General features: G+C 68.5%; 53 protein-coding genes, 2 tRNA genes and 1 pseudogene (1 of these 56 running past the window's edge). 39 read left to right on the top strand and 17 right to left on the bottom strand.

Translation table 11 applies throughout. The annotated features are described in order from the left end of the window. A protein-coding gene (locus EEJ31_RS11650; RefSeq protein ID WP_199727341.1) for an ATP-dependent helicase crosses the window boundary here: on the top strand, positions 1 to 1540 show its 3' portion. The gene continues 200 nt to the left of window position 1, outside the view; 1540 of the gene's 1740 nt are visible here — the last part of the coding sequence; its start codon lies off the left edge, out of view; its stop codon occupies positions 1538 to 1540. 16 nt (positions 1541 to 1556) lie between these two features. Here EEJ31_RS11650 and EEJ31_RS14170 read toward each other — a convergent pair. Next, positions 1557 to 1868, bottom strand: a pseudogene (locus EEJ31_RS14170) (TOMM precursor leader peptide-binding protein); the annotation flags it as partial. 600 nt (positions 1869 to 2468) lie between these two features. Then, complete coding sequence (locus tag EEJ31_RS11640; protein ID WP_407643241.1) at positions 2469 to 3839, bottom strand: zinc-dependent metalloprotease; 1371 nt, start codon at positions 3837 to 3839, stop codon at positions 2469 to 2471. Positions 3840 to 3971: 132 nt separating this feature from the next. Between EEJ31_RS11640 and EEJ31_RS11635 the strand changes: the two genes are divergently transcribed. The 5 genes from EEJ31_RS11635 to EEJ31_RS14325 all read left to right on the top strand — a co-directional run bounded on the left by EEJ31_RS11635 (position 3972) and on the right by EEJ31_RS14325 (position 9900). After that, positions 3972 to 5084, top strand: coding sequence for a YlbL family protein (locus EEJ31_RS11635; protein WP_123046455.1), 1113 nt, complete (start codon positions 3972 to 3974; stop codon positions 5082 to 5084). 116 nt (positions 5085 to 5200) lie between these two features. Then, entirely contained in the window at positions 5201 to 8110 is a 2910-nt protein-coding gene (locus EEJ31_RS11630) for a UPF0182 family membrane protein (RefSeq protein ID WP_199727340.1), read from the top strand. Between the two features lie 73 nt (positions 8111 to 8183). Beyond that, positions 8184 to 8257, top strand: a tRNA-Met gene (locus tag EEJ31_RS11625). 306 nt (positions 8258 to 8563) lie between these two features. Beyond that, positions 8564 to 9427 (top strand): ABC-2 family transporter permease, encoded by an 864-nt coding sequence (locus EEJ31_RS11620; protein WP_233563865.1) that lies wholly within the window; start codon positions 8564 to 8566, stop codon positions 9425 to 9427. Between the two features lie 230 nt (positions 9428 to 9657). Then, a complete protein-coding gene (locus EEJ31_RS14325; RefSeq protein ID WP_123046453.1) occupies positions 9658 to 9900 on the top strand; it encodes a PLDc N-terminal domain-containing protein in 243 nt (80 codons plus the stop codon). Positions 9901 to 9947: 47 nt separating this feature from the next. On the opposite strand, the gene EEJ31_RS11610 is transcribed toward EEJ31_RS14325, so the two are convergent. Then, positions 9948 to 11483, bottom strand: a complete 1536-nt coding sequence (locus tag EEJ31_RS11610; RefSeq protein ID WP_123046452.1) for a glycosyltransferase family 39 protein — start codon at positions 11481 to 11483, stop codon at positions 9948 to 9950. A 101-nt stretch (positions 11484 to 11584) separates the two neighbouring features. After that, on the bottom strand, positions 11585 to 12913 hold the full coding sequence (locus tag EEJ31_RS11605; RefSeq protein WP_123046451.1) for a cation:dicarboxylate symporter family transporter: 1329 nt from the start codon (positions 12911 to 12913) through the stop codon (positions 11585 to 11587). A gap of 166 nt (positions 12914 to 13079) precedes the next feature. On the opposite strand from EEJ31_RS11605, the gene EEJ31_RS11600 reads away from it, so the two are divergent. The 3 genes from EEJ31_RS11600 to EEJ31_RS11590 are packed head-to-tail and all read left to right on the top strand — an operon-like array spanning position 13080 to position 16283. After that, the gene (locus EEJ31_RS11600) at positions 13080 to 14750 is read left to right on the top strand and encodes a sensor histidine kinase (protein WP_123046450.1); all 1671 of its coding nucleotides are present in this window, start codon (positions 13080 to 13082) and stop codon (positions 14748 to 14750) included. After that, a complete protein-coding gene (locus EEJ31_RS11595) occupies positions 14743 to 15426 on the top strand; it encodes a response regulator (protein ID WP_123046449.1) in 684 nt (227 codons plus the stop codon). The genes EEJ31_RS11600 and EEJ31_RS11595 overlap by 8 nt, the downstream gene beginning before the upstream one ends. A gap of 44 nt (positions 15427 to 15470) precedes the next feature. Continuing rightward, a complete protein-coding gene (locus EEJ31_RS11590) occupies positions 15471 to 16283 on the top strand; it encodes a carbon-nitrogen hydrolase family protein (RefSeq protein ID WP_123046448.1) in 813 nt (270 codons plus the stop codon). Positions 16284 to 16296: 13 nt separating this feature from the next. Here EEJ31_RS11590 and EEJ31_RS11585 read toward each other — a convergent pair whose 3' ends face one another. Beyond that, positions 16297 to 17520, bottom strand: coding sequence for an aminotransferase class I/II-fold pyridoxal phosphate-dependent enzyme (locus tag EEJ31_RS11585; RefSeq protein ID WP_123046447.1), 1224 nt, complete (start codon positions 17518 to 17520; stop codon positions 16297 to 16299). 199 nt (positions 17521 to 17719) lie between these two features. Here EEJ31_RS11585 and EEJ31_RS13780 point away from each other — a divergent pair, with 199 nt between their 5' ends. The 7 genes from EEJ31_RS13780 (at position 17720) to EEJ31_RS11555 (ending at position 25061) form a co-directional block, all read left to right on the top strand. After that, the gene (locus EEJ31_RS13780; RefSeq protein WP_148040180.1) at positions 17720 to 18301 is read left to right on the top strand and encodes a glycosyltransferase family protein; all 582 of its coding nucleotides are present in this window, start codon (positions 17720 to 17722) and stop codon (positions 18299 to 18301) included. Between the two features lie 62 nt (positions 18302 to 18363). After that, positions 18364 to 19167 carry a PKD domain-containing protein gene (locus tag EEJ31_RS11580; RefSeq protein ID WP_148040179.1) on the top strand — a complete coding sequence of 268 codons (804 nt, stop codon included), beginning with the start codon at positions 18364 to 18366 and terminating at the stop codon, positions 19165 to 19167. Positions 19168 to 19288: 121 nt separating this feature from the next. Further along, positions 19289 to 20863 (top strand): S1C family serine protease, encoded by a 1575-nt coding sequence (locus tag EEJ31_RS11575; RefSeq protein WP_123046445.1) that lies wholly within the window; start codon positions 19289 to 19291, stop codon positions 20861 to 20863. 177 nt (positions 20864 to 21040) lie between these two features. Beyond that, positions 21041 to 22039 carry a glycosyltransferase family 2 protein gene (locus EEJ31_RS11570; protein WP_123046466.1) on the top strand — a complete coding sequence of 333 codons (999 nt, stop codon included), beginning with the start codon at positions 21041 to 21043 and terminating at the stop codon, positions 22037 to 22039. 2 nt (positions 22040 to 22041) lie between these two features. Beyond that, positions 22042 to 22860 (top strand): CDP-alcohol phosphatidyltransferase family protein, encoded by an 819-nt coding sequence (locus EEJ31_RS11565; RefSeq protein WP_123046444.1) that lies wholly within the window; start codon positions 22042 to 22044, stop codon positions 22858 to 22860. After that, positions 22847 to 23734 (top strand): glycosyltransferase family 2 protein, encoded by an 888-nt coding sequence (locus EEJ31_RS11560; protein WP_123046443.1) that lies wholly within the window; start codon positions 22847 to 22849, stop codon positions 23732 to 23734. Before EEJ31_RS11565 ends, EEJ31_RS11560 begins: the two co-directional genes overlap by 14 nt. Before the next feature lie 85 nt (positions 23735 to 23819). Next, positions 23820 to 25061 carry a CDP-glycerol glycerophosphotransferase family protein gene (locus tag EEJ31_RS11555; RefSeq protein WP_123046442.1) on the top strand — a complete coding sequence of 414 codons (1242 nt, stop codon included), beginning with the start codon at positions 23820 to 23822 and terminating at the stop codon, positions 25059 to 25061. 112 nt (positions 25062 to 25173) lie between these two features. Here the strand turns inward: EEJ31_RS11555 and EEJ31_RS11550 are convergent, their stop codons facing one another. Genes EEJ31_RS11550 through EEJ31_RS11535 form a run of 4 tightly spaced genes read right to left on the bottom strand, consistent with a single transcriptional unit; the run spans position 25174 to position 28371 of the window. Further along, positions 25174 to 26037, bottom strand: coding sequence for a hypothetical protein (locus EEJ31_RS11550; protein ID WP_123046441.1), 864 nt, complete (start codon positions 26035 to 26037; stop codon positions 25174 to 25176). A 53-nt stretch (positions 26038 to 26090) separates the two neighbouring features. Continuing rightward, complete coding sequence (locus EEJ31_RS11545; protein WP_123046440.1) at positions 26091 to 26828, bottom strand: ABC transporter ATP-binding protein; 738 nt, start codon at positions 26826 to 26828, stop codon at positions 26091 to 26093. Further along, a complete protein-coding gene (locus tag EEJ31_RS11540) occupies positions 26828 to 27628 on the bottom strand; it encodes an ABC transporter permease (RefSeq protein ID WP_233563864.1) in 801 nt (266 codons plus the stop codon). The genes EEJ31_RS11545 and EEJ31_RS11540 overlap by 1 nt, the downstream gene beginning before the upstream one ends. 50 nt (positions 27629 to 27678) lie before the next feature. Continuing rightward, entirely contained in the window at positions 27679 to 28371 is a 693-nt protein-coding gene (locus EEJ31_RS11535; protein ID WP_123046439.1) for a phosphocholine cytidylyltransferase family protein, read from the bottom strand. Positions 28372 to 28755: 384 nt separating this feature from the next. Between EEJ31_RS11535 and EEJ31_RS11530 the strand changes: the two genes are divergently transcribed. From EEJ31_RS11530 to EEJ31_RS11520, 3 genes are read left to right on the top strand one after another with little or no spacing between them, the layout of a single operon-like run. Next, complete coding sequence (locus tag EEJ31_RS11530) at positions 28756 to 29736, top strand: ABC transporter ATP-binding protein (protein ID WP_123046464.1); 981 nt, start codon at positions 28756 to 28758, stop codon at positions 29734 to 29736. Further along, positions 29712 to 31289, top strand: coding sequence for a hypothetical protein (locus EEJ31_RS11525; RefSeq protein ID WP_233563863.1), 1578 nt, complete (start codon positions 29712 to 29714; stop codon positions 31287 to 31289). The genes EEJ31_RS11530 and EEJ31_RS11525 overlap by 25 nt, the downstream gene beginning before the upstream one ends. A gap of 40 nt (positions 31290 to 31329) precedes the next feature. Next, positions 31330 to 31617 carry a DUF3039 domain-containing protein gene (locus EEJ31_RS11520; protein ID WP_123046438.1) on the top strand — a complete coding sequence of 96 codons (288 nt, stop codon included), beginning with the start codon at positions 31330 to 31332 and terminating at the stop codon, positions 31615 to 31617. Between the two features lie 10 nt (positions 31618 to 31627). Here the strand turns inward: EEJ31_RS11520 and EEJ31_RS11515 are convergent, their stop codons facing one another. Further along, complete coding sequence (locus EEJ31_RS11515) at positions 31628 to 32965, bottom strand: nicotinate phosphoribosyltransferase (RefSeq protein WP_123046437.1); 1338 nt, start codon at positions 32963 to 32965, stop codon at positions 31628 to 31630. Positions 32966 to 33021: 56 nt separating this feature from the next. Here EEJ31_RS11515 and murI point away from each other — a divergent pair, with 56 nt between their 5' ends. The 4 genes from murI (at position 33022) to EEJ31_RS11495 (ending at position 36183) form a co-directional block, all read left to right on the top strand. Beyond that, on the top strand, positions 33022 to 33870 hold the full coding sequence (gene murI, locus EEJ31_RS11510) for a glutamate racemase (RefSeq protein WP_123046436.1): 849 nt from the start codon (positions 33022 to 33024) through the stop codon (positions 33868 to 33870). After that, a complete protein-coding gene (gene rph, locus EEJ31_RS11505; protein WP_123046435.1) occupies positions 33871 to 34620 on the top strand; it encodes a ribonuclease PH in 750 nt (249 codons plus the stop codon). A 3-nt stretch (positions 34621 to 34623) separates the two neighbouring features. Continuing rightward, the gene (rdgB, locus tag EEJ31_RS11500) at positions 34624 to 35217 is read left to right on the top strand and encodes an RdgB/HAM1 family non-canonical purine NTP pyrophosphatase (protein ID WP_123046434.1); all 594 of its coding nucleotides are present in this window, start codon (positions 34624 to 34626) and stop codon (positions 35215 to 35217) included. A 66-nt stretch (positions 35218 to 35283) separates the two neighbouring features. After that, complete coding sequence (locus EEJ31_RS11495; RefSeq protein ID WP_123046433.1) at positions 35284 to 36183, top strand: cation diffusion facilitator family transporter; 900 nt, start codon at positions 35284 to 35286, stop codon at positions 36181 to 36183. Between the two features lie 25 nt (positions 36184 to 36208). Here the strand turns inward: EEJ31_RS11495 and EEJ31_RS11490 are convergent, their stop codons facing one another. Next, positions 36209 to 36931, bottom strand: coding sequence for a DedA family protein (locus tag EEJ31_RS11490; protein ID WP_199727343.1), 723 nt, complete (start codon positions 36929 to 36931; stop codon positions 36209 to 36211). 365 nt (positions 36932 to 37296) lie between these two features. On the opposite strand from EEJ31_RS11490, the gene EEJ31_RS11485 reads away from it, so the two are divergent. From EEJ31_RS11485 to EEJ31_RS11465, 5 genes are all read left to right on the top strand, one after another. After that, entirely contained in the window at positions 37297 to 38034 is a 738-nt protein-coding gene (locus tag EEJ31_RS11485) for an amino acid ABC transporter permease (protein WP_123046431.1), read from the top strand. A gap of 2 nt (positions 38035 to 38036) precedes the next feature. Next, entirely contained in the window at positions 38037 to 38810 is a 774-nt protein-coding gene (locus EEJ31_RS11480; protein ID WP_325049345.1) for an amino acid ABC transporter ATP-binding protein, read from the top strand. 79 nt (positions 38811 to 38889) lie between these two features. Further along, positions 38890 to 39744: a substrate-binding periplasmic protein gene (locus EEJ31_RS11475; protein WP_123046430.1), complete on the top strand. Its 855-nt coding sequence runs from the start codon at positions 38890 to 38892 to the stop codon at positions 39742 to 39744. Between the two features lie 90 nt (positions 39745 to 39834). Next, a complete protein-coding gene (locus tag EEJ31_RS11470; protein ID WP_123046429.1) occupies positions 39835 to 41703 on the top strand; it encodes a CocE/NonD family hydrolase in 1869 nt (622 codons plus the stop codon). A 4-nt stretch (positions 41704 to 41707) separates the two neighbouring features. Next, complete coding sequence (locus tag EEJ31_RS11465) at positions 41708 to 42790, top strand: ArsR/SmtB family transcription factor (protein WP_123046428.1); 1083 nt, start codon at positions 41708 to 41710, stop codon at positions 42788 to 42790. Between the two features lie 22 nt (positions 42791 to 42812). Here EEJ31_RS11465 and EEJ31_RS11460 read toward each other — a convergent pair. Next, positions 42813 to 42894: transfer RNA gene (locus EEJ31_RS11460), tRNA-Leu, on the bottom strand. Between the two features lie 105 nt (positions 42895 to 42999). On the opposite strand from EEJ31_RS11460, the gene EEJ31_RS11455 reads away from it, so the two are divergent. From EEJ31_RS11455 to EEJ31_RS11430, 7 genes are read left to right on the top strand one after another with little or no spacing between them, the layout of a single operon-like run. After that, on the top strand, positions 43000 to 44232 hold the full coding sequence (locus EEJ31_RS11455; protein ID WP_123046427.1) for a CpaF family protein: 1233 nt from the start codon (positions 43000 to 43002) through the stop codon (positions 44230 to 44232). Continuing rightward, entirely contained in the window at positions 44229 to 45083 is an 855-nt protein-coding gene (locus EEJ31_RS11450; RefSeq protein ID WP_123046426.1) for a type II secretion system F family protein, read from the top strand. Before EEJ31_RS11455 ends, EEJ31_RS11450 begins: the two co-directional genes overlap by 4 nt. Next, positions 45080 to 46015, top strand: a complete 936-nt coding sequence (locus EEJ31_RS11445) for a type II secretion system F family protein (protein WP_123046425.1) — start codon at positions 45080 to 45082, stop codon at positions 46013 to 46015. Before EEJ31_RS11450 ends, EEJ31_RS11445 begins: the two co-directional genes overlap by 4 nt. A gap of 41 nt (positions 46016 to 46056) precedes the next feature. Continuing rightward, complete coding sequence (locus EEJ31_RS14015) at positions 46057 to 46221, top strand: hypothetical protein (protein ID WP_199727339.1); 165 nt, start codon at positions 46057 to 46059, stop codon at positions 46219 to 46221. Then, positions 46211 to 46621: a TadE/TadG family type IV pilus assembly protein gene (locus EEJ31_RS11440; protein ID WP_233563862.1), complete on the top strand. Its 411-nt coding sequence runs from the start codon at positions 46211 to 46213 to the stop codon at positions 46619 to 46621. Before EEJ31_RS14015 ends, EEJ31_RS11440 begins: the two co-directional genes overlap by 11 nt. Continuing rightward, a complete protein-coding gene (locus tag EEJ31_RS11435) occupies positions 46596 to 47057 on the top strand; it encodes a hypothetical protein (RefSeq protein WP_123046424.1) in 462 nt (153 codons plus the stop codon). Before EEJ31_RS11440 ends, EEJ31_RS11435 begins: the two co-directional genes overlap by 26 nt. Next, entirely contained in the window at positions 47054 to 47530 is a 477-nt protein-coding gene (locus EEJ31_RS11430) for a pilus assembly protein TadG-related protein (RefSeq protein ID WP_233563861.1), read from the top strand. The genes EEJ31_RS11435 and EEJ31_RS11430 overlap by 4 nt, the downstream gene beginning before the upstream one ends. A gap of 21 nt (positions 47531 to 47551) precedes the next feature. On the opposite strand, the gene EEJ31_RS11425 is transcribed toward EEJ31_RS11430, so the two are convergent. Further along, the gene (locus EEJ31_RS11425; RefSeq protein ID WP_123046423.1) at positions 47552 to 48403 is read right to left on the bottom strand and encodes a PhzF family phenazine biosynthesis protein; all 852 of its coding nucleotides are present in this window, start codon (positions 48401 to 48403) and stop codon (positions 47552 to 47554) included. Between the two features lie 89 nt (positions 48404 to 48492). Between EEJ31_RS11425 and EEJ31_RS11420 the strand changes: the two genes are divergently transcribed. After that, positions 48493 to 49377, top strand: a complete 885-nt coding sequence (locus tag EEJ31_RS11420) for an EamA family transporter (RefSeq protein ID WP_123046422.1) — start codon at positions 48493 to 48495, stop codon at positions 49375 to 49377. A gap of 6 nt (positions 49378 to 49383) precedes the next feature. On the opposite strand, the gene EEJ31_RS11415 is transcribed toward EEJ31_RS11420, so the two are convergent. The 3 genes from EEJ31_RS11415 to EEJ31_RS11405 are packed head-to-tail and all read right to left on the bottom strand — an operon-like array spanning position 49384 to position 51777. Continuing rightward, the gene (locus EEJ31_RS11415) at positions 49384 to 50013 is read right to left on the bottom strand and encodes a pentapeptide repeat-containing protein (RefSeq protein WP_233563860.1); all 630 of its coding nucleotides are present in this window, start codon (positions 50011 to 50013) and stop codon (positions 49384 to 49386) included. Between the two features lie 29 nt (positions 50014 to 50042). Next, positions 50043 to 50480, bottom strand: coding sequence for a nitroreductase family deazaflavin-dependent oxidoreductase (locus EEJ31_RS11410; protein ID WP_123046420.1), 438 nt, complete (start codon positions 50478 to 50480; stop codon positions 50043 to 50045). Between the two features lie 4 nt (positions 50481 to 50484). Beyond that, a complete protein-coding gene (locus tag EEJ31_RS11405; RefSeq protein WP_123046419.1) occupies positions 50485 to 51777 on the bottom strand; it encodes an MFS transporter in 1293 nt (430 codons plus the stop codon). Between the two features lie 75 nt (positions 51778 to 51852). Between EEJ31_RS11405 and prfB the strand changes: the two genes are divergently transcribed. The 3 genes from prfB (at position 51853) to ftsX (ending at position 55246) form a co-directional block, all read left to right on the top strand. Further along, positions 51853 to 52959: a peptide chain release factor 2 gene (gene prfB, locus EEJ31_RS11400; RefSeq protein ID WP_123046418.1), complete on the top strand. Its 1107-nt coding sequence runs from the start codon at positions 51853 to 51855 to the stop codon at positions 52957 to 52959. 68 nt (positions 52960 to 53027) lie between these two features. Continuing rightward, on the top strand, positions 53028 to 54335 hold the full coding sequence (ftsE, locus tag EEJ31_RS11395) for a cell division ATP-binding protein FtsE (RefSeq protein WP_123046417.1): 1308 nt from the start codon (positions 53028 to 53030) through the stop codon (positions 54333 to 54335). Continuing rightward, positions 54332 to 55246, top strand: a complete 915-nt coding sequence (gene ftsX / locus EEJ31_RS11390; protein ID WP_123046416.1) for a permease-like cell division protein FtsX — start codon at positions 54332 to 54334, stop codon at positions 55244 to 55246. The genes ftsE and ftsX overlap by 4 nt, the downstream gene beginning before the upstream one ends. Positions 55247 to 55334: 88 nt before the next feature. Here ftsX and EEJ31_RS14010 read toward each other — a convergent pair. Next, positions 55335 to 55877, bottom strand: a 543-nt coding sequence (locus EEJ31_RS14010; protein ID WP_199727338.1) for an HNH endonuclease signature motif containing protein, incomplete at its 5' end; no start/stop codon positions are given.

The raw sequence follows: 55877 nt of genomic DNA, 5'->3' as shown, positions 1-55877 counted from the left end.
CTTCACCGCCCGGGCGGCCGCCGAACTCCGCGGCCGGCTGCGGCACCTGGGCGCCGGGGGCGTCGCCGCCCGCACCTTCCATGCCGCGGCGCTGTCGCAGCTCAACTACTTCTGGCCGCACGTGGTCGGGGGACAGGTGCCGCGCATCCTCGACGGCAAGGGCCGCCTTCTCGGCCACGCCGCCGAGACGCTGCGGCTGAAGCTCGACACGGCGACGCTGCGTGATATCGCCGCGGAGATCGAGTGGCGCAAGGTGTCGGGACTCGGCCTCGAGCAGTACGCGGCACAGGTCGGATCCCGCGCACTCCCGGGCCGGCTCACCGCCGAACAGACGGTGGCCATGCAGGAGACCTACGAGCGTCTCAAGGACGAACGCCGGCAGCTGGACTTCGAAGACGTGCTGCTCGCGATGGCCGGCATGATCGAGTCGGAGCCCTCGGTCGCGCTGCAGGTGCGCGAGCAGTACCGGTTCTTCGTGGTCGACGAGTACCAGGACGTCTCGCCGCTGCAGCACGACCTGCTCGCCCTGTGGCTCGGCGACCGACGCGACCTCTGCGTCGTCGGAGACGCCAGCCAGACCATTTACTCCTTCGCCGGGGCGCGCAGCGACTACCTGCTCGACTTCCCCAAGCACTACCCGGACGCGACGGTCGTGCGCCTCGAGCAGAACTACCGGTCCACGGCGCCCATCATCACCGCCGCCAACCAGTTGATGCGGGGGCGGAGCGGGGCCCTGTCGTTGCGGCCCCGCACCCCAACCGGCAACGCCCCGGCGCATCCGGAGCCCGCCGTTCGCGAGTACGCGACCGACATCGCCGAAGCCCGCGGCGTTGCCCAGCAGGTGCTTGAGCTCGTCGACGGCGGCACCCGGCCGGAGGACATCGCCGTGCTGTACCGGGTGAACGTGCAGGCGGCCGCGCTCGAGACCGCGCTCGGCGAGGTGGGCGTGAGCTACCAGATCCGCGGGTCGAAGCGCTTCTTCGACCTGCCGGAGGTGAAGCAGGCCGTGATGTCGCTGCGGGCGGCATCCGTGTCGATCAGCGGCGAGCCGCTGTTCAAGTCGGTCAGCGACGTGCTGCGCTCCCTCGGCTGGAGCCAGAGCCCGCCGGAGGCGCGCGGCGCGGTGCGGGACCGCTGGGAATCGCTCAACGCGATCATGGGGCTCGTCGACCAGGCCGCCCCGGGCACCACCTTCCGCCAGTTCACCGACGAGCTGATGGAGCGGCAGGCCGGCCAGCACGAGCCGACCGTGTCGGCCGTCACGCTCGCCACGCTGCACTCGGCCAAGGGCCTGGAGTGGGACTGCGTGTTCCTGGTGGGGCTCTCGGAAGGGCTCGTGCCGATCAGCTACGCGACTAGGTTCGAGCAGGTCGACGAGGAGCGCCGGCTGCTGTACGTCGGCATCACGCGGGCACGTCGGCGGCTGTCGATGAGCTGGGCGGCATCCGGTGCGCAGCAGCGGTCCCCGCGAGAACGGTCACGATTCCTGGCAGAGCTTGGCATCCGCAACGCGCGTGGGGCAGGTGGTCGCGCCGGCTGAGTGCGGCCGACGCCGGGTCGACGATGAGCGACGCGGTCGACAGCGGGTTCGCGCCGGTTCGCAGGAAGGCGTCGACGATCGTGGCAACGAGCGCCGCCACGACGATGCTGTTGCGCTCGGTCTCGGTCGCCGCGCGCCGCTGCAGCAGCTGGATGGCGATGGCCGGCCAGGCGGGGTCGGCGTCGATGCGGTGGTGCTCGAGGCACGACAGGCACGGACCGGTGCCGGGTTCCACGAGCGGGCCGATCCTGACCTCGGCATCGCTGAACACGACCGGAAGGTGCGGGATGTCGCGCCTGAGCCAACGGCCGTGCCGCTCGGGCTCCATCGCGTAGTGCGTCACGATGACGGTGAGTCCCGGCGGCTCGTCGGGCGGGCACAGGCGGATGCCGAGCTCGGCGAACAGGGGCGGCATCCGCTGCGTGGTGGCGCCATCGCCGTCGATGAGGACCGTACCCGGCCCAGCGGCGGCCGGGCCGGGTCGGACGGCCAGCAGTGCCGGTCGCAGGGCGGTGAGGAGGGAGTCGACGCGGGCGGCGCTCGCCCCGGAGTCAGTGGCGAGCCGCCGGAGGCTTTCCTCGGGAATCCCGGCCTGCAGGGCCAGGACGACCCGTTCGAGCGCGGCCGTCATCCCGGGGAACGCGGCGAGGGGTCGGTCGACGCCCGCCTGGATCGTGTCGGGGGAGCGCCAGACGAGGGGGACGGCCGGGTTCAGTCGCATGATCATGCCGACATGATGCGCCTCCGCCGGACCGCCCGCCGAAGTTATCCACAGTCCGCGCGCCCGGTCGCCCCCACTGCTCTCCACGAGTGCGGGCTTCGTGCCGCCTTTCGCGCGCCGAGGCGACCGTTCGGCCGCACTCGCGAAGGAAGGCAGGTGGGAGGGAGCCCCCGAGCGACGACAGGAGGCTGAAGGAGGCCAGGTGAGCTACTCCTCGTGCGGGCGCTCGGTTCCGTCGTCGCGCAGCAGGTCTTCCAGCGCCTGGTCGATCTCGTCGAGCACGGGCTCCTCGCCCGACGCGGCACCGGTCAGCCGGGCGACGAGGCCTGACGGGTCGTCGAGGTCCTGCGCCGTGGGCAGCAGGTCGGGGTGCGCCCAGAGCGCGTCGCGCGCGTCGTTGCCGACGGCATCCGTCACGGCCTGCCACATGGCCGCCGCCTCGCGCAGCCGGCGAGGCCGGAGCTCGAGGCCCACGAGCGCCGCGAACGCCGACTCGGCCGGGCCGCCTGAGGCGCGGCGCCGGCGCACCGTCTCGGCGATCGCGCCGGAGGACGGGAGCCGTTCGGTGGCTTCGGCGGTGACCACGTCGACCCAGCCCTCCACGAGCGCCAGCATGGTCTCCAGGCGTCCGAGGGCGGCGAGCTGTGCGTCGGTCTTGGGCGGGATGAGCGAGCCGTTGACCATCGCCTGGCGCAGTTCCTCCGGGTTCGACGGGTCGAAGGTGGAGGCCAGCTCTTCGAGGCGCTCGGTGTCGATGCGGATGCCGCGGGCGAACTCGGTGACGGAGGAGATCAGGTGCAGGCGCAGCCAGCGCGAGTGGCGGAACAGCCGGGCATGCGCGAGCTCGCGCACCGCAAGGTAGATGTGCACCTGGTCGGCGGGGATGTCGAGGCCCTCGCCGAACGCCGCGACGTTCTGCGGGAGCAGCACCGCCTCCTCCTCGCCCATGAGCGGGATGCCGACGTCACCGCCGGAGACCACCTCGCTGGAGAGTTGCCCGACGACCTGGCCGAGCTGCATCGCGAAGAGAGTGCCCCCGAGGCTGCGCATGACCTGTCCGGCATTGGCGATCATGCCGCGGAGCTCTTCGGGGGCCTGCTCGGTGAGCACCCGGGTGAGCGCGTCGGAGATGCTGGAGGCCACCGGGGACGCCAGCTGCGTCCACAGCGGCATGGTCGCTGTCACCCACTCCTTGCGGGTGATCAGGCCCGGCGCGGTCAGGAGTTCCGCCACCGCGGTCACGTCGTCGAGCCAGAGTGCGGCGATCCGGAAGGCCTGCTGGAGCGCCGCACGTTCCGCGTCGGTCGGCGTGAGCTGCCCAGCCGCGGCGCGCTCCTGCCCCTGCTTGAGGGCGATGTCCCAGTTGATGGAGCCGTCGCCGCCGCTGAAGAGGGCGCCCTGCAGCTGGTTCATCAGCGCCGCGACGCTCGCCGGGTCGCTGGGCAGCCCGGCCGCTCCCGCCAGCTGGCTGGGGTCGATCGAGGATTTCCCCGAGAGGATGTCCCGCAACATGTCCCGGAACTCGTCGGGAATGCCGTCGTCGCCGGGTTCGTCGTCGGGTCGTGAGTTGTCTGCCACTTCAGGCACCTCCCAGTTGCTTGCTTCTACGCTAGCCCTTGCGCCCCGGCCCCGACTGGGAAATGCCCTAGGCTGGAGCGCTTGGATGTCCGCCCACCGCGAACATCCTCCCCGACGCCCGGAAGGATCGCGGTGGCCCTCTTCGTAGACGACCCCTCTGCGCCCCGGCGCGACCGGCCCGTCGCGCGCGCCGGCTGGATCGTGCTCCTGATCGCGCTCGTGATCGCCTTCGTCCTGGCGATCGTGCCCGCGCCGTACGTCATCGACAAGCCCGGCCCGGTGTTCAACACGCTGGGGTCGACGGATGCCGTGGGCCAGCAGAGCGGCAAGGACGTCCCGCTCATCAGCATCGACGGCGAACCCGTGTACCCGACCAAGGGCAGCCTCGACCTGCTCACCGTCTCCCAGGTCGGGTCCCCGTCGCAGCGGCCCAACTGGCTCGGCGTCATCCGGGCCTGGTTCGACACGAGCGCCGCCGTCATCCCGATCGACAAGGCGTTCCCGCCGCAGGTGACCCAGAAGGAGGTCGCCGCACAGAGTGAAGCCGCCATGGTGAACTCCCAGCAGGACGCCATCGCGGCCGCCCTGACCCACCTGGGCTACGACTTCCCGATCTCCGTCTCGGTGGTGGGCGTCCCCGACGGCTCCCCGTCCACCGGCGTGCTGGAGGCGGGCGACTCCGTCGACTCGGTCAACGGAACCGCCGTCGCGAGCATCGCCGAGCTGCGCGCCGCGTTGCAGAAGAACGGTGCCGGAACCGAGGCGCACATCGGCATCACCCGGGACGGTGCGCACCGCACCGTCGCCGTCACCCCGACGAGCGTCGGCGACACCGTGGTGGCGGGCATCAACGTGAAGATGGAGTACCGCTTCCCGTTCGACGTCGAGATCCAGCTCGACAAGGTGGGCGGCCCGAGCGCCGGCATGATGTTCGCCCTCGGGATCATCGACAAGCTCACTCCCGGCGCGATCCAGGGCGGCGAAGACGTCGCCGGCACCGGCACCATCGACCCGTCCGGCACCGTCGGCCCCATCGGCGGCATCCAGCAGAAGCTCTACGGGGCCAAGCGTGCCGGCGCCGAATGGTTCCTCGCCCCGGCTGCGAACTGTGCAGAGGTGACCGGGCACGTGCCCGACGGGCTCACGGTTTTCGCCGTGCAGACGCTCGACGATTCGATCACGGCCCTCGACGCCATCCGCACCGGCGAGGGCGTCTCCGAGCTGCCCACCTGCCCCGCTTCCTGACCCGCCGACGGACGCTCGTCTTCTGGGCGTTCGCCGGGCGTCCTCTGGGCGTTCTCCCCACCACGCTTGTCTAGGATGGGTCCGACCGTGTTCTGAGTGAGCAAGAGGCATAATTCGTGACATCCGCATCCTCCACAGCAGCCCCCCGACGAAGTAGAGCACCGCTGGCGATCACGGCCGGCATCGTGGTCGCGCTGGTGATCCTGTTCTTCATCTTCGCCGGGCTGTACACCGACGTGCTCTGGTACGACCAGCTCGGATTCCTGCCCGTGTTGACGACCCAGTGGATCGCCGGCACCGTCTTGTTCTTCGTCGGTTTCATCGCCATGGCCGTCCCGGTGTGGGTGAGCATCCAGCTTGCGTACCGGCTGCGGCCGGTCTATGCCAAGCTCAACGCCCAGGTCGACCGCTACCAGCAGGTCATCGAGCCGCTGCGCCGGCTCGCGACCTACGGCATCCCGGCGCTGCTCGGCCTGTTCGCCGGCGTCGCCGCATCCACCCGCTGGCAGCCGGTGCTGATGTGGCTGAACCGCACCCCGGTCGGCAAGGAAGACCCGCAGTTCCACTTCGACATCTCGTTCTACCTGTTCGACCTGCCGTTCTACCACTCGCTGCTCGCCTTCGCATCCGCTGTGGTGTTCATCTCGGCGCTCGCCGCGATCGCCACCAGCTACCTCTACGGGGCGATCCGCGTCAGCGGTCGCGAGGTGCTGATCTCGAAGTCGGCGCGCGTGCAGATCGCGGTCACGGCCGCGATCTACCTGCTGCTGCAGGCCGTGAGCATCTGGCTCGACCAGTACTCGACCCTCACTCACTCCAACGGCCTCCTCACCGGGGCGGGGTACACCGACGTCCACGCGAACATCCCCGGCCGGGCGATCCTCTCGGGCGCGGCCCTCGTGGTCGCCCTGCTGTTCCTGGTCACGGCGATCATCGGGCGCTGGCGGCTGCCCGTCATCGGCCTGGCCCTGCTGATCATCTCGAGCCTCATCGTCGGCTCGCTCTACCCGTGGGTCATCCAGCGGTTCCAGGTGGAGCCGAACGCCAAGGCGCTCGAATCCCAGTACATCCAGCGCAACATCGACCTCACGCGCGACGCCTACGGGCTGTCCGACGTGAAGGAGGTGCCGTACGACGCGAAGACCACGGCCGAGCCGGGGGCGCTGCGCGCCGACGCCGAGACGACCGCGAACATTCGCATCATCGACCCGGCCAAGGTGAGCGACGCGTTCGCACAACTGGAACAGTTCAAGCAGTACTACCAGTTCCCGTCGAACCTCGACGTCGACCGCTACACGATCGACGGCAAGTCGCAGGACGCCGTCGTGGCCGTGCGCGGGCTCGACGACACCTACCTCACGGGCCTGAACAGCTGGGTGAACTCGACCACCGTTTACACCCACGGATACGGGATGGTCGCCGCGTACGGAAACCAGCGTTCCGCAGACGGCCAGCCGGTCTTCCTCGAGTCGGGCATCCCCACCACCGGGGAGCTCGGGAAGTTCGAGCCGCGCGTCTACTTCGGCCAGAGCTCGCCCACCTACTCCATCGTCGGCGGGCCGAAGGGCACCAAGCCCGTGGAGCTCGACTACCCGTCGAGCAAGGACGGCGAGGAGCAGACCTACACGACGTTCAGCGGCGACGGCGGGCCGAAGCTCGACAACGCCTTCACGAAGCTCATCTACGCGCTGAAGTTCCAGTCCGAGCAGATCTTCCTCTCGGACTCGGTGAACGACGAGTCGCAGATCCTCTACGACCGCAATCCGCTCGACCGTGTGCAGAAGGTGGCGCCGTACCTGACGCTCGACTCCGACGCGTATCCGTCGGTCGTCGACGGGCGCATCAAATGGATCATCGACGGTTACACGACGTCGGCGACGTACCCGTACTCGACGCCCGTCGGGCTCTCCGAGGCGATCACCGACACCGAGACGCCGGCCAAGCCGTTCGCGCTCGACCAGATCAACTACATCCGCAACTCGGTGAAGGCCACCGTCGACGCGTACGACGGGTCGGTGACCCTGTACGCCTGGGATGCCGAGGACCCGCTGCTGAAGACCTGGCAGAAGATCTTCCCGTCGAGCCTGAAGCCGATGAGCGAGATGTCGGGCGACCTGATGAGCCACGTGCGGTACCCGGCCGACATGTTCAAGGTGCAGCGTTCGGTGCTCACCGAGTACCACGTGACGGATGCCGGCTCGTTCTACTCGCACGACGACGAGTGGGCCGTACCCAACGACCCGGTGTCGGCCGCCGGCGACACGATCCCGCAGCCGCCGTACTACCTGACGATGCAGATGCCCGGCCAGGAGAGTCCGTCGTACTCGCTGTACACGACGTTCATCCCGGCCTCGTCCGGCACGACCAGCCGGAACGTGCTCACCGGCTACCTGGCGGTGAACGCCGATGCGGGGTCGAAGGACGGCACCCGGGCGAAGGGATACGGTTCGCTGACACTGCTGACCCTGCCCAAGGATGACACGGTGCCCGGACCCGGTCAGGTGCAGGCGAAGTTCAATGCCGACCCGGTGGTCTCCCAGGCCCTCAACCTGCTGAAGCAGGGCCAGTCGAAGGTCACCAACGGCAACCTGCTCACCCTGCCCGTGGGTGGCGGTCTGCTGTATGTGCAGCCGGTGTACGTGCAGTCGACCGGTAACACCAGCTATCCGCTGCTGCAGAAGGTGCTCGTGGCGTTCGGTGACCAGATCGCGTTCGAGGACACCCTCGACAAGGCGCTCGACGTGCTGTTCGGCGGCGACTCCGGGGCCAATGCCGGTGATACCGATGTGCCGCCGAGCACGACACCGCCGAGCACCGGGGGAGGGACGCCCAAGCCCGGCACGACGCCGCCCTCAACCGGCAACCCGACGACGGATGCGAAGCTCGCGAACCTGCTGCAGGTGGCGCGCCAGGCGATCGCCGATAAGGATGCCGCACTGAAGAAGGGCGACTTCGCGGCGTACGGCGCTGCCGACAAGAAGCTCTCCGACACGGTGGCCTCCATGTTGGCGCTGCTCGGCGAGTAGCTTCGCAGAAGCGCGTGGTGGGGCGGGGCCGATTCGGCCTCGCCCCACCGCTGTGTTAGAGTTGTGGACGTAGCGCGGGGTGGAGCAGTTCGGTAGCTCGCTGGGCTCATAACCCAGAGGTCGCAGGTTCAAATCCTGTCCCCGCAACGCTGTGTTGAATAAACACCGAGAAGGCCCGGAACCGCAAGGTTCCGGGCCTTCTGTGTTTCCTGCCTCCTGGCCCATCCGGAAACTACACGCGAATCGCCTGCTTTTCCGCTGAGGGGTCGCATATCGACCTTCGTTCGCACCGGGATGGTCGGTTCCTGACCCTTCAGGCGGATCGGTAACGTCCGTGCCGGCGGGAGAGGTCGATGATGACGCTGATTTCTGGGGGGCTGAAGGTGAGCTGGTTCCGTGCCTCCCCAGAACTGGGCCTCTCGGCGTGCCCGACGTTTGCGAAAAGCTTGGTGCATGACACTCCAAGAGCCGGGGGCGGGCTCGCAGTCAGTGCCGCCTACTTCATCCCAGCAATCACACCCGTCGACCCACGATCAGCAGCAGTGGCAGACGCAGGCACCAAAACAAGGCCGCAATGTGTTGGCCCTTATCGCGCTGATCATCTCCATCGTTGGATTCATTTTCGCCTGCATTCCAGGTGCTCTGATCATCGGCTGGATTCTTCTCCCGATTGCCTTCATCCTCGCGATCGTTTCCCTGTTCCTGAAGGGAACCGGTAAGGGTTTGGGCATCGCGGGGCTCATTATCTCCGTAGTGGGAACGATCGTTGCTTTCATCGTGTTCTTCGCCGTCGTCGCCGCCTCTTTCAACGAGGCCTTTGGGGATGAGAGCGTCGTCGTAGAAAAGCCGGCGGCAGCGGGGCAAGCGCCCGCAGAGGAATCGCCGACAGCGGAGACGGCCACCGCTGAGGGGACGCGCGAGAACCCTGTGGCAATCGGTTCGGTCATCAGCAGCGAGAACTGGACCGTGGTCATCAATTCTTTCAGCAAGGACGGCAACTCGATCGTCCTCGCGAACGAGTTCAACGACCCGGCACCTGCTGGATCCCACTATGAGGTTGTCAACTACACGGTGACCTACACCGGCAAGGACTCCGCGATCGCTGCGGAGGTTGGCGTCGACGTGGTGACCAACGCGGGCAATGTCGTGAACGGTTACGACAACCCCGTTATGCTCGACGACAACATGGGGATCGATGAACTCTTCAACGGCGCATCCGCCACTGGATCGGATGCCTTTGTCGTTCCCGACGGCGAGAGCGTAAAGATACGGGTGCAGCCCGGAATGTTGGCTGACGAAGTGTTTGTCCAGCCGTAAGTCCACTCTCGATCTCAGCTCAGAGGCTTGAGCCCGCAGCTGTACGCGACCTTGGATCTAAGCAGAAGGCCCGGAACCGCAAGGTTCCGGGCCTTCTGCGTTTCCTCCTTCGCCACCTGACGCATGGGAACAGGACATGATGGCGAAAGCAGGTCAACTCGAGCGCAAGCGGGCGCGCAAGCCGGCGCGCCCTCGTTGCAGTCGCACGGCGCTTCCCGAAAAAAGGTCTGATGGCTCTTGAGGCGGTGAATCCTTCGTCGCCGCATTCGTACGACGTCCTCTGGTCCGTGAGTTTCTTGGTTCTCGCCATCGTTCTCGTGATTGCTCTCCGCCAGATCATACGAGCGACATCCATGTCTGCCGCAGCGCGAACTGTATGGTCCGGCGCCGTGGTGCTATTGCCCCTGATAGGAGTGATTGCCTGGTTCGCATTCGGCGCGAAGACGGCGGAAACAGGGGAGCGCAAGCGCTAATGGCGTGCCTTCCTAGCCAAAACGGAGGTTCGGGGCACTGAGGCAGGTTAGCCGCGGCGCTCCATACGGATGACGACCGTGATGTTCGCGAGGTTGCTGCTGACGCGCTCGAAGCCGGCGGCTTCCAGCACCCGCTCTTCGTCGCCGGCCGTGTTCTCGGCGCTGCCCTTGTTCTGCACCAGCCACACGGTGTCGACGCCGGCCAGTTTGTCGATCACCTGCCCGAGCGGCAGCGTGCGGTCCCAGAGCCACGGGTTGTCGTAGAACGGGCTTTGCAGCGTGACATCGCGCAGCCCCGCGAACGCCTGCGGGTACAGGTGCAGCGCCGAGCGCGGCCGCCGCGACGGCCGCACGCTCTCGTCGAACACGATCGCGTCGCCAGGCTCCGCCTCGTGCGCGATGAGGTCCGCCACCTGCCGCCAGTCGCTGCCCAGGTTCTTGGCGTAGCGGCCACGCTGCGCCACATACCCGGGAACGGCCAGGGCGACGATCAGAAGCACGGCCGCCAGCCGCACGAGCCGAAAACGGATGCCGACGACCCCGGCGGCCATCGCGATACCCACGGCCGGCGCGCACATCGACAGGTACCGGTAGGTGTAGACCGGCGTGACGAGATGGGTGCCCACGAGGAGCGCGAGGGTGGGGAACAGCATCCACACCAGCGCAAGCGCGAGAGTGGCGCGGGCTTTCCGCCCGCCGTGACGGCGGAACGTGACGACCACGCCGAACACGATGAGCGCCCACGCGACAACGGCGATAGCCGTGGTGCCGAACCACTGGTCGACCGCGGCGTCGACGAGGTCGGCCCCGGGGCGCCGCGCGATGAAGGCGACCTGCCGCCGCTCGTGCACGCTCCAGACGAGCACCGGCACCGCCAGGGCCACCGCCACGCCGGTCGCCGCCAGCCACGGCCACGGGCGGTGCCGCTGCCCCGATGACCAGACGGCCACGGCGTGCGCGGGAACGAGCAGCAGCGCATAAAGGAACACGTTGACGGTGAGCGCGAACAGGAGGGCGTATCCCGCCCACCAGCAGAACCAGACGGCCCGCGCGACCGGGCGGGCCGCCTGGTTCTGCCGCAGCTGCAGGATGTGCACAAGGAGCACGGTCGCCCACACCGCCAGCGCAGTCACGAGCGCATACGAGCGGGCCTCCGCGCCCATATAGGTCGTGCGGGGCAGCACCGCGAAGAGGATGCCGGACAGCACCGCCCAGCGTGTGTCGCGGGCGAGCTGCCGCACCAGCACCACGGTGCCCGCCGCGGCGAACCCGACGGCGAGGGCACTCGGCAGGCGGGTGGCGAACTCGGAGATCCCGAACAACCCGGTCCAGACGTGGAGAAAGAGGTAGTACGTGCCGTGCACGGCGTCGACGTGCCGGAGCATCAGGAACAGGCTCGGCAGTGGACGCTGGGCCGACATCACGCTCGCCGCCTCGTCGCCCCAGTACGACGGCTGCCACGACCACGCGGCCGACACCAGGAACGCCGCCAGCCCGACGAGGGCAGGCGGCAGCGCCCTCCCGACGGGCGCGCCGCCCGCGACGGGAGCCCACCGCATCCGCCCGGGCAAAGTCGTGGCCATGACCCGAGACTAGAGCCCGTGGACGCGGACCGGCGCCCGGCGCGACGGAGGCCCGCCCCGGGAAGGGGCGGGCCTCCGTGTCACCGCTTGCAGTGGACGCGTCAGCGGGTCGCGGTCTCCAGCTCGGCCGGGCCGTGGTCGTCCACGCTCATGGTGGCCTCGTCGAAGGGCAGGCGTCCGGAGAGGACGTTGGCGACCTGGACCTTGTCGATCTGGGAGGTCCAGGTGCCGATCAGGACCGTGGCGACGGCGTTACCCGTGAAGTTGGTCAGCGCCCGCGCTTCGGACATGAACCGGTCGATGCCGACGATGAGGCCGACGCCGTCGAGCAGCTGCGGACGGTAGACCTGCAGGCCGCCCGCCAACGTGGCCAGTCCGGCGCCGGTGACGCCCGCCGCGCCCTTGGAGGCGAGCATCATGAACAGCAGCAGCCCGACCTGCTCACCGATCGACATGGGCTTGCCCACCGCGTTGGAGACGAAGATCGACGCCATGGTCAGGTAGATCGCCGTGCCGTCGAGGTTGAACGAGTAGCCGGTGGGAACGGTGATGCCGACGACCGGCTTCGAGACGCCGAGGTGCTCCATCTTGGCGAGCAGGCGCGGCAGGGCGGCCTCCGAGGAGGAGGTGGAGAAGATGATCAAGTACTCGCGGGCGAGGTACTTCATCAGGCTGAAGATGTTCAGGCCCGAGACCAGGCGCAGCAGCGTGCCGAGCACGACGACGATGAAGAGGATGCAGGTGATGTAGAAGCCGAACATCATGGTGGCCATGCCGACGAGGGCCTTACCGCCGCTCGCGCCGACGACCGCGGCGATGGCCCCGAAGGCGCCGATCGGGGCGAGCCACATGATCATCATCAGCACGCGGAACACCACGGTCTGCGCGATCCGGATCGCGTTCAGCACCGGCAGCCCCTTGGCGCCCATGCCCTGCACGGCGAAGCCGACGATGAGGGCGATCAGCAGGGCCTGCAGCACGTTGCCGCTGACCAGGGCCGACACCAGGGTGGCCGGGATGATGCCGAGGATGAAGTCGGCCGCCGTGCCGCCCTCCGCCGCGGCATCCACGGTGTAGTGCGCCGCCGACAGGTCGAGCCCGCTGCCCGGGTTCAGGACGTTGCCCACGACCAGGCCGATCGCGAGGGCGAAGGTCGACATCACGATGAAGTAGAGCAGCGCGAGGCCGCCGATCTTGCCGACCGTGGCCGCCTTCGCGATGGAGCCGACGCCGAGCACGATCGTGCAGAAGATCACGGGGGTGATCATCATCTTGATCAGGGCGACGAACCCCGTGCCGATCGGCTTGAGGCCGATGGCGAATTCCGGGAAGGCCAGGCCAACCGCAATTCCCGCGGCGACGCCGACGATGACGAAGATGTAGAGGTAATGCGTGCGGTCGAGCCGCCTGCGGGTTGGCGTCATTGCCATGATTGGGTTTCCTTCGTGTCCAGACCGGCGTCGGCGACGCGGTGCTTCCAAGTCCGTTCAGCGTCGCCTGCACGAGGTGGCCGAGAAAACTTGTGACCATATTGGTCGCGCGGGCATCACCGCCCATACGGGAACGTCCCGGGGGTGGGGGAGGGACAATGGGGGGATGAAGAGCGTCACGGACCGCCTGAGCGTCGCCACGCGGCTCTTCGTGCTGCACCTGGTGTTCGTGCTGGTGCTCAGCGTGGTGGCGCTCGTCGTGCTCTGGGTCGACGCGCACGCCCGCGTGGAGCAGAACGCCGAGAACCTCACCCGGGTGGTCTCGTCGTCGATCGCCGACGACCCGTTCGTCATCCGCTCGGTGCAGGGAGACCAGCCTTCGACACTGCTCGAACCCTACGCGCTCAACCTCATGCACGACGCGCACGTCGACTTCATCACGATCATGAGCCCGTCCGGCATCCGTTTCACGCACAGCGACCCGGCGCAGATCGGCAAGCCATACATCGGCACGATCGGTCCCGCCCAGCAGGGGCGCTCGCTCACCGAGACCTACACCGGCACGCTCGGGCCGTCGGTGCGCTCGGTCTACCCGATCGAGGATGACGCGGGCCAGATCATTGGCCTGGTGTCGTCGGGCGTCACCGTGGGCAGCGTGGCGTCGGCGGTGAACTCGCGGCTCGGTTTCGTGATCGGCGCGGCCCTGATCCTGTTGCTGCTCGGTGCGGTCGCGTCATTGCTGCTGCGACGCTATCTCGACCGGGTCACGCACGGCATGGGCGAGCAAGAGCTCGAGCGGATGTTCTCCTATTACGAGGCCGTGCTGTACTCGGTTCGCGAGGGCCTGCTGCTGGTCGATCCGGCCGGTCGCCTCACGCTGTACAACGAGCAGGCGGCGCTGCTGCTGAACCTGCCGCCTGCGTCGGCCAGGAGCCGGACCGGGGTGCCTGTGGCCGATCTCCCCATCCCGGAGTCGCTGCGCGCGGTGCTCGGCAGCGGCGACCGGGTGCACGACCTCATTCAGCTCACCGACGACCGGGTGCTCGTCGTGAACCAGGAGCCTGCCGAGGCACCGCCCGGGTCGCGCCGCCGCCTGCCCGCGCGGCTCGGCACGGTGACCACGCTGCGCGACCACACCGAGCTGCAGCAGCTGACCGGCGAACTCGAGACCATGCGCACGCTCGCCGACTCCCTGCGCTCACAGACGCACGAGTTCTCGAACAAGCTGCACACGATCGTGTCGCTCATCGAGCTCGGCCGGGCGCGGGAGGCGCTCGACTTCGTCACCGAACGGCTGCAGGTGAACCAGATGCTGACCGACCGCCTGGTGGGAGCGATCGACGAGCCCGTGCTCGCCGCGTTGGCTCTCGGCAAGGCCGCGCAGGCCGAGGAACGCGGCGTCGACCTGCGCGTCACCGTGTCGTCCACGCGGGTGCAGCCTCGCGCCGAGCCGGCGCACCTCGTGACAATCGTGGGCAACCTGCTCGACAACGCCATCGACTCTGCCGCCGAGTCGGAGGGGCGCTGGGTGAGCCTCGACATCGGCACCCGGGTCGACGCGGATGCCTCGGCGAGCGTCGTGATCGTGGTCGCCGACAGCGGCGCCGGTGTGAGCGCGGAGGAGGCGGACCTCATCTTCGCCCGGGGGTACTCCACCAAGGAGACCGGCCACGGCCGCGGGTACGGGCTGGCGCTTGTCGCGCAGGCGATCCGGCAGGAACGCGGGTCGATCACGGTGGCGAACGGCGATCCGGGTGCCGTGTTCACGGTCACGCTGCCCGACCGCCGGGGCGCCGAGGGCGAGGCATCCGCTGAACCGGTGGTGACCCATGGTTAGCGTGCTCGTCGTCGAGGACGAGGAGATCGCCGCGGCGGCCCATGCCGAGTACGTGCGGCGCATCGACGGTTTCGAACTCGCCGGTGTAGCACGCACGGGCAGCGAGGCGCTGCGGATGCTGCGGGATGCGCCGCGCGGCAGCATCGACGTGATCCTCCTCGACATGAACCTGCCTGACCTGCACGGTCTCGACGTGGCGCGGCAGATCCGGGCCGCCGGCATCGCCGTTGACATCATCGCCGTGACGGCCGTGCGGGAGCTGGACATGGTGCGGAACGCCCTGTCGCTCGGGATGGTGCAGTACCTGATCAAGCCGTTCACCTTCCCGGCCCTCGTCGACAAGCTGCAGCAGTACCTGCGGTTCCGGGAGTCGTTCGTCGCCCAGCAGTCGCATGCCACCCAGGCCGACGTCGACCACGCGCTCGGGGCGCTTCGCACGCCGCTGCCCGCGAACCTGCCCAAGGGACTGTCGCCGGAGACGCTCGAGACCGTCACACGGATGCTGCGGGGGGCAGCGGTGGCGTACTCCGCGACCGAGGTGGCGACGGAGACCGCCATCGCCCGGGTGACGGCCAGGCGCTACCTCGACCACCTTGCCGACGAGGGCCGCGTGGTGCGCTCGCCGCGCTACGGCGGGCAGGGCAGGCCGGAGCTGGAATACCGCTGGCGGTCGTGAGGGCCCCGGGCGAACCGTTTCGCGCTCGCGGCTAGGCTGTGCGCATGGCCGATTCCGCCCTCGCCGTCGCCGTCGCGCAGTTCGCGCCCGGGACCGACCCCGCCGCGAACCTGGCCGCGATCCGCGAGCTGGCCGCCACGGCATCCGCTCGGGGCGCCCGGCTTGTCGTATTCCCGGAGTATTCCGCGTTCTTCGAACCGGTCATGGGCCGGTCGTTCGTCGACGCCGCCGAGACGCTCGACGGGCGCTTCGTCGCCGGACTGTCGTCGATCGCCGCCGACCTCGGCATTCACCTGGTGGCCGGAATGATCGAACAGACCGACGGGGAGCGGTTCAGCAACACGCTCGTCGCCGTGAGCCCCGCCGGCGACGTCGTTGCCACCTACCGCAAGCTGCACCTCTACGACGCGTTCGGGCAGCGGGAGTCGGCGTGGGTGCAGCCGGGCGTGCTGGACGAGCCGCAGACCTTCGCGGTCGACGGGCTGACGGTCGGCCTGCAGACCTGTTACGACATCCGCTTTCCCGAGGTCACCCGGCGTCTCGTCGACGCCGGCGCCGACCTGGTGCTGGTGCCCGCGGAATGGGTGCGCGGGCCGCTCAAGGAGCAGCACTGGCGCACGCTCGTCACCGCACGCGCGCTCGAGAACACGATCTACATCGCGGCCGCGGACCAGGCGCCGCCGGTCGGCGTGGGCAACAGCATGATCGTCGACCCGATGGGCGTCGAGATCGCCACCATCGGTGAGGCAACGGATGTCGCGCTCGGCTGGGTCTCGCACGCCCGCATCGCCGAGGTGCGCACTTTCAACCCGGCCCTGGCGCTGCGCCGGTTCCGAGTGGTGCCGCTCGGCGAGTAGCGGGGCATACGCGTCAGCGAGCGGCCGCCGCCGTCGACGCCAGGGTGGACAGCTGCATCGCGGCCCGCTCCAGGACCGGAACCCGCTTGCAGTACGCGAACCGCACGAGCGACGCGTACTCGGGGCGGTGCTCCGGGGTGCAGAACGCGGTGATCGGGACGGCCACGACGCCGGCGAGTTCGGGCAGCCGCCGGCAGAGCGCGACAGCGTCGGTGAAACCGAGCGGGGCGGCATCCGCCACGATGAAGTAGGAACCCTGGGGGCGGGTGATGCTGAAGCCGGCCTGGGTCAGGCCGCCGGCGAGCACGTCGCGCTTGAGCCGCAGGTCGTCGGCGGCGTTGGTGAAGAACGCGTCGGGGAGGCCGAGACCCACGGCGATGGCGGGCTGGAAGGGCGCGCCGTTGACGTAGGTGAGGAACTGCTTGACGGCCAGGATCGCGGTGACGAGCGGCGGAGGGGCGATGAGCCAGCCGATCTTCCACCCGGTGGTGTTGAACGTCTTGCCGCCGGAGGAGATGGTGACCGTGCGTTCGCGGGCGCCGGGGAGGGTGGCGATGGGGATGTGCGGGACCCCGAATGTGAGGTGCTCGTACACCTCGTCCGTCACGATCAGGCAGTCGTGGCGGTGGGCGAGCTCGACGATGCGTGCGAGCGTCTCGCGGGGGAGCACGGTGCCGGTGGGGTTGTGCGGGGTGTTGACGAGGATGACGCGGGTCGTGTCGGTGATCGCCGCCTCGAGTTCGTCGAGGTCGGGCTGGAAGTCGGGTGACCGAAGCCGCACGGTGCGGTGGACGCCCCCGGCCAGGGCGATCAGCGCGCCGTAGGCGTCGTAGTACGGCTCGAACGTGACGACCTCGTCGCCGGGCTCGAGGAGTGCAAGAAGGGTGGCGGCGAGGGCTTCGGTGGCGCCGGCGGTGACGAGGATCTCCGTTGCCGGGTCGACGAACTGCCCGTAGAAGCGGCGCTGGTGTGCGGCGATCGCCTCGAGCAGCACCGGCATGCCGCGCCCCGGCGGGTACTGGTTGACCCCGTCGCGGATCGCCTTCTCGGCGGCGGCGAGCACTTCGCGGGGGCCGTCCTCATCCGGGAAGCCCTGGCCGAGGTTGATCGCGCCTGTCGCGGACGCGAGTGCGCTCATCTCGGCGAAGATGGTCGCCGCGATGCTGCCGTCGTCGGCCAGGAGGCCCGCTCCTCGCGCTGCCCGCTGCCACGCACCCGGGATCATCGCTGCCTGCATGCTCCCAAACTACACATCTCCCTCCGGCGCGTTCCCGTCCTACGCTCCCGCGCCCTTCGCGCCCAACCTGCGCGTGAGGGGCCAACTTCTCCTAGTCCGGACGTCGATGCACTAGGTAAAGCTGACCCCTCACGAGCGTTCGACGAGCCGGCTGTGGATAACTTCCGCGGAGGATCGGAGGATTGGCTAGCGTGACTGCATGTCGTTGTTGCGGGGCACGGGCGCCCGGCTGGCTGCCGGGGCGACGCTGGCGTTGCTCGCCGTCAGCGGATGCTCCGCCACTCAGACACAAACGCCGGTCGCCATTCCGTCTTCGTCGCCCACTCCCGCGCCCCTTTTCGCCAACGACGAGGAGGCGCTCGCCGCCGCCAAGAAGGCGTACGCGGCGTACGAGTCGATCTCGGATCTCATCCTCCGGGAGGGAGGTGAGGATTCGGGTCGCGTCAAACCTTTCACATCCGCAGAGCTCGCCGAAACAGACATGGCCGCATATTCGAGAGCGCGTTCAAACGGTTGGCACAGCACAGGCGAGAGCGCCTTCGACAATCTCACTCTCCAGTCAGTCGATGAAAGTGCTCCCCACGGTGTTGCCGTGATAAGTGCCTACTTGTGTTCAGACGTGTCAGAGGTGGACGTGCTGAATCGAAGCGGGAAGTCAATTGTTGCGGCGTCGCGGAAAGTACGAATCCCATTCCTTGTCACCTTTGATCTGCAGTCATCCGGGAGCGCAGATTTGGTAGTGGGATCGAGGGAGGTATGGGAGGGTGAGGGCGTGTGTTGATTGGGCGAGTCAGCAGCCTGTGCGGTCTTTCGTGCTTGCTCATCTCGATTAGTTTGGCGCCCATGAGTTTCGCGTTGGCTTCAGGGTGTGATGCTGTTGGCGAGCGTGCAGGGGTTTGCACACCCGAGTCCAAGGGCGAGTTCAACGGCGGCGGGGTCGACGTCTCGGCCGGCTACGACCAGGTGGGTGGCGGCGGCTCCGCCAGTGACGGCTCCGCCAACGACGAGGGCGCGGGCGGCAGCGCGGACGAGGACGCGGGAGACAGTGCTGCCGGCGGCGACGCAGGCGCAGGGGCGGGGAACGCACCGGCGGGACCCGACCCCATCATCCGTGACGGGTGGACCGTGAACTGCATCCCCAACTCGCCATGCGACCCCAACTTCGTGGTGCGGATCAGCGACCTGGTGAACTTCGTCCCCGAGCAGCCCACGACCACGATGGAGCCGGAGGGCTGGGCCGTCGTGGGGCTGCCGGTGAACCTCGTGGCAGAGGCATCCGCCCATACGCGCAGCGGCATGCTGCTCGGCTATGAAGCCCAGGTCCGGTTCACGCCGGTGCGCTTCGAATGGGACTACGGGGACGGCACGCAGCGCAGCACCTCGACCGGCGGGGCCACCTGGGCCGACCTCGGCCTCCCCGAATTCTCCGAGACGCCGACCAGTCACGTCTTCGACAGCCGCGGCACCTGGACGGTGTCCGTCACGGTCGAGTACGCCGCCGACTACCGGTTCGCGGATGAGCCGTGGCAGCGCATCGGGGGTACGCTGGCGGTGTCGTCGACACCACTCACCGCGGTATCCCTCGATGCCAGGACTGTGCTGGTCGGAGGAGACTGCGTGAGCGCCCCCGGCGGCCCCGGCTGCTGACGCCGGCTCCGTACTTCAACGCCGAGCAACGTCCCAGCTTCGCCATTGACTGCTGACAGACTCGTCATAGAAAACCTTCAGGTTGGATCGCGAAGCTGACAACGCTTGGAAGGAGCACCCCATGACAGACAACACCTACGGATCCAACTCCGGACGGCCCGAGAACAACACCGGTGCCGACAACAGCAACACGCCCACCACCCCCAACGGTCAGCAGTACGGCGCCCCTGAGGCGCAGCCGACCGCGCCGACCCAGGGAACGCCCGCGCAGGACGCCCCGACCGCGGCATACCCCACCGACTCGTTCGGTCGCCCGGCGACCGGAGCCCACGCCGGCCAGCAGCCGTACGCGGGCCAGCAGCCCTATGACGCGACCCAGCCCTACGGCACCCACAACGGCTACCAGGGCTACAACGGTTACCCCGCCTACAACGGATACCCGGCACACCAGGGCCAGCCCGGCCAGGCGGCGCCCGGCACGGCTAAGGACCGCGGCAACCGCAAGGGCGCCGGCCTCCTCGTCGGCGCACTCGCCATCGGCCTCCTCGCCGGCGGTGCCTCCGGCGCCGGCGTTGCCACCCTCGTCGACAACAACGGCGGCGGCTCATCGATCAGCCAGCCGCAGGGCGCATCCAACGTCGTCATCAACGACCCCGAGCACGTCAACCAGATTGCCGCCGTCGCGGCCAAGGCGTCGCCCAGCGTGGTCACCATCCAGGTCGCCGGCGGCAACTCGGCGGGCACCGGTTCCGGCGTCATCCTGAGCGACGACGGCTACGTGCTCACGAACACGCACGTCGTCACGCTTGACGGCGCATCCGCTGACCCGCAGGTGCAGGTGAAGGCCTTCAATGGCAAGCTCTACGACGCCGAGATCGTCGGCACCGACCCCATCTCCGACCTCGCGGTCATCAAGCTGAAGGATGCCTCCGGCCTGACCCCGATCGAATGGGCCGACTCCGACAAGCTCAACGTCGGCGAGCAGACCATCGCGATCGGCGCCCCGCTCGGCCTCTCCGGCACCGTGACCAACGGCATCATCAGCGCCCTGGACCGCAGCATCAGCATCGCGTCGTCCGCGGCGCCGAGCACGCCCGACCAGAGCCAGCCCGACCAGGGCCAGAGCCCGTTCGACTTCTGGAACTTCGACATCCCCGGCCAGGAGAACCAGCCGCAGCAGCAGCCTGAGCAGACGATTTCGCTCTCGGTCATCCAGACCGATGCCGCGATCAACCCGGGCAACTCGGGCGGCGCGCTGCTCAACGACAACGGCGAGCTCATCGGCATCAACGTCGCCATCGCGAACGCGGGCAGCTCCTCCGGTCAGGCCGGCAGCATCGGCGTGGGCTTCGCGCTCCCGTCCGACCTCGCCAAGCGCGTCTCGAGTGAGATCATCAAGAACGGTAAGGCCACCCACGGCCTCCTCGGCGCGAGTGTCGGCAACGCCGCCACGGTGCAGGGCAGCGACACCGTCGGCGCCCTCGTGGCGGAGGTCACGGGCGGCGGAGCCGCCGAGAAGGCGGGCCTGCAGAAGGGTGACGTCATCACCGAGTTCAACGGCGTGCCGATCACCGACGCGACCGACCTCACCGCCCAGGTGCGTGCGCTGGCCGCGGGAGCCGACACCAAGCTCACCTACGTGCGCGACGGCGACTCCCACACCGTCTCGGTCACGCTCGGCAAGCTCTCGAGCTAGCCGACCCCCTCTCCGCCCTTCCTCGCACTGTGCCGCCGGTGACCCCGGCGGCACAGTCGTGTGCGGGGAGCGGCCGAACCCCTGCTGGTAGGCTCAGACGACTCACCAGTTACGCGGAAAGACGACCCACAGGTGCCCACAGACAGAGACGAATCGCTCATCGGCGTCTCGTATGTGATGCCCGTGCTCAACGAGGTGTCGCACGTGCGCGCTGCCGTCGAGAGCCTCCTCGTGCAGGACTACGACGGCCCGTTCGAGGTCACCCTGGCGCTTGGCCCGAGCATCGACGGCACCACCGAGCTGGTGTCCGAGATGGCCGCCATCGACGAGCGGATACGCGTGGTGCCGAACGAGGCCGGCTCCACTCCCGCAGGCCTCAACATCGCCATCCGCGCCTCCCGGTACCCCGTGGTCATCCGCGTCGACGCCCACTCGGTGCTCCCACCCGACTACGCGCGCATCGCGGTCGAGACGCTGCAGCGAACCGGCGCCGGCAACGTCGGCGGGATCATGGACGCCCGGGGCACCACCCCGTTCGAGAAGGCCGTCGCCCTCGCCTACACCACGCGGGTCGGCCTCGGCGGCAGTCCGTTCCACGTGGGCGGCCACGAGGGCCCGGCCGAAACCGTGTACCTCGGATGCTTCCGGCGCGCGAGCATCATGGCCGTCGGACTCTTCGACGAGAGCATCAAGCGCGGGCAGGACTGGGAACTCAATCACCGCCTGCGGGAGAGCGGGGAGAAGGTCTGGTTCACGCCGGAGCTCAAGGTCACTTACCGGCCCCGCGCCACCCTCGCCCGGCTCGCACGTCAGATGCTCTCCACCGGGCTGTGGCGAGGCGAACTCGCCCGGCGCTTTCCCGGCGCCAGCGGCATCCGTTACTTCATCCCTCCCGCGATGGTGCTCGGCGTCACCGTCGGCCTCCTGGCCGGCATCGGCGGCATCGCGCAGGCCCTCACCGGGCACGCGCCGTGGCTGCTGCTGGGGTTCCTGATCCCCGCGGTGTACCTCGTCTTCGTCATCCTGGCCACGGTTGCGATGGCCCGCCCTGTCGGCATGCGAACGGCGCTCTGGTTTCTCATAGTCTTGCCATGCATCCATTTCTGCTGGGGCGTGGGATTCGTCCTCGGTTTCTTCAAGCTCACCAGCAACATCACGGCACACACGGGAAGGTGACCATGCCCCAGGGCGCAGCAGGGCCCCGCGGGGCGCGGCCCGCATCCATCGCCGAGCTGCGGGCCGTGGCCCAGCCGCCGGAGGTGCGTCTGCGCGACAACGCGGAGCACTGGACGGCGTCGCTGTACCTGCGCGACCTGTCGCCGTACCTCACCTGGGTGCTGCTGAAGACGCGCATTTCCGCGAACGGCGTCACCGGCCTCATGATCCTGGTCGGCTGGTCCGTCGCCGCCGCGCTCCTCATTCCCGGATTCTGGGGCGCGGTGCTGGCGCTGGTGCTCGGTCAGCTGCAGATGCTCGTGGACTGCTGCGACGGCGAGGTGGCTCGCTGGCGCGGCACCTCCTCGCCCGCCGGCGTCTTCCTCGACAAGGTCGGGCACTACACGACGGAGGCGCTCATCCCGATCGCGCTCGGCATCCGGGCCGCGGCGTACCCCTTCGAGTCGCCGGCCGACTTCCTGTGGACGACTCTCGCCCTTGTGCTCGCGCTGATCATCGTGCTGAACAAGGCGCTGAACGACATGGTGCACGTCGCCCGGGCGAACGCCGGCCTCACCAAACTCGCCGACACGCACGGCGAGAAGGCGCCCACGTCGAGCAGGCTCGCCAGCATCCGCCGGGTCGTGCGATTCGTGCCCTTCCACCGCCTGTACCACTCCGTGGAGTTGACGATCCTCATCTTCGCGGCGGCGCTGGTCGGGCTCCTGGCGGGGCAGCCCGTCGTCGACCGGGTGCTGCTCATCGTCCTGGTGCCGTTGTCCTTCCTTGCCCTGGCGGGCCATTTCGTGGCGATCCTGGCGTCCCGGCGTGTCCGCGCTTAGCCCCGCGCCCCTGCCGCGCGTCGGCGTCGTGGTGCTCACCCAGGGCACCCGCCCCGACGACCTCGACCGCGGCATCCGCAGCGTGCTCGCCCAGGAGGGCGTCGAGCTCGACGTGGTGTGCGTGGGCAACGGATGGCAGCCGGCCGGCCTGCCCGCCGGGGTCACGGCGCTCGCCCTTCCCACGAACCTCGGCATCCCCGCCGGACGCAACCGGGGCGTCGCCCACGTCTCGGGCGAGTACCTCTTCTTTCTCGACGACGACGCGAGCATCCCCGATCCGCGGTTCCTCGCCGACGCGATAGCCATGCTTCGGGCCGACCCGTCGCTCGGCCTGCTGCAGCCGCAGGTGGTCGACCCGACCGGCGTGGCGTCACCCCGCCGGTGGATTCCACGAATCCGGAAGGGCGAGGCGTCGCACTCCGGCAACGTCTTCTCGGTCTGGGAGGGCGCCGTCGTGCTGCCCCGCGCCGTGTTCGACGCCACCGGCGGCTGGGCTGAGCCGTTCTTCTACGCGCACGAAGGCATCGAGCTGGCCTGGCGGGTATGGGACCAGGGCCGCCGGGCCTGGTACGCCGGCAACCTGGTGGCGAACCACCCGGTCATCCAGCCCACCCGGCACGCCGACTACTACCGGCTTAACGCGCGCAACCGGGTGTGGCTCGCCCGGCGCAACCTGCCGGCACCGTTCGTGCCGTTCTACGTCGGGTCGTGGACAGGCATCCAGATGGTCCGCTGGGCGCGCAACCGGCCCGCCCTGCGCGCATGGTTCGCGGGCTGGCGGGAAGGCTGGACGAGCGACCCGGGGGGGCGGCGACCGCTGTCGGCGCGCACCATCTGGCGGATGACGCGCGCAGGCCGGCCGCCCGTCATCTGAGCCGCCGGCTAACGATTGGCTACCGGTGCCTCGGAATGGGGGTGCGGCGACCTGTTCGGCGCGAGACGCTGGGTAGTCTGGATCGGTGGGAATCAGAAACGACGCACGCCTCGCCCTCAAACTGGTCCGCGAAGCGGTGGCGTCCCGGCGGGCGCAGCTTCGCCTGACCCACACGCTGCAGAAGCAGCATCCGCTGCCCAAGGGGCACTTCACCGTCGCCGTCTACTTCGCCGACGGCCCGGTCAACCTCTACCAGATGCGCCAGTGGTACAAGCCGCTCGCGGAGCTGGCCGAGACCTGGCCGGTGGTCGTGCTCAGCCGCAACAGCGCCAGCGCGGTGACCATCATGGAGGAGTCGCCGCTGCCGGTGGCGTTCGTGCGCAAGGTGACCGACCTCGAGCGCGTGATCGACGAGCAGGACATTCGGGTGGTGCTCTACGTCAACCAGAACACACGCAACTTCCAGATGATGCGCTACGGGCGGCGCTGGCACGTTTTCATCAACCACGGTGAGAGCGACAAGATGTACATGACCACCAACCAGTTCAAGGCGTACGACTACTCGTTCATCGCCGGGGAGGCGGCGCTTTCGCGACTGCGTCGGGTGCTCTGGGACTACGACTTCGACAAGCGCGCTCTCATGATCGGCCGGCCGCAGGCTGACCACTACTCGGGCCGTCTCCCGTACACGCCCGACGAGCGCGAAGTGGTGCTCTACGCGCCGACGTGGGAGGGCGACCGCCCGTCGGCGGCGTACGGGTCCGTGGCCAGCCACGGCGTGGCACTGGTGAAAGCCCTGCTCGCGTCGGGGCGGCACCGGGTGATCTACCGCCCCCACCCGCGCAGCGGCGTCGTCGACCACGACTACAAGAACGCGAACCACGAGATCATCGCGGCCATCGCCGCCGCGAACGCGAGCGACCCGTCGGCGCACCACGTGCACGACACCGGGCCCGACCTCGGGTGGCAGCTCGCGGCATCCGATGTGGCCATCGTCGACATCTCGGCCATGGTGTACGACCGGCTGGCGACCGGCAAGCCGCTGCTCGTGACAAGGCCCGCCAACGCCAAGGCCGAGATCGACACCAGCGGGTATCTCTCGGATGCCGAGTGGCTGGATGCATCGGCGGCCGGGGAGATCGTCGCCCGGCTCGACGCCGTCACCCACGACGCCGCCGCACAGGAGCGGCTGCACTCCTGGGTAGAGCGCTACTTCGGCGACACGACGCCCGGGGCCGCCACCGCGCGGTTCCACGCCGCGATGTCGCACGTCATGGACGAGTGGGAGCGCCACGCCGCCCTCCACGCCGGCGACGAGCCCTCATAACCCGAGCGCCCGCCCGCGGCGCCTGCGGCGCCCGCGCCCCCGGGGATTCCCCTCCCGGTTCGCGAGTGAGCAGTTTCTGCGGGAAAGGGTCGCCCATTGTCGCAGAAACTGATCACTCGCGGGTGGGGTTCTTGCGGCGGAGGCGGGCGGGCACGACGCGGGGGACCGCGTTCTTCGCGCCCGTGATCGCGCCGGCGACGCGCTGACCGGCGGCCTCGCGCACGGTGACGTCGCGGATGACGGCTTCCAGGCCCGGGGGGAACTCGCGGGGAGGCTCGCCGAACGCCAGCCGGGAGGAGCGCACCACCTTCCGTCCCACGATCCGGTTGCCGACACCGCCGATGACCGCCCCGACGCCGAACGGAATGGCCTTGCCGAGGAGGCTGGCGCCCCCGCGGCTGGCGAACTGCCGGATGAACGTGCTCTTCAGCCGGTCGGTGAGTGGCCCCATGATCGCCCGGGGGAGACTGTTGGCGACCAGTTCACCCCAGTAGGCGTTCCGGGCCACGCCGCCGCCCGACACCTGTGCGGCCAGCTGGCGCACCAGGTCGGAGCCTTCGTGGCCGAGCATCATCGCCATGACGAGCGCGCGTGCCCGCTCCGGGTCTTCGACGGCGATGCCGTGCACCTCGCTCACCGACTGGGCGAACAGGGCGCTGGCCTCCAGGAACCCCGCCGTCTCCACCCCCGACAGCGCCAGGGTCGCCGCGGTCCCGATTCCGGGAACCACGCCGCTCGCGCCCACCGCGGCGCCGCCGGTGGTCACGGCGGCCAGGTAGCGGCGCTCGAGCACGTCGATCAGGTCGGCGGGGCTGGCCCCCGGGTTGCGCTTGCGGATGCCGCGGATGTGCGCGATGACGGCGGGACGGTGCACCGCGAGGAACGTGTCGATGCCCTTGGTGAGCCCGTTCGGCAGGGCCCCGCCGCCGGGCGTTCCGCCCGTGACGGACACGATCGGCGTGGGTTTCCTGGCCATGCCCCGAGTGTACTTCGATCACCCGGCCCCCGCCGCGGCGGAGGTGCGCGCGGCTAGACCCCGTAGTCGGCGTTGTAGCGCTCGAGCACATCGCCGATCGGGCCGTCCAGCACAAGCTGACCCTTGTCGAGGTACAGTCCCCGCGTGCAGAACCGCCGGAGGTCGCGCTCATTGTGCGACACGAAGAACAGCGTGCGACCGCCGTCGAGCAGTTCCTCGATGCGCCGATAGCACTTCTCCCGGAACGCCCGGTCGCCGACGGCGAGCACCTCGTCGACGAGGATGATCGGCTCCTCCAGCCGCGAGATGACGGCGAAGGCGATGCGCACCTTCATGCCACTGGAGAGATGCTTGTACGGTGTGTCGACGAAGTCGCCGATCTCGGCGAAGTCGATGATGTCGTCGAAGCGCTCCTCCACCTGCCGCTTCGTCATGCCGTGCAGGCCGGCGGTGAGGAAGACGTTGTCGCGCACGGTGAGGTCTTCGACGAAGCCGCCCGTGATCTCGATCAAGGGCGCGACGCCCTCCAGCACCTGCACCCGCCCCTCGTCGGGCAGCACAACGCCGGTGACGAGCTTGAGCAGGGTCGACTTGCCCTGGCCGTTGCGCCCGACCACGCCGATCGCCTCGCCGCGCTGCACCGAGAACGTCACGTTCCGCAGCGCCCAGAACTCGCCGGGGCGGCTGCGGCGGCCCCGCCCCGCGAAGAGGTCCTTGAAGGTGCGCCTTCCGCGACGATTCCTGCGAAAGCGGATGCCGACATCCGTCAGCGTGATCACCGGCCCCGCCACTAGATCTCCTTCAAGACCGAGCGCTCGGTGCGCCGGAACACGAGGATGCCCACCACGAGGAGCGCGAGCGACATCGCGGCGCCGACGCCCACCACGAACCAATCGAGTTCCTGGGGGAAGAACGCGGAGCGGTACAGGCTGAAGATGCCGCTCAGCGGATTGAAGGCGGCGAGCACGTGGAGCGAGCCGGGAAGGTCGGAGGTGCTGTAGATGACCGGCGAGGCATAGAACAAGAACCGCAGCACGAGCTTGACTGCGCGCTCGAGGTCGCGGAAGAACACCACGAGCGGCGCGACGATGAGGCCGACTCCCGCGGTCAGCACGGCCTGGATGAGGATCGCGAGCGGGAAGAACACCAGGTCGATGTTCACCGGCGCCGCGAACAGGATCGCGAAGAGAGCGAGCACCGGCAGGGAGGCGAGGAACTCGATCCCCTTCGACAGCACCAGGCGGTTCACCCAGATCGTGCGCGGAATGCGCGTGGACCGGATCAGCTTGGCCTCACGCAGGAACGCCCGCGTGCTGTCGGACACCGTGCCGTTGAACCACATCCACGGCAGGAGCGCCGACAGCAGGAACACGATGTAGGGCGTCTCGCCGACGCTGCGTTCGAAGACCTGCGTGAACACGAACCAGTAGATGCCCGCCATGATCAGCGGGTCGAGGATCGACCAGACGTAGCCGAGCGCCGACGTGGAGTACCGCACCCGCAGGTCGCGCTGCGTGAGCAGCCAGAGCGAGTGCCGGTAGCGGGCGATCGGGGTGCGTTGTCCCGGCCGCACCTCGGCGTAACCTGTCACGTCCCCATCGTATGGGGCAACGGATGCCGAAGCCCGGCCGGGCTCGCGGGTCACACGAAGAGGTTCGCGCGCTCCAGGTCTTCGGCGAAGTCGACCTCGACCGCGTACAGGTCGGAGATGTCGACGGGCTCGATGAGCAGGCCGTTCTTCTCGATCGCGAGCTCGAGGCCGCGCTCGAAGTAGTCCTGGTCGCCGACCTTCGTCAGGTGGTGGAGCAGGACCTGCTTGTCGGCGCTCGAGATGTAGTTGATGCCCACGGCCTCGCCCAAGCCGTTCTTCACAGTCTTGGAGAGCTCCTTGATGTAGCCCTCGGCGCTCGTGGTGTACTTCACCTCTTCGTCGGAGACCTTCGAAGTGTTGACGGTCACGAACGACTGGTCGCGCGCGATCATGGCCGCGGCGCGGTCGAGAACGGCGGGGTCGAACACCACGTCGCCGTTCATCCACAGCACGCCGCCGGAGTTCGACGCCTGCAGCGCGCGCATCAGGCTCTTGGAGGTGTTCGTCTGGTCGTACTGCTCGTTGTAGACGAAGGATGCCTGCGGGAACGCCTCGATGATGTGCTCGAGCTTGTACCCGACGACCACCGTCACCTGGGCGTTGTTCCCGAACGCGTGGGCGATGTTGTCGAACTGCTGGCCCATGATGGTGCGGCCGTCACTGAGTTCGGTCAGCGGCTTCGGGAGCGAGCGCCCCAGTCGGCTGCCCATGCCGGCCGCGAGAATGACTACTTGGGTGGTCATGGTTATCTCCTCATACAGGTGCGGGCCAACGCCTGCCCGAGCTCGAAAGAGGTCACGGCGGATTCACCCAAAAGTTCACATTGACACGCCGTCATGCCGGTCTTTCAAGGTTACCCTGTGCGACCGCCCGGGGGAAGAGAAGGCGTGTAAGCGTTTCCCTATCGTGATGCCTTGTATGGCTCGCTCACAGGTTCGGCCGGTTCCGGCGGGGGCCCTCGCAAGTGCGAGCGAGGTTGGTAGGTTAGCGGGGTGACTTCCGTACTGCCGCACTCCGAGCCTGACGAGCCTCGCGCCGGCAGGGGCGAAACGGCGGCCCGGCAGGCGGCGTCCGGTGTCGACACCTACGAGGCCCCGTATTCCACAGCGGATGCGACGGCCGAGCCCGTGACCGATGCGACGCCGGCGGCGTCGAAGGCGCCGGCACCCGCGAAGGCGCCGGCACCTGCGAAGGCGCGGTCGCCGAAGAAGGCCGCGCCCACGTCCCAGGCCGCCCAACAGACCAAGACGGCGACCAAGGCGAAGACGCCGGCGAAGAAGCGCGCGCCCCGGGCAAAGCCGAAACCGGCGGACCAGCCCGCGAACGCGAGCGCCGAGACCGCGCTCGCGCCGGTGGTGCTCACCGTCTCGGGTCTCGTGAAGAAGTTCGGCCAGAACGTGGCCGTCTCGGGCATCGACCTCGAGGTGCGCGCCGGCTCGTTCTTCGGCATCGTCGGACCGAACGGCGCCGGCAAGACCACGACCCTCTCCATGGTGACCGGGCTCATGCGCCCGGACGCCGGCTCCATCACCGTGCACGGCATCGATGTGTGGGCCAAGCCCCTCGAGGCCAAGCGCGTGATCGGGGTGCTTCCCGACCGCTTGAGACTCTTCGACCGCCTCACCGGGGCGCAGCTCCTGCACTACTCCGGCATCCTTCGCGGCCTCGACAGTGAGACCGTGGCGAAGCGCTCCGCCGACCTCGCCGCCGCCTTCGGGCTGGAGGACGCCCTCGGCCGGCTGGTGGCGGACTACTCGGCGGGCATGACCAAGAAGATCGCGCTGGCCTGCGCGATGATCCATTCGCCGCGCATTCTCGTGCTCGACGAGCCGTTCGAATCCGTCGACCCGGTGTCGGCCGTGAACGTGACCGAGATCCTGCAGAAGTACGTCGCCAGCGGCGGCACGGTGGTGCTCTCGAGCCACGGCATGGACCTGATCCAACGGGTGTGCGACCACGTGGCGATCATCGTGCAGGGGGCAGTGCTGGCATCGGGGACGGTCGATGAGGTGCGGGGGAAGAAGTCGCTCGAGGAGCGCTTCGTGGAGCTCGCCGGTGGCCGCAAGGTGACGGAGGGCATGGAGTGGTTGCACAGTTTCTCGGACTGAAACTCCGATTGCTGGCCAACCTCTTCCGGCGCAGCCCCTGGCAGGTGGTCGGACTGGTGGTTGGCCTGCTGTACGGGCTGGGTGTCGCGCTCGCGATCGTGGGTGTGCTCGTCACGCTGCGGTTCAGCGACGATGTCGCGTCGATCCGCAGCGGGATGGTCGTGGCCGGGTCGATCGTGGTGCTCGGTTTCCTGCTCGTGCCGCTCTCGCTCGGGGTCGACGACAGCATGGACCCGCGCCGGTTCTCGCTCTTCGCCATCCCGAACGACCGCCTCTCGCTGGGTCTCGCGGTGTCGTCGCTGGCCGGTGTGCCGGCGATCGTGCTCACGCTCGTGCTCCTCGGCACGATCGTCACCTGGTCGCGCGGGGTGGGGGAGACCCTGCTCGCGATCGTGGCCGCCGCGCTCCTGCTGGCCACGTGCATGCTGTGCTCCCGGGTGAGCACGGCCGTGGCCGCGTTCCTGCTCGCCACCCGCCGTGCCCGTGAGTTCAGCGGCATCATCGGCATCCTGCTGGTGGTGATGATCTCGCCGGTCGTGGTGCTTCTCCTCAACGTGGACTGGTCCCGCTACGGGCTCGACCTGCTCTCGGCGCTCGCCGGGATCCTCGGCTGGACGCCGCTCGGCGCCGCGTGGTCGGTACCCGCCGACGCCGCGGTCGGCTCGTGGGGCACGGCCGTGCTCAAACTCCTCATCGCGGCCGCCACCGTCTACCTGCTGTGGCTCGCCTGGTGCCGGCTGGTGGCGCAGATGCTGGTGACGCCCGGCCGCGAGGCCAACGTGAAGCAGTACGGCGTGGGCCTCGGCTGGTTCGACCGGATGCCCCGGACCCCGCTCGGTGCGATCGCCGCCCGCAGCATCACCTATTGGGGGCGGGACTCCCGCTACTGGGTGTCCCTGGTCATGATCCCGGTCGTCCCCGTGCTGGTGAGCGTGCCGCTGGCGGTGGCAGGGGTGCCCGGTTCGGTCATCGCGCTGCTGCCGGTGCCGATCATGTGCCTCTTCCTCGGCTGGACGCTGCACAATGACGTCGCCTTCGACAACACCGCCATCTGGTTGCACATCGTCTCCGGCGCGAGCGGATGGGCCGACCGCATCGGCCGCCTCGTGCCGGCGCTCGTGTGCGGGATCGTGCTCATCGGCCTGGGCTCCGCCATCAGCGTGTCGTTCTACGGGGACTGGTCGGCGTTGCCGTCGATGCTGGGCGTGAGCACCTGCCTGCTGCTGGCCGGTCTCGGCTTCTCGAGCTACACATCCGCTCGTTTTCCGTACCCGGCGACCAAACCCGGTGACAGCCCGTTCGCGCAGCCCCAGGCCTCCGACACGGCCTCGGCGCTCATCCAGTCGTGCAGCTTTGCCGGGTCGTTCGTGCTGTCGGTTCCGGCGATCGGATGCGCCCTGATGGGCCTGCTCGTCGACCCGCACTGGCACCTGCTGGCGCTGGTCACCGGGGTGGGGGTCGGGGTGCTCTCCGTTGTCGGCGGGGTCTGGCTGGGGGCGCGCACCTTCGAGAAGCGCGGGCCGGAGATGCTTGCCTCGGCCGTTCGCGCTTGACCGGGTGACGTGCGCCGCCGACGGAACTTAGACTGGACGCATGAGTGAGAACGTTCGTGTGAGCATCGCCGACCCCGGGCAGCCGGGAGGGGGCACTTCCACGCTGGATCGCGAGCTGGAAGAGCTCCTGAACCAGGAGCAGATCGAGCCCGGCGACCATGAGCGGTTCTCGCACTATGTTCCCAAGGACAAGATCCTGGAATCGGCACTCACCGGCAAGCCCGTGCGCGCCCTGTGCGGCAAGAAGTGGCTGCCGGGGCGCGACCCCGAGAAGTTCCCGGTGTGCCCGACCTGCAAGGCCATCTACGAGAAGATGAAGGCCGAATAGGGCGGATGCGTCAGCGGTAGACGGTGGGAATCACCGGGTCGCCGCGTCCCAGCCGGAATGCCTGCACCGGCAGCTCCGCCATGGCGGTCGCGTGGTGCTCCCTGGCCCGCCGGGTGCCCTCGGCGCCGAGGTAGCGTTCGTCGATCTCGCCGCCGGTCACGAGTGGCACCAGCAGCTGGCGCTCACCGGCGATCTCGGCGTCCGCGCCCGGCTCGTCACCGTCATCCGTTGCAGCGGGCCCCTGGCCCACCACCACGATCTCCCGGCGGGCGATGCCGCCGGCGTCGATGCCGCGCACGGCGTCTTTGCGCCCGCCCACCGATTCCTTCGACGCCGAGGTCTTCGCCACCGGCACCCAGGCGCCCGCGTCGTCTTTGTGGGCGACCAGTTTGTAGACCATGCCGGCCGCGGGGGAGCCCGAGCCGGTGACAACGGATGTGCCGACACCGTAGGCGTCGACGGGAACGGCGGCGAGTGCGGCGATGGCGTACTCGTCGAGGTCGCTCGTGACGGTGATCTTCGTGTTCACGGCGCCGAGGTCGTCGAGCTGGGCGCGTGCGGCGGCGACCACGGTGGGAAGGTCGCCCGAGTCGATGCGGATCGAACCGAGCTCGGTGCCGGCGACCCGGACGGCGCGCTCGATGCCGCGGGCGATGTCGTAGGTGTCAACCAGGAGGGTCGTGTCCGGTCCGACGGCGTCGATCTGGGCCTGGAACGCCTCCTCCTCAGTGTCGTGCAGGAGCGTGAAGGAGTGTGCGGCTGTCCCCATGGTGGGCACGCCCCAGGTGCGGCCCGCCTCGAGGTTGCTGGTCGCCGCGAAGCCGGCGATGTACGCGGCGCGTGCCGCCGCGACGGCGGCATGCTCGCTCGTGCGCCGGGATCCCATCTCGGCGATCGGCCGGCCGCGGCCCACGGACACCATGCGCGCCGCGGCGCTCGCGACGGACGTGTCGTAGTTGAGCACGCTCAGGATGATGGTCTCGAGCACCACGCCCTCGGCGAAGGTGGCGTCGACGAGGAGCAGTGGCGAGCCGGGGAAGTAGATCTCGCCCTCCTGGTAACCCCAGATGTTCCCACTGAACCGGTAGTCGGCGAGCCAGTCGAGAGTGGGCTGGCGCACGACGTGCTCGTCCCTCAGCCAGGCGAGTTCGGCATCCGTGAACCGGAACCGCCGGATCTGCTCCAGCAGCCGCCCGGTGCCCGCGAGCACCCCGTAGCGGCGCCCGTCCGGAAGTCGCCGCGCGAACGCCTCGAACATGCATTCCCGGTCGGCGGTGCCGCTCTGGATGGCCGCGTCGACCATGGTGAGCTCGTATCGGTCGGTGCGTAAGGCTGAGGACTCCGTCACGCGCAAAGCCTATCCGGCAACCGGTCGGCGCACGCGCCCCCGGTAAGCTTGGGCGGGTGACCGACGCACCGATTGGAATCTTCGACTCCGGGGTCGGCGGGCTGACCGTCGCCCGGGCGGTGAGGGACCAGCTGCCGAACGAGTCCATCGTCTACATCGGCGACACCGCCCACTCGCCCTACGGGCCGAAGAAGATCGCCGACGTGCGCGGCTATGCGCTCGACGTGCTCGACGACCTCGTCGACCAGGGCGTGAAACTGCTGGTCATCGCCTGCAACACGGCGTCCGCGGCCATGCTCCGCGACGCGCGGGAGCGCTACAGCGTTCCGGTCGTCGAGGTGATCCAGCCGGCCGTGCGCCGCGCGGTCGCGACGACGCGCAACAACCGCGTGGGCGTCATCGGCACGCTCGGCACCGTCAACTCCCGCGCCTATGAAGACGCCTTCGCCGCCGCGACGAACCTCGAGCTGTTCACGCAGGCGTGCCCGCGGTTCGTGGAGTTCGTGGAGTCCGGCGTGACCACCGGCGACGAGGTGCTCGAGGTCGCCGCCGACTACCTGGCACCGCTCAAGGCAGCGGATGTCGACACGCTGGTTCTCGGCTGCACCCACTATCCGTTCCTGCGAGGGGCCATCTCCTACGTCATGGGCGAGGGCGTCACCCTGGTCTCGAGCGACACCGAGACGGCGAACGATGTGTACCGGGTGCTCGTGAGCCAGGGGATGCTGCGCCAGTCGCAACTGCCGCCGACCTACCGCTACGAGGCCACCGGGGACAGCGCCGACGACTTCCTCCGCCTCGCGCACCGGCTGATCGGGCGTGACGTCACGCGGGTGAGCCTCGTCGAGACCGGCGCCATCAACATCCGCGGCCTCGCTGCCGCGACCACTATGAAGGAGAACTAAGTGACCGAGACCCTGCGTTCCGACGGACGCCGCCCCGATGACCTCCGCGAGATCACCATCGAACGCGGGTGGAGCGCCCAGGCGGAAGGGTCGGCACTCATCTCCTTCGGCGGCACGAAGGTGCTCTGCACCGCCTCGTTCACGAACGGGGTTCCCCGCTGGATGACGGGCAAGGGCAAGGGGTGGGTGACCGCAGAGTATGCGATGCTGCCCCGGTCAACGAATTCCCGCATGGACCGGGAATCGGTGAAGGGCCGGGTCGGCGGCCGCACGCACGAGATCAGCCGGCTGGTCGGGCGGAGCCTGCGGGCGGTGGTCGACATGAAGGCCCTCGGCGAGAACACCATCGTCATCGACTGCGACGTGCTCCAGGCCGACGGCGGCACGCGCACCGCAGCGATCACCGGCGCGTACGTCGCCCTCGTCGACGCGATCGAATGGGCCCGCGAGAAGAAGTTCATCGCGCAGAAGGCCAAGCCGCTCATCGACAGCGTGGCCGCCGTATCCGTTGGCATCATCGACGGCACGCCGATGCTCGACCTCGCCTATGTGGAGGACGTGCGGGCCGAGACCGACATGAACGTCGTCGCCACCGGGCGAGGCCTGTTCGTGGAGGTGCAGGGCACTGCGGAGGGCGCGCCCTTCGATCGCCGCGAACTCGACTCGCTCCTCGACCTTGCGCTCGCAGGCACGGCCTCGCTCACCGCCATGCAGCAGGCCGCGCTGCAGCCGACGGTGCGGGAGGGCTGAGCGGTGCAGGTGGTGCTGGCGACCCACAACGCGCACAAGGTGGGGGAGTTGCGTGACATCCTCGCCCCGCAGCTGCCGGGCATCGACGTGCTGGGCTACGACGGACCCGAACCGGTGGAGAACGGCGTCTCGTTCGCCGAGAACGCGCTGATCAAGGCGCGGGCGGCTGCGGCACACACCGGGCTGCCCGCGATCGCGGATGACTCGGGGATCTGCGTCGACGTGCTCGGCGGTTCGCCCGGCATCTTCTCCGCCCGCTGGGCGGGACCTGCTCGCGACGACGGCGAGAACCTGCGGCTTCTGCTCTGGCAGCTGAGCGACCTCGCCGACGAGCACCGGGCCGGCAACTTCACCTGCGTGGCGGCGCTCGCGCTGCCCGACGGCCGCGAGGATGCCGTGACCGGCGTCTGGCCGGGCCGCGTGCTGCGGCAACCGAGCGGCGCCGGCGGTTTCGGGTACGACCCGATCTTCCAGCCGGACGGCTACGCCGGGTCGGCGGCCGACCTCTCCCGCGAGGAGAAGAACCGCGTGAGCCACCGTGCCCGTGCCTTCGCCCAGCTGGTCCCCATCCTCACCCGTCTGGCCCCCGCCCCCTAACCCCAGCGCCCCTTCGCACCCACCGCGCCCCCCACTGCTCACTCGCGCAAGGGATACGGTGGAGGCATGGGGCATGAGCATGGCGCGCACGCCGACCGTCGGCGACTGAGCATCGCGATCGCGACCATCGCGTGCGCGCTCGTCGTGCAGGCGATCGGTGCGTGGGTGACCGGGTCGCTGGCGCTCCTCGCCGACGCGGGGCACATGCTCTCCGACCTCGCCGGGCTCGGTATCGCCCTCACGGCGACCATCGTCGCCGCGCGACCTGCCACCGACCGGCAGACCTTCGGCTACCAGCGGGCGGAGGTCTTCGGCGCCCTCCTCAACGGGTTCCTCCTGGTCGCCGTGACGGTGACCGTGGCCGTCGGCGCGATCGGACGGCTGCTCGGCGATCGGCCGGCCCACGTCGACGGCGGCCCCATGCTAGTCGTCGCCCTCATCGGACTGGCGGCGAACATCGCCGTGTTGCTGATGCTCCGTCCCCGTTCCGGCGGGTCCATCAATATGCGAGGCGCCTACCTCGAGGTCCTCGGCGACGTGCTCGGGTCGCTCGCCGTCGTGGTGGCAGCCGTGGTCATCGTGAGCACCGGTCTGAGCCAGGCAGACGCCATCGCATCCCTCGTCATTGCGGTGATGATCGTGCCGCGCGCCTACCTGCTCCTGCGCGACGTCGTCGGTGTGCTCAGCGAGTCCGCGCCGGCGCACACCGATGTCGCCGTCATCCGCGACCACATCCTCGCCACCGACGGCGTGGTGGGCGTGCACGACGTGCACGCCTGGGCGATCACGTCAGGTGCGCCCGTGTTCAGCGCGCACGTCGTCGTGGAGGAGCGGGCGCTCGCCGACACCGGGAAACTGCTCGACGAGCTGTCGGAGTGCCTGGCCGACCATTTCGACGTGGAGCATTCGACGTTCCAGTTGGAGCCGGTGGAACACGCCGAACACGAGGACCACCGGCACCGCTGATGGAACGCCGCGGTGGCGGGATCGGTCAGGATTCCTGGCGGCCGTCCTGCGGTCCCTCGAACGTGTCCGGGCCGAGGACCAGTCCGTCTTCGGTCGCGGCCGACGCGTCGGAGTTCTTCGCCTTCGATACGCCGTGCAGGTAGTGCATGATCGCCGGGACCGAGGTGACGACGACCGCACCGAGCAGGATGAGGTCGATGTAGCTCTTCACGAAGTCCGCGACGGGCGGAATGAGGTTGAGCATGTGGCCGAAGAACACCAGGCCCGAGCCCCAGATGAGGGCTCCGATCGCGTTGTAGAGGCTGTACTTGCGGTAGTTCATGTGGCCGACACCGGCGGCGACCGGCGCGAACGTACGAACGATCGGCACGAACCGCGCGAGGATGACCGCCAGTCCGCCGAACCGCTCGAAGAACGCGTTCGTGCGCTCGACGTTCTTCACGCTGAAGAGTCCCGACTCCTTGCGCTCGAACACCCGGCGCCCGAGTTTGTGACCGATGAGGTAACCCGCTTCGCCGCCCGCGAAGGCCGCGAAGCCGACGGCGAGGCAGACCCACCAGATGTCGAGCATGATGAGGTGGCCCGTGAGAAGCCCGGTGATCACGAGCAGGGTGTCACCGGGAAGAAGGAATCCGACGAGGAGACCGGTTTCGGCGAACACGAACAAGCACACCAGGACCAGTGCCCACGGTCCGGCAGAAGTGATGAGTATCTCCGGGTCGAGCCAGGGGATGACTGCGGTGTGAATCACGGGTCTCCAGTCGGTGGCGCGCGGCCAGTCGGCGTCGCAGGATTACAGAGTAGCGGGTGAAAGCCTGCGATCGCTCTCCCGCCCTTGACACGGGCCGTGAATCCGGCGTCCGGAACGATCACCGCCGCCGCGCGGGCGACGATTACCAGTTTGGTGCAATTGGGTGGCACGGCTTCTCGAGCTGACTTTAGTGTTACGGCATCCGCTGAATACAGGCCGGGTCACACACTCGGCAGCAGCGTGCGAGACTCGTCCGGCTCGGCAATCCCACGCGGCGATTCCCGCCTCATCTCGTCTTGGACCGCGCCCCGCGTACCTCCGACGAGCCGTTCACGCCCAGCGTTCGCAGGCAGGAGTAAAACATGGATGCCTTCATCCACACCTTCTTCGACATCGGGGAGATGCTCAAGGTCTTCCCGACACTTCTCACTGAAGGTCTGAAGAACACCCTCTTCATTGCGGTGCTCGCCGCGCTGCTGGGCCTCGTCATCGGCATGGTGCTGGCGATGATGCTCCTGTCCCGATCCTGGTTCCTCAAGTTTCCGGCGCGGCTGTACGTCGACATCTTCCGCGGGCTGCCGGCGATCCTCACGATCAGCCTTGTCGGGCTCGGCCTGCCCGCTGCCGACATCCGCCCGTTCGGGCGCTCGCCGATCGGCTACGCAGTGCTTGCGGTCGCGCTCATCTCCGCCGCCTATTGCGCCGAGATCTTCCGCTCCGGAATTCAGTCCGTCAACGACGGACAGATGCAGGCAGGGAGGTCCCTGGGAATGACGTACCTGCAGACCATGCGCAAGATCGTCGTTCCGCAGGGCGTGCGCAACGTCCTGCCGGCTCTCACCAACCGGTTCATCATCGACATCAAGGAAAGCTCCCTGGTGTACCTGCTGGGCCTCACGGTGGGTCAGCGCGAGCTCTACTTCATCGCGCACCAGCAACAGGCGATCTCATACAACTCGTCGGCGCTCGTCGCCGCGGGTATCTGCTACCTGATGATGACGGTTCCGCTCACCTACCTCGTGAACGCTTGGGACCGCCGCCTGCGCGAGGGCAGAAGGAGCCTGAAACTCAAGCCCGCGACCCGACTCTCGGAGGTGTGACCATGGCAACGACGTCGATGCAGAGGCCCGACATGAGCCTGACCGACGGGGCCGCCATCCGGCTTCGTGACATCCGCAAGTCCTTCGGAAGCATCGAGGTGCTCAAGGGCGTGAGCCTGGACATCGCACCGCAGGAGGTGGTGTGCATCATCGGCCCCTCCGGATCGGGAAAGTCCACGCTGCTCAAGTGCATCAACCTGCTGCAGCCGCCCTCGTCGGGAACGATCATCGTCAACGGTGTCGAACTCACCGCTCCCAAGGCCGACGTCAACAAGGCGCGCTCAACAGTCGGGATGGTGTTCCAGCACTTCAACCTCTTCCCGCACGTCGACATTCTGCAGAACGTCGCCATGGCGCTCACGACCGTCAAGCGGATGCCGAAGCGCGAGGCCGAACGCATCGCCCGTATGCAGCTCGAACGCCTCGAGCTCGGCGCGCTCATCCACAAGCGGCCGGCCGACATCTCCGGGGGACAGCAGCAGCGCGTGGCCATCGCGCGGGCCCTGGCCATGGAACCGGAGGTGATGCTCTTCGATGAGGCCACCTCGGCACTCGACCCGGAACTGGTCAAGGGCGTGCTCGACGTGATGAAGGAGCTCGCCCACTCGGGGATGACGATGGTCGTCGTCACCCATGAGATGGGCTTCGCACGCGAAGTGGCCGACCGGGTCGTCTTCATGGACGACGGCGTCATCGCCGAACAGGGCGTCGCCCGCGAGGTCCTCACCGCGCCGCGCAGCCCCCGCCTGCAGGAGTTCCTCTCGCAGGTTCTCTGACACGCACCACCTGACACGCACAACCGCCACAGCGGGCAACCCTGCCCACCCAGCCATGCACCAATAGGAAGGTACGAAAATGAAGATCGATTCCCTCGTCAAGGTCTCGGCCGCCTCGGCCGCGGTACTGCTCATGCTCACGGGCTGCGGCGCCGCAGACTCGGCAGCCTCCGGCGACTCCGGCTCCGCGGCGGCCGACGCCAACCCGTACAACCTGATCACGCCCGGTGAGGTCCTGGCCTCCACCTCGGGCGACCAGCCCCCTTTCGCCAGCGTTGACGAGAAGGGCAACCCGTCGGGGTTCATCATGGACATCAACGATGAGGTATTCAAGCGGCTCGACCTCAAGGTGACCTACAAGCTCTCTCCGGTGCCGGCGGGCATCCAGGGCCTCACCTCACAGCAGTACGACATGGTCGCTAACGGCCTGGGTGTCACCGATGAGCGCAAGAAGTCGATCGACTTCGCGAAGGGACTGTACTGGTCGGAGACGGCCCTGCTCACGAAGGAAGACAGCCCGGCATCCTCCCTCGATGACTTCGACGGGAAGAAGGTCGCCGTCGTCACCGGGTCGGTGCAGGTCGACTACCTGAAGAAGCTTCCCGGCGCGATCGAAACCGACTTCGATGGCCAGAACGCTGCGGTTTCCGCCCTCAATTCCGGATCCGTCGACGCGTTCATCGTCGGCGGTCCCGACGCGGAGGAATACCTCAAGCAGTTCCCCGACCTCAAGATCGCCGCGTCCTCGCCGGTGGATCACGCCACGACGGTGGCGTTCCAGAAGGGGAACACCGCGTTCGAAGACGCGTACAACGATCAGGTCGCCGACCTGATCGCCGACGGCACGTTCCAGAAGATCTACAAGAGCTACTTCAGCGAGGCGCCCCAGCCGCAGCTCGTCGAGATCTGGCCGGCGCTGAAGGACATGCAGTAACCCCCTTCTCCTGACGAAGGGTCGGCTGGTCGCGAGCCGGCCGGCCCTTCGTCGCTCCACTCAGCACGAAACGCGCAAAGCAGGTTCTCAATGTCGGACATCACGTTCGAAACCCTCCACGACCAGGGCCGGTCGACACAACGGACGCGCATGTGGGCGCCCATGCGCGATGGCGTTCTGCTGGCCACGGACATCTATTCCGACACGCTGCTCGATCGAACTCGTGCCTTGCCGGTGCTTCTTGAACGCACGCCCTACGACATCCGTGCGATGCGCCCCTCAGATGGCAGGCACGCCGACGGAGGCGCCGTCTCACCTGAGTCCGGTGCGGCGTTCTTTGTGGAACGCGGATACATCGTCGTGAGGCAGGACTGCCGCGGTCGCGGTGACTCCGAGGGTGTCTTCTCCAAGTACACCGGCGAGGCGGAGGACGGCTTCGACACCCAGGCCTGGCTGGCCGCGCAGCCGTGGTGCGACGGGCGGATCATCACGGCCGGCGTCTCGTACAGCGCCCACGTTCAAGCGGCGGCCGCATCCGTCGGCGCACCGGCCACGGCCGCGATGATCCTGGACTCAGGCGGATTCTCCAATGCGTTCGAGGCAGGTGGTCGATTCGGCGGAGCGTTCGAGCTGAAGCAGGTGATCTGGGCCTATCGCCACGCGCTGAAGAGTCCTGCGGCAGAGGAAGACCCCGTCCTGGCGGCCAACCTCGAAGGCCAGGATCTGGCGGCGTGGTTCCGATCCATGCCGTGGCGAAAGGGCTATTCCCCGCTCTCGGGATCGACGGAGTACGAGGACTTCTTGTTCGAGCAGTGGTCCCATGAGGAGCTGGACGGGTTCTGGACACAACCGGGCATGTACGCTAGGGGATTCTACGAGAACTTCCCCGACGTGCCCTCGATGCACATTTCAAGCTGGTATGACCCCTACGTGTTCACCGCTGTCGAGAACTTCCACTCGCTCAGGAAGCTGAAGGCCGCCCCCACATTCCTCGTCCTCGGCCCGTGGATCCACGGTGCGCGAAGCGTGACGTGGTCGGGTGATGTCGACTTCGGCCCGGAGGCCACTCTGGACGGCAACCTGAGCACCGACTACCTCACCTTCAAGGCGCAGTGGCTGGATCAGGTGCTGAACGACGAACCGGTGTCTCTCGCCGCGGTCTCCTACTTTCTCATGGGCGGTGGCTCCGGGCGGAAGAATCCGGACGGCCGCCTCGACCACGGCGGCACCTGGCGATTCGCGGCTGAATGGCCGCCAGCCGAGACGCAGCAGGCCCGGCTCTTCCTCGCCCCCGACGGGTCGCTCTCGTTCAACCCGCCCTCCCGCGCAGGCGCGATCTCATACGACTTCGATCCCTCCCACCCGGTGCCGAGCATGGGTGGCGGCATCACGTCGGGTGAGCCCCTCATGCACGGCGGCGCTTTCGACCAGACCCCTACCGCCGACACATACGCCGCCGATACCCTGCTCCCGCTCGCTTCGAGGCCCGATGTCGTGAGCTTCCAGACCGCCCCGCTCGAGAAGGGACTCGCCATCATCGGCGACCTCACCCTCGAGCTGGACTTCTCTTCGTCGGCACCCGACACCGACATCACGGTCAAGCTCGTCGACGTGTACCCTGCGAACGCCGATTACCCGGCTGGCTTCGCCATGAACATCACCGACGGCATGCTGCGTTGTCGTTATCGTGAAGGTTTCGAGTCGCCCGTGCTGATGCAGCCGGGAACGACGTACGGGGTCACCGTGAGACTGCCTGATACTGCGAACTACTTCTCGCCCGGACACCGGATCAGGGTCGACGTCTCCTCCAGCAACTTCCCGCGGTGTGACGTCAACCCCAATACCGGCAATGCGGTGGTGGCCGACCGCACCTCCCAGGTCGCCCGCAATACCCTCCACCTCGGGCGGTCCCACCTGACGGTACACATCGTGGGTTCCGAGGTGAGGATGGGACACTGATCCGGTGGTCATCGCTCTCAAGCTCTCACAGGCACGGCGTCTCGATGTCGTAGCAGGGGTCTCGCCGTTGGCCGAGCTCATGGCCTGCCTGCATGTCATGGCCGAGCCGGACCACCACCCGGAATCGCGCGGCTGGGCCGACAAGATGACATCGCAGCTGAGCGACAGCCTTCGCACTGATCTCTTCCGGTTCGCCCCGCTCTGGGCCAGGTACCGCATGCGGCTGTTCTATCCGACGAGCCGGAGGTTGGGGCGGCCGATCGACGACGAGCTGGCCGAACTCGTCGACATGGATGATGACATCTTCCTGCCGCTCGCCGCCAACGCGATCCGGGGCCGGGTTGTCGACTTCCGCAGCGCGGAGGACGTCCTGACCGACCGGTCGTGGGTGACCGAATGCCAGCAGCGGTCCTTCAACCGGGGTGAACTCGCCTCGTCGCTCATCGCCGACCCCCGCGGCTTCCGCGCCGAACTCGCCAGCGTCCTGCGGGAATGCTGCACGGCCTTCTTCGACGAGGAATGGGGGAGGACCTCCGCCCGGCTCGAAGCTTCAGCCAGGCTCGTCAATGAGAACCTGCAGGACGGCGACCTCCTGTCCATCGTCGAATCACTCTCCAAGATGGCGTCGACCCGGGGTTCCGAGACAACAGTGTTCTTCGACAAGCTCCAGTCAGCGTCGGGCAGCGTCGACGAGAACGGTCTCCTCCTCGTCCCGTCGCTTCGCGGATGGCCGCACGTCATGGTCAAGATGGACCGGGGCCTCCCCATCGTCATCCACTACCTCGCGCAGGAAGGGTTCGCCGAGGGCGCGGCGCAGTCGCAGGATGAGATCCGCAGGCGTTTGCTCACCCTCGCCGAGCCAGGGCGCTGGGAACTGTGCCGTCACCTCATCGGCGAATCGATCACGACCACGGAACTCGCTGTGCGCACGAAGCTGAGCGAGCCCGCCGTGTCGCGGCATCTTCGAGTGATGCGCGAAGCCGGCCTCATCAGCTCCCAGCGCGACGGGCGCCAGGTGTTCCATCGGCTGCATCCCTCGCTCATCCTGCATCTCGGGCAGGATGTGCTGAGCGCCATCATCCGCTGACGGGAATGCAAAGGCGTTCCAGTGCGGGAGAGGGGACTTGAACCCCCACGCCCGAAAGCACAGGAACCTAAATCCTGCGTGTCTGCCAATTCCACCACTCCCGCGGGCGACACCAGTCTACGGGGCGACCCCGGCGGCGGCCCTGCCTGCGCGGGTGCCCCTGTGGATAACTTCAGCGGCGCCCGGCCGCTCAGGAGCAGGATGCATCTATGAGCGAGGCCGTGCGGATGATCACCGAACAGGTGAGGTCACGTGTACGGCTCGACGGTGTCGACCTGGCCTCCGACGCGGACCTGGCGCGGCGATATGTGCGTGACGAACTGCAGCGCTACTCGGAGCGTGCGCTGAGCGGGGCGCTCCCGATCATCCCCGACGAACACCAGGCAGCACGCGAGGTCGTGGCCGCACTCACGGGGTTCGGGGCGCTGCAGCCGCTCCTCGACGATCCGACCATCGAGGAGATCTGGATCAACGCGCCGTCGCGGGTATTCATCGCCCGCGACGGCGTGCCGGAGCTCACCGCGGTGGTGCTGACCGAGCGCGGTGTGCGCGACCTGGTCGAACGGATGCTCCAGGCCAGCGGCCGGCGGGTCGACCTTTCCTCGCCGTTCGTCGACGCCTCGCTGCCCGACGGGTCCCGCCTGCACGTCGTGATCCCCGACATCACCCATCGGCATTGGGCGGTCAACATCCGCAAGTTCACGCGCCGCATCCGCGACCTGCACCAACTGGTGGCGTTGGGGTCCCTGAGCCAGCAGGCCGCGGAGTTCTTGCGCATGTGCGTTCTCGCCGGCCAGAACATCCTTGTGTCGGGCGCGACTCAGGCCGGCAAGACCACCATGTTGAACGCCTTGCTGTCGTCCGGCCGTCCCAACGAGCGCATCGTGACCGTTGAGGAGACGTTCGAGCTTGATCTCGTCGCCCGCGACGTCGTCGCCATGCAGTGCCGACAGCCGAGCCTGGAGGGGACGGGGGAGATCACCCTCCGGCGGCTGATCAAGGAGTCGCTGCGGATGCGCCCGGACCGCCTCGTGGTCGGCGAAGTGCGCGAGGCGGAGAGTCTCGATCTGCTCATCGCCCTGAACAGCGGACTACCGGGGATGTGCTCACTGCACGCCAACAGCGCGCAGGATGCCCTCGCAAAATTGTGCACGCTGCCGCTCTTGGCCGGCCGCAACATCGACGCGGCATTCGTGCTTCCCACGGTCGCCACCTGCGTCGACATCGTCGTCCACTGCGCCATGGACCGCCACGGCCGACGCCGGGTGGAGGAGATCCTCGCCCTCACCGGGCAGGTGAACGGTGCGCACGTTGAGGCGACGCCCATTTTCGGTTCTGAGCATGGGACGCTGCGCCCGACCGGGAGCCTTCCCCCGAAGCTGACCAAGTTCCACGCGGCCGGCTTGGATCCCGCCGTGGTGCTCGGGAGGGAGGCCTCGTGAGACTTGCCCTAGGTTGCCTGCTCGGCGCCGGCGTGTTGTTGCTGGCTTCGCCGCTGCTGTGGCCGCGGCAGCACTCTGAACAGGGCCGCAACCGGGGCCGGCTCCACGAACGCCTAGTGCAGGCGGGGCTCGGGCACGTCTCCGTTCCCGTGTTCGCGGCGGTTTCGGCCATCGTCGCACTCGCGTCTGCGACTCTCGCGTTCGCGCTCCTGGGTGTCGTGCCGTTGGCGGTCTCCGCCGGCGTCGGCGGCGCCGTTCTCCCGTCGCTGCTCGTCGGGTGGCGGGCGCAGTCGAGGCGGCGCAGCCAGCGCACCGTCTGGCCGGATGTCGTCGACCACCTCGTCGCCGCCGTCCGGTCGGGTCTCGCCCTGCCCGACAGCGTCAGCAGCCTCGCGCACGCCGGTCCGGTGTCGACCCGCGCCGCCTTCACCGCGTTCGACCGCGAGTATCGGGCGACCGGCAGCTTCTCGGTCGCCCTGGATCGCCTCAAGGAGGACCTGGCCGACCCGGTGGCGGACCGCATCCTGGAAACGCTGCGGATGGCGCGGGAGGTCGGGGGCAGCGACCTGACCGTGGTTCTGCGCAACCTTGCCGCGTGGCTGCGGCAGGAGACAGCGATCCGGCAGGAGGTCGAAGCACGCCAATCGTGGATCATGAACGCGGCGAGGCTGGGGGTCGCCGCGCCCTGGGTGCTGCTCCTGCTGCTGGCATCGAGACGCGAAGCCGCTGTGGCGTACAACACGACCGGCGGACTCGCGGTGATCCTCGGAGGCCTCGTCGCCTCCGTCATCGCCTACCGCATGATGATCGCGCTCGGCCGACTGCCCGAGGAACGCCGGTGGTTCGCATGAGCACCGCGACGGCGTGGGCGGTGTTGAGCGGAACCGGTCTCGGTCTCGGCCTGTGGTCGCTGGTGAGCCTCTCGCCTCGGCTGCGGAGTCCTCGGCTCGTGGACCGGGTGGCGCCGTATGTGCTCGACGTCTCGCCACAGGCGCGGGAGTTCCTGCGCCGGCACTCGGTCGACCCGCTTCCCGTCCTGGGCAGCTTGCTGACGCCGCTCATCGGCGCTGTCGCCGGCGCCTTCTCCCGCGCGATCGGCGGCACGGATGTCGTGGCACAGCGGCTGCAGCAGTCCGGGTTGCGAAAATCCGTGGAGCAATTCCGCACCGAGCAGTTGGCGTGGGCGCTCGTCGGTTTCGCTGCCGGGGCGGGCTCGCTGTTCCTGCCTGTCGTGCACGCCGCTCCGGCGAGCGTGCAGATCGCAGTGCCGGCAGTCGCCGCGGGAGCCGGCGCCTGGGCCCGGGACTGGATGCTGCAACGGTCCGCGCGGCTGCGGCTCTCCCGCATCAACAGCGAGCTCCCCACCGTGTTGGAGTTCCTGACCCTGTCGCTTTCGGCCGGCGAGGGCATCCTCGATTCACTTCGCCGCATCTCCACGGCCAGCTCCGGCGAGTTGGCGCGCGAGTTCTCGCGCGTTTTCGCTGATGTGCATTCCGGCGTTCCCCTCGCAGACGCGCTGGGAGACCTCTCCCGTCGCATCCGCCTCGCCCCGCTGACCCGGGCGCTCGAGCAGGTCATGGGCGCCTTGGAACGCGGCTCACCGCTCGGCGAAGTGCTGCGCGCCCAGGCGCAGGATTCCCGCGACGAGACCAAGCGTCGTCTTCTGGAGATCGCCGGAAAGAAGGAGGTGGCGATGATGATCCCGCTGGTGTTCCTCATCCTTCCGCTCACGGTCATCTTCGCGATCTTCCCCGGGATCTTCGTCCTGCAGTCGGGATTCTGACCACTACACAGAACGACACCACACAGAAGGAGAAGTAAGCGATGAAGACACTGCGGCTCGTACGCGACGACGACACCGGGGATGTGCCGGGCTGGGTGCTGATCACCCTCATGACGGCGGGCCTCGTCGTGATCATCTGGGGCCTGGCGGGACCGGCGCTCAGCGGCCTCTTCGACCAGGCGATCGCCCGGGTCAGTGGCCTCTGACCGCGCCGTTCCACAGGCGGCGTGGAGCAATGACGCAGGCTCGGCCACCGCCGAGTTCACGATGGTCGTCGTGCTCCTCACCGTGTTGACGCTCGCGGTGCTGCAACTCGGTCTCGCCCTGTTCGTGCGCAACACCGTGCTCGACACGGCGGCGGAGGGAGCGCGTTTCGCGGCCCTCGCCGGGAACTCCCTCGACGACGGGGTGGCACGCACGCGGGAGCTCCTGAGGCTCACGGTGGGCGATGCCTACACCGAGAACATCACTGCGGACTACGCGTGGTTCCAGGGGCAGCCCAGCACGGAGATCCGCGTCGTGGCGCCGCTGCCGGTCCTCGGCCTGCTCGGTCCGGGACGGAGCCTGGAGGTGGCCGGCCATGCGCCCGTCGAAGTCGTCGACTGATGGCCTCCCTTCGGACGGAGGCTCGGCGTCGCTGGAGTTCATCACCGCTGGCCTGATCCTGCTCGTGCCCCTCGTCTACCTGATCCTCGCCATGGCGGCGCTGCAGGGCGGGTCGCTCGCACTCGAAGGCGCCGCTCGGCACGCCGCCCGCGTGTTCGTTCAGGCGCCGAACGAGTCGGATGCCCGCGCCAGGGTCGGACGCGTCGTGGAGTTAGCGCTCGCCGACTACGACGTGGATGCCACGCCGTCCGTGCAGATCCAGTGCGACCGGCCCGGTCCCTGCCTGACCCGGCAGGGACGCGTCACGGTGACGATCCGGGCGGTCGTGCCGATGCCGCTCGTTCCGAGCTTCCTGGGCGGCACCGGCGCAGCGGGCATCCCCATCGAGGCGTCGGCCACCCAGACGGTCTCCCGGTTCTGGGGAGCGGTGCCGTGACGGTGCGGCGGAATGCGCGCCGCCGGCGAACGCGTCGAAACGGGACCGCCGATGACGGTTCCACCCTGGTGCTGACGATCTTCTACGGGGTCCTGGCGCTGATGCTCGTTCTGGTGGTGGTCGCGGCGACCTCGCTGTACCTCGAGCGCAAGCGCCTGCTCACCCTTGCCGACGGGGCAGCGCTCGCCGCGGCCGAGGCATTCCCCCTGGCCTCCGTGCGGGCGGCCCCCGGCGAGGAGCACCTGCGGCCCGTCTTGTCCTCGGCGGATGTGGAGCAGGCGGCTGAGGACTATCTCGCCGCCGTCGCAGACGACCGGTTCGAAAGCCTGACGCTGGAGCGCGCGGCATCCGTTGACGGCAGCGGCGCGGAGGTCTCGCTCAGCGCGCTCTGGCGCCCACCGGTCGTCGCGGTCGTGCTGCCCCAGGGGCTGCGGGTGAGCGTGTCGTCCGTGGCGCGCTCGGTCTTCTGGTGAGGCCGAGGGGCGAGGCAGGCGTCACGCCGTCGGCAGCTGCGCTGTGCCACTGATGACGACGTCGGCTCGTCCGCCCACCCAGAGAGTGCCGTCCTCGCTCGTGACATGCACCCGACCGCGGCGTCCCATCGCGGTTCCCTGGGCGGCCAGGTAGGGCGCCGTCGCCCGCCCGGTGGCGAGCAGCCACTCAGCCGCCGAAGCATTCAGGCTTCCCGTGACCGGGTCCTCGCGGAGAGATTCGTCGTCGTCTCCGAAGAAGGCGCGGAGCTCGAACTGCGTCTCACTGCCGGCGGGATGCGGCCCGATCACACCGATGTCCCACCGGCCCGGGTGCTGGGAGGCATCCGGCCGCACACGCAGGACGGCCTCGGCACTGTCGAGCAGGACGCCGACCCAGCCGGGTCCGTTGTCCAGCCATTCGGCGTCGACGACCTGCTCCCGGTCGATCCCGAGAATGCCGGTCACTGCCGCGAGGGTCTCGGCGTCGACGGCGCCCGAACGGATGCGAGGTGGCGGGCTGAACGCGAGCAGCTCACCGTCGATGCGCACGGGGATCAGCCCGGCAGCGCACTCCTGCACGACGACACCCGGGTCGGCGGGCCGCCCGCCGGCATCAAGCCACGCGCGGGCGGTCCCGAGTGTGGGGTGGCCCGCGAACGGCAACTCGGTGCTCAGGGAGAAGATGCGCACCCGGTAGTCAGCCCCGGGGGCCGTGGGCGGAAGCACGAAGGTGCATTCCGACAGGTTCGACCACACGGAGAAGCGCCGCAGTGTCTCGTCGTCGAGCCCCTCGGCGTCAAGCACCACCGCCACCGGGTTGCCCGAGCACGCGACTTCACCGAACACATCGACCTGGCGAAATCTGCGATTCATACTCCCTGACGATAGAGCACGACGAGTAGGCGGGGGAGCAACCGGTAACCTCGCAGGGGGCGCCACCACGGGTGCCGACGAGGAGCGCGGTGACCGGCAAGAACAACCACACGATCGGCGCGGCCGCACAGGTCTCCACGGAACTGAGCATCAACTTCGGCTCGTCGCTGGCGGGTCTCGCCATTCCGGTCGTCGGCTCACCCGTCGTCGTCGCCGCCCGGCAGCTCGTCATGGTCGCCGTGCTGCTGCCGTTCTACCGGCCGCGACTCGCGCACCTGTCGTGGACCCGCATCTGGCCGGCACTCGCCCTCGGCCTCACGTTGGCGGTGATGAACCTCACGTTCTACGAGTCCGTGCACCTGCTCGGGCTCGGCATCGCCGCGACCATCGAGTTCCTCGGCCCGTTCGCCCTGGTGCTGGCTGCCTCACGGCGACTGGTCGACTTCGCCTGCGCGATCGCCGCTGCGACCGGCGTCGTCCTCCTCACCTGGAGCGACGGCGAGCTGAACGTCCCCGGCCTCCTCTACGCGCTGGCCGCCGCGGTGTGCTGGGCCGCGTACATCCTGCTCACCAAGCGCGTCGCCATGACCTTCCCGGGCCTCGAAGGCATCTCGGTGGCCAGTGGCGTCAGCCTCATTCTTGTGCTGCCCGTGGCGCTCGCGACCATCCCGGCGACGGGCATCAGCTGGGGCATGATCGGCGTCCTCGCCGCGATCGGGGCGCTCTCCTCGGCCTACCCGTACACCCTCGACACGTTCATCCTGCGCCGCCTCCCGCAGCGGCTGTACTCGATCATCACGAGCGTCGGCCCCGTCATCGCGGCGCTCTTCGGCGCCCTGGTGCTCGGCGAGTCGTTCTCACCCGTGCAGCTTGTCGCCATCGTGGTGGTGTGCGCGGCAGCCGGAACCGCCATCGCCACCCAGCGCGAGCAGCCCAAGTCCGATCTGGAACTCACGGCCGACGCGATGGCGTAACTGGGGTCACTCCACCACGAGCCCGAGGTGGTCCGCCAGCAGGGGAGCCAGCAGACTGAGCTGTCCGTCATCGATCGTCGCACCACGAAGCCCCTCGAGGCCGTGCAGGGTGCTGAATTCGCTCGAGCGCAGGTCGACGTCCTTCAGGCGTGCGCCTGCCACATCGAGCACGCCGATGCGGCAGTTCTGCAGTTCGAGCCGTTGCACGGTCGCTCCGCCGAGGTCGAGTTCCTCGATCACGCAATTGGCCAGCAGCACGTCTGTGACGGATGCGTTCCGCAGGTTCACGAAGTCGAGCTTGCAGCCGTCGAGGCTCACACCGCGCAGCTCCGCCTCGTAGATCTCCACCGACCCGAGCCGCGACCGGTCCACTCGCACGTCACGCCAGCGCGAGAACGGCGCGCTGAACACGGGAGCGCGGAGCTCCGAGACGAGGCATTCGGCGAACGTCGCGCCGCGCAGCTTCGTCTCGGTGAACGACACGCGCGCGAACTCGCACTCGCGGAAGGTGGCACCGGTGAGGTCGAGGCCATCGAAATCGGCATCCGTGTAGCGTTCGCCATCGCGACTGTCCCCGGCATGCAGGAGTGCGCCGCTGTCGTCGACGAGGTCGTCGAGGGTGACCGGGTCGAGCAACGGATGCGCCGTGCCCGCTCGTCGCCGGGTCAGGGCTCCCGCTCCAACACGAACACGGGGATCTCGCGCGAGGTCTTGGTCTGGTATTTCGCGTAGTCGGGGTACGCCGCGACCGCGCGCTCCCACCATTCGTCCTTCTCCGCACCGGTGATCTCGCGGGCGGTCATGTCCCACCGGTCCGGGCCGTCCTGCAGCTCGACGTGCGGGTTCGCTTTCACATTCCTGTACCAGACCGGGTTCTTGTCGCTGCCGCCGAGCGAGGCGACCGCGGCGTAGCGGCCGTCGTGCTCCACCCGCATCAGCGGCGCCTTGCGGATCTTGCCGGAACGGGCGCCGAGGGTGGTCAGGATGACCACCGGCATGCCGCGGAGGGTCGTTCCCTTCGTCCCGCCCGAGCTCTCGTAGAGCTGCACTTGGTCGCGCACCCATTTCGCGGGACTGGGTTCGTATTCACCGCTGAGAGGCATGCGCCTATTCAACCTCGATCGGCGGCGTCGGTGAAGTGGCCCGGGGCCGCGACACCGAATAGCGGGGCAGGTAGCGGCCGAGGATGACCGCACCGGCGAGGCCCAGCACGCCCATGACGCCGCTGGCAACGGAGATCGAGATGACCGCGGTGACGCCGGCGACGGCCAGGGGAGCCACCGCCCCGCCGAGGTCTGCGGAGAAGCGCCAGGCGCCGAGGAACGGCGCCGGGTTGTCCTTCGGCGCCAGGTCCGCCCCGAGGGTCATCAGGATGCCGCTCCCGATGCCGTTCGCCAGGGAGAGCGCCATCGCCACCGCGATGAACCACTCCACGTTGGCCGGCAGGTCGTGCGTGAACGCCAGCGCCAGGTGGCCGAGCCCGAGGCCGATCATCGACGGGAGGGCCGTCCAGATGCGGCCGAAGCGGTCCATGATCTGGCCGCTGGCGTAGAAGAGGGCGAAGTCGATGGCCCCGGCGATGCCGATGATGAGCGCGGTGTCGGGTTCGCTGATGCCGATGCTCACGGCCCAGAGCGGAAGGATCACGGTGCGGCTCGCGCGCAGCGCGCCGATGAGGCCCGCCCCGGTTCCGAGGCGGAGCAGCACGCCCCGGTGGTTCCAGATGGTGTGGAACAGGCCGTGCGACTCCTCCGCGGCGAACTCCTCGCCCTCGCTTCGCATGGTGCCGTCGGCGCCGATCGTCATGCGCCGGGAGCCGAAGGTGCTCGCGGGGTCCGGCAGCAGCAGGAGCATGACCGCGGCGCCCACGCAGGCGACGATGAAGACGCCGAACACCACCTGCGTGCTGCCCGTGAGGTGCAGCAGCCCAGCGGCGAGGAACGGACCGACGAACCACCCGGCGCGGAAGATGCCGCCGAGGGTCGACAGCGCCCGAGCGCGGTAGGCCAGCGGGACATAACTGGTCATGAACGCGTGCCGCGCCAAGGCGAACACCGCTGTCGCGAGGCCCACGAAGAAGATGCCGATGCCGAGCACCAGGGCGTTCGGCGCGACGATGCAGGTGAGCACCGCGAAGATCGCGACAACGGATGCGCCGATCATCGCGACGCGCTCGCCGATGCGCGCCACGAGCCATCCGCTGGGAATGTCGCCGATGAGCTCGCCCACCATGACCATGGCGGCGATGAGCCCGGCGACCGCCAGCGAGGCTCCGAGATTGTGCGCGACGATCGGGATGAGGGGGATGATCGCGCCCTCGCCGATGGAGAAGAGGAGTGTCGGCAGGAACGCGGCGAGTGCCACCGAGCGGATGCTGAAGGGGCGCGGGGTCTCACTCATGACCCTCTGATGCTACGCCAGCCTCTGCCGCGTGCCCGCTCCATCCCGTGCGCGGCCCGGTAGGCTTGCCCCGACATGATTGAGTTGGATTTTTCGGAGCATATCGCCGCACTGCGGGCCACCTTCAACGACATCCGTTCGGTGGTCGACGTTGATCGGCTGCGTGCGGACATCGCCGACCTGAGCGAACAGGCCGGGGCGCCCAATCTGTGGGACGACACCGAGCGTGCGCAGAAGGTGACCAGCGCGCTGAGCCACCGGCAGTCGGAGCTGGCCAAGATCGAGAGCATCGCCAACCGGCTCGACGACCTCGAGGTGCTCGTGGAGCTCGCCAACGGCGAGGACGACCAGGAGTCGGCCGACGAGGCCGCGGTGGAGCTCAAGGGAATCCAGAAGGTGCTCGGCGAACTCGAGGTGCAGACCCTGCTCGACGGCGAGTACGACCCCCGCCCGGCCGTCGTCACGATTCGCGCCGGCGCCGGCGGCGTCGACGCCGCAGACTTCGCCGAGATGCTCATGCGCATGTACCTGCGCTGGGCGGAGAAGCACAAGTACTCCGCCACGGTGATGGACACGAGCTACGCCGAAGAGGCGGGTATCAAGAGCGCCACGTTCGAGATCGATGCCCCGTACGCGTTCGGCACCCTGAGCGTCGAGGCCGGCACCCACCGTCTGGTGCGGATGAGCCCGTTCGGTGCGGCCGGCAAGCGGCAGACGAGTTTCGCGGCCGTCGAGGTGATCCCCCTGATGGAGGAGACCGAATCCATCGACGTGCCGGAGAACGACATCCGCGTCGATGTGTTCCGTTCCAGCGGCCCCGGCGGCCAGTCGGTCAACACCACCGACTCCGCCGTGCGCATCACCCACCTGCCGACCGGCATCGTCGTGTCGATGCAGAACGAGAAGAGCCAGATCCAGAACCGCGCCGCCGCCATGCGGGTGCTGCAGAGCCGCCTTCTTCTCATGCAGAAGGAGCAGGAGGCCGCAGCGAAGAAGGAACTGGCCGGCACGATCACGGCGAGCTGGGGCGACCAGATGCGCAGCTATGTGCTGGCGCCCTACCAGATGGTCAAGGACCTCCGCACCGACTTCGAGGTGAACAACCCCAGCAACGTCTTCGACGGTGACATCGACGGGTTCATCGCCGCCGGCATCCGCTGGCGCAAGCAAGACCACGAGTGACCCGAAACCGGCCGGGCAGGCATGTCGCAGCCGATAATCAGCGGATGCCTGCATAAGCTCTAGACGCCATGATCCGCTTTGATCACATCACCAAACAATATCCGGGTACCAACAAGCCGGCACTGAACTCCATCGACCTGGAGATCCTCCGCGGCGAGTTCGTGTTCCTGGTGGGCGCCTCCGGGTCCGGTAAATCGAGCTGCCTTCGCCTCGTGCTGAAAGAGGAGAAGCCCACCAGTGGGCGCATCCATGTGCTCGGGCAGGACCTGCGCTCCATCTCGAACCGGAAGGTGCCCTATTTCCGGCGCAATCTGGGCGTCGTGTTCCAAGACTTCCGGCTGCTGCCGAACAAGAGCGTCTACGACAACGTCGCGTTCAGCCTGCAGGTGATCGGCAAGTCCCGTGGGTTCATCCAGGAGGCCGTGCCCGACACACTCGAGATGGTGGGGCTCGCCGAGAAGGCCCAGCGCCTGCCGCATGAGCTCTCCGGCGGCGAGCAGCAGCGCGTGGCGATCGCCCGCGCGATCGTCAACAAGCCGCAGATCCTCCTTGCCGACGAGCCGACGGGAAACCTCGACCCGACCACGAGCGCAGGGATCATGGCGCTGCTCGCCCGCATCAACGAGGGCGGCACCACGGTGGTCATGGCCACCCACGAAGCCGGCATCGTCGACCAGATGAAGCGGCGCGTCATCGAGCTCTCCGGCGGCCAGATCGTGCGCGACGAGCGCGAGGGCGCCTACAAGACCAGTGCCATCCCGGTGCAGAAGCCCGAGGCCATGGTTGTGCCACCCGCGGTTCCGGTGCGCGTGGCCGGACCCGAAGCGGACCCGCAGCAGGGACCGCCGGCGCCGACCCCTGCGGTCGCCCAGTCGACTCCCGTTCTCCCGCCCACAGCGGCGGTGGACGTGCCCGCACCGTTCGGTCCGGGAGCCGCACAGGCGCCCGCGCCCGTCCCCGCGTCTGCTCCCACGTCTGTCCCCGCTCCCGCGTCTGTCCCCGCGTCTGTGACCGGCGGCGACGCGCAGCCCGCATCCGCTTCTCCGGCGCAACCGGCGCCTGCAGCGGCGCCTGCGCCTGTAACGGCGCCCATCCCTGCGCCCACGCCGGCGGCGCCACCGGTCGCCGCACCGGAAACCGCACCCGTGACCCGGCCGGCGCCCGTCTCCCGGCCCGCACCTGCACCGGTCACGCGGCCCGCACCTGCACCCGTCTCGCGCCCGGCACCGGCCCCCGCCGAGTCGCCCGCGCCGGTCAGTGAGGACGCCCAGGAGCACGTGGCCGAACAACTCACGCTCGCCGAGAAGCTCGGACTCCGGGCACCGGGTGAGCGCCCAGACCATACCGGCGAGCAGAATGTGGGGCCCACCCGATGAGGCTCGGACTCGTTCTCTCCGAGGCGGCGCAGGGCCTGCGCCGGAATGCCTCGATGGTTGTCTCCGTGGTGCTCGTCACGTTCATCTCGCTCACGTTCGTGGGCGCCGCGATCCTCATGCAGATGCAGATCGGCCAGATGAAGAATTTCTGGTACGAGAAGGCGCAGGTCGGCATCTACATGTGCACCGCCATCTCGCCCGGCGAGACGTGCACGGAGGGTGAGGCCAGCCAGGACCAGATCGATGCGGTGAAGAAGCGCCTCGAATCGCCCACACTGGCCCCGTTCATCGACAAGTACTACTTCGAGACGCACGAGCAGGCATTCGAGAACTTCAAGAAGCAGTTCGCCGGCAACCCGGTGGCCGACTATGTGACGGCCGATCAGCTCAACCAGACGTTCTGGGTGAACCTGAAGGACCCGTCGGAGTCCGACGTGCTCGTCGAGGCCCTGTCGGGGGTTCCCGGCGTCGAGAGCGTCGCCGACCAGCGGAAGTACCTCGACCAGATCTTCTCGGTGCTGAACGCCGCGAGTTACACCGCGATCGGCATCGCCGCGCTCATGCTTGTCGCCGCGGCGCTGCTGATCGCCACCACCATCCGCCTCTCGGCCTTCTCACGGCGCCGGGAGCTCGGCATCATGCGCCTGGTCGGAGCCTCGAACCGGTTCATCCAGACACCGTTCATTCTCGAGGGCGTCTTTGCGGCGCTGCTCGGGTCGGTGCTGGCCGGGGGAGCGGTGGTCGCCATCGTGCACTGGTTCGTGCAGGGATATCTCGGCGCGCGCTTCACCGGATTCGCTCTGGTCGGGCTCGACGACGCGATCATCGTGGTGCCGATCCTGCTGGTGGCAGGGGCGATCCTCGCCGCCTTCTCGGCCAACTTCGCAATCACCCGCTACCTCAAGGTGTAACCGAAAGGTGTGACCGACCAGCGGAGGTGAGGACCTCACTCTGCCTCGTCGATTCTGCCCCGTGGATGCGAACGAGAACCCGTGCGTCTTAAAACGGTGGCGGTGCGTCGGGGTCGAGGGGAGGCGGTTCGTCTGTGCGGGACGCCGCGGGTGGTTCGGTCCGTTCGGCTCGCTCGGACGTCGCGGGTGGTTCTGACTCTTCGGCTGGTTCGCTCCGTTCGGTTGGTTCGCTTCGTTCGGTTGGTTCCGGCGGCCCGGCGGGTTCGGTCGCCCCGGCCGGTTCGGCCGGTGGGTTTTGGCTTCGCATTCTCACGGCGGGTTCGGTGCGGTGCACGCGGCCGGTGGGGGTGGTCCATTCCAGGGTGCCGCCGCCGTGTTGTTTCACTTTCCAGGCGGTGAGGTGTTTGAGCTGGTGGCAGGGTTCGCAGAGGACGGCGAGGTTGGCCGCGTCGGTGGGTCCGCCGTGGGCCCAGTCTGTGGTGTGGTCGATGTCCGCGTGGGTGGCGGGTCGGGTGCAGCCGGGGCGGCGGCAGGTCTGGTCGCGTAGCCGCAGCCACCGTTTGAGGTCTTTGGGGACTTTGTATTTCGTCTTTCCCATGGAGAGCACCACCCCGGTCTCGGGGTGGGTGAG

Origin of the sequence: Cryobacterium tepidiphilum, assembly GCF_003716325.1 — a bacterium.
Lineage (GTDB): Bacteria > Actinomycetota > Actinomycetes > Actinomycetales > Microbacteriaceae > Cryobacterium > Cryobacterium tepidiphilum.
The sequence above is the reverse complement of the archived record's forward strand: the minus strand, read 5'-3'. Positions and strand labels throughout refer to the sequence as shown.

What these genes read in the sequence shown, in the direction of transcription:
- EEJ31_RS11425 (WP_123046423.1), bottom strand. Translation starts at nt 48,403, where the DNA reads ATGAATCGCAGATTTCGCCAGGTCGATGTGTTCGGTGAAGTCGCGTGC.
- prfB (WP_123046418.1), top strand. Translation starts at nt 51,853, where the DNA reads ATGATTGAGTTGGATTTTTCGGAGCATATCGCCGCACTGCGGGCCACC.
- EEJ31_RS11520 (WP_123046438.1), top strand. Translation starts at nt 31,330, where the DNA reads ATGAGTGAGAACGTTCGTGTGAGCATCGCCGACCCCGGGCAGCCGGGA.
- EEJ31_RS11535 (WP_123046439.1), bottom strand. Translation starts at nt 28,371, where the DNA reads ATGACCACCCAAGTAGTCATTCTCGCGGCCGGCATGGGCAGCCGACTG.
- EEJ31_RS11435 (WP_123046424.1), top strand. Translation starts at nt 46,596, where the DNA reads ATGCGCCCGTCGAAGTCGTCGACTGATGGCCTCCCTTCGGACGGAGGC.
- EEJ31_RS11600 (WP_123046450.1), top strand. Translation starts at nt 13,080, where the DNA reads ATGAAGAGCGTCACGGACCGCCTGAGCGTCGCCACGCGGCTCTTCGTG.
- EEJ31_RS11590 (WP_123046448.1), top strand. Translation starts at nt 15,471, where the DNA reads ATGGCCGATTCCGCCCTCGCCGTCGCCGTCGCGCAGTTCGCGCCCGGG.
- EEJ31_RS14325 (WP_123046453.1), top strand. Translation starts at nt 9,658, where the DNA reads ATGGCTCTTGAGGCGGTGAATCCTTCGTCGCCGCATTCGTACGACGTC.
- EEJ31_RS11445 (WP_123046425.1), top strand. Translation starts at nt 45,080, where the DNA reads ATGAGCACCGCGACGGCGTGGGCGGTGTTGAGCGGAACCGGTCTCGGT.
- ftsX (WP_123046416.1), top strand. Translation starts at nt 54,332, where the DNA reads ATGAGGCTCGGACTCGTTCTCTCCGAGGCGGCGCAGGGCCTGCGCCGG.
- EEJ31_RS11595 (WP_123046449.1), top strand. Translation starts at nt 14,743, where the DNA reads ATGGTTAGCGTGCTCGTCGTCGAGGACGAGGAGATCGCCGCGGCGGCC.
- EEJ31_RS14015 (WP_199727339.1), top strand. Translation starts at nt 46,057, where the DNA reads ATGAAGACACTGCGGCTCGTACGCGACGACGACACCGGGGATGTGCCG.
- EEJ31_RS11455 (WP_123046427.1), top strand. Translation starts at nt 43,000, where the DNA reads ATGAGCGAGGCCGTGCGGATGATCACCGAACAGGTGAGGTCACGTGTA.
- EEJ31_RS11410 (WP_123046420.1), bottom strand. Translation starts at nt 50,480, where the DNA reads ATGCCTCTCAGCGGTGAATACGAACCCAGTCCCGCGAAATGGGTGCGC.
- EEJ31_RS11565 (WP_123046444.1), top strand. Translation starts at nt 22,042, where the DNA reads ATGCCCCAGGGCGCAGCAGGGCCCCGCGGGGCGCGGCCCGCATCCATC.
- EEJ31_RS11570 (WP_123046466.1), top strand. Translation starts at nt 21,041, where the DNA reads ATGCCCGTGCTCAACGAGGTGTCGCACGTGCGCGCTGCCGTCGAGAGC.
- ftsE (WP_123046417.1), top strand. Translation starts at nt 53,028, where the DNA reads ATGATCCGCTTTGATCACATCACCAAACAATATCCGGGTACCAACAAG.
- EEJ31_RS13780 (WP_148040180.1), top strand. Translation starts at nt 17,720, where the DNA reads ATGTCGTTGTTGCGGGGCACGGGCGCCCGGCTGGCTGCCGGGGCGACG.
- EEJ31_RS11610 (WP_123046452.1), bottom strand. Translation starts at nt 11,483, where the DNA reads ATGGCCACGACTTTGCCCGGGCGGATGCGGTGGGCTCCCGTCGCGGGC.
- EEJ31_RS11405 (WP_123046419.1), bottom strand. Translation starts at nt 51,777, where the DNA reads ATGAGTGAGACCCCGCGCCCCTTCAGCATCCGCTCGGTGGCACTCGCC.
- EEJ31_RS11585 (WP_123046447.1), bottom strand. Translation starts at nt 17,520, where the DNA reads ATGCAGGCAGCGATGATCCCGGGTGCGTGGCAGCGGGCAGCGCGAGGA.
- EEJ31_RS11470 (WP_123046429.1), top strand. Translation starts at nt 39,835, where the DNA reads ATGTCGGACATCACGTTCGAAACCCTCCACGACCAGGGCCGGTCGACA.
- EEJ31_RS11495 (WP_123046433.1), top strand. Translation starts at nt 35,284, where the DNA reads ATGGGGCATGAGCATGGCGCGCACGCCGACCGTCGGCGACTGAGCATC.
- EEJ31_RS11480 (WP_325049345.1), top strand. Translation starts at nt 38,037, where the DNA reads ATGGCAACGACGTCGATGCAGAGGCCCGACATGAGCCTGACCGACGGG.
- EEJ31_RS11550 (WP_123046441.1), bottom strand. Translation starts at nt 26,037, where the DNA reads ATGGCCAGGAAACCCACGCCGATCGTGTCCGTCACGGGCGGAACGCCC.
- EEJ31_RS11580 (WP_148040179.1), top strand. Translation starts at nt 18,364, where the DNA reads ATGAGTTTCGCGTTGGCTTCAGGGTGTGATGCTGTTGGCGAGCGTGCA.
- EEJ31_RS11475 (WP_123046430.1), top strand. Translation starts at nt 38,890, where the DNA reads ATGAAGATCGATTCCCTCGTCAAGGTCTCGGCCGCCTCGGCCGCGGTA.
- EEJ31_RS11605 (WP_123046451.1), bottom strand. Translation starts at nt 12,913, where the DNA reads ATGGCAATGACGCCAACCCGCAGGCGGCTCGACCGCACGCATTACCTC.
- EEJ31_RS11575 (WP_123046445.1), top strand. Translation starts at nt 19,289, where the DNA reads ATGACAGACAACACCTACGGATCCAACTCCGGACGGCCCGAGAACAAC.
- EEJ31_RS11485 (WP_123046431.1), top strand. Translation starts at nt 37,297, where the DNA reads ATGGATGCCTTCATCCACACCTTCTTCGACATCGGGGAGATGCTCAAG.
- EEJ31_RS11620 (WP_233563865.1), top strand. Translation starts at nt 8,564, where the DNA reads ATGACACTCCAAGAGCCGGGGGCGGGCTCGCAGTCAGTGCCGCCTACT.